Below are 48856 nucleotides of genomic sequence, written 5' to 3' on the forward strand. Positions count from 1 at the left end.
GTCGCGAGCAGGCCGGAACCAGCGGTCCTGGATGTGCCCCATCAGGCCGCCTCCGCCAGGCCATCGATCCAGGCGCGTACCTTGGCCGGGTCGTAGCGCAGGTGCCGCCCGATCTTGCGCACAGGCGGCCCCTCGCCCCTCCATTTCCACTGGTAAAGCGTCTTCACCGGGATGCCGAGGTAGTCGGAGACCTCCTCGATCGTCCACAGCCGCTCGAATCTCGATACCGTGCCCATGACGTTCCCCCTGGTCATCAAGCCGCCTGCTGAATTGCCGAAGTTTCTGGCGCACCTGGTGGCCCTTGTGCGGCGAGTAGCGCCCGGTCGTACTCGGCCTTCCACGTGACCCGTTCGGCGATCGCGTGCATGAGCAGGTGCGCCCTCGGCGGAACCTGCTGGTCACCAGGCGCGACCTTGCGCCAGATCAGGCGGGAGGTGTCCTGCTCGGGCTTCTCGATGCCGACCGAGGCCAGCATTTCCCGCACGAGGCGCTTGCGGTCCGCCTTGTGATCGGCCAGCGACTTGCCCGACCACTTGCGAGACACGAGCACCCTGCGGCCGGGCAGCCCGAGCGTGGTCCGCCGATGCGCCCGCCCCTTGCACCGCCCCGGCACGGTCTTGGAGTTCACGCCCAGCGGCTGCACCCCGTACAGCAGCCAGACCGCGCACCGAGGCGAGCACGGGGTGATCGCCAGCTCCGCGTGTAGCCGGTCGTGGTGGTCCCGCTGCCGGTTGCTGGTGGCCTCGACGACCTCACCCGTGGACTTGGTGAGGTACTTGGTCAGGTAGCCGATGTGCCGCCCGGCTTCCTCCGTGTCGCCGAGGATGCCCTTGGAGTGCACCTGCCGCCCGAAGGTGACCACATGCGCCGGTTCCTCCACGGCCTCCACGGCGTCGTGCCACTCTGTCAACGGACGCCGCGTGTCCGGGTCCACGAAGCAGGCCGTACGCGAGTCCCAGACGGGCACCTGGTCGCCGTCGTAGACGAGCCGGTCATGCGCAGGCCACCAGACCTGGTGGTAGGTGGCCGCGGTGACCTGCCGGATGACCTCGTGCGAGATCGATCCCCGGATAGCGGCGTGCAGGTGCGGGGCCGTCCGCTTCTGCGGCTCGACCGTCGCGAAGTACTGCACGTCCCAGCCCACGACGCGGCGCAGGTTCTGCCACCACCGGTCCACCAGCGACGAGAAATGCACCGCATCTCGCGCCGCCCGCCGATAGTCATACGACGCCGGGTCAACGGGTGTGCCGTCCTCCCGCACTCGCCCATAGGTGTCACAGGTGAGCGTGACGAACATCGACGGGCGGAAGCGACCCGCGTACTCGCGCCCCACCGTGGTCTTGGCGACCTTGCGGGTAGGCAGGTCCGGGGCGTCCTGCCGCCGTTTGGTGGAGCGCTTGGCCGGCCGCTTGCCCGGAGGCTCCGGCGAGGGCAGCCGACCCCGCACGCCGAGTTGCCGAAGTTCGGAATCAACGCCCCGGATCTCTTCGCGCAGTTCCTCCGCATCGCACTCGACGCCCTCGGCCAGGGCCTGCCGGTAGGCGTGCACGAGATCGGCCCGGAACTCGAGCAGCTCGGTCTGCTGGCGGGTCGGTGGCTCCGGGGTGAAGTCCGGTTCCTCGGTCAGGTGCCAGCCTTCCCGGCACTGCACCATCCGCAGCGCCTTGGCCTTCTTCGCGCACGGAGCGCACACCGACTCGACCGTGGAGCCGCACGGCACAGCGACGTACCGCAACTCACCGGTGTCCGGATCGCCCACCTCCATCGTGAACGGCCGGACACACACGCCGTGCTTCTCCGCCGTGGCCTTGATGACCTCGGCCGAGAGCGGCTGCCGCATCCGCTGCGCACGGGTCTGCCCCGCGACATCGGCAGGGAACGAAGCGACCTCGGTCATGCCGCAACACCCCCGCTCTGCGACCCGTCCTGCGGTGTGGGGAAGGCCAGCACGTCAGCACGGTGGACCGGCACCCCGGTCACATAGGTGACCAGCTCATCCAGGTCGGTGTCCGTGACGTGGAAGGCCCGTGCCCGGAACGGTGCCCGTCGTCCCTCTTCCTTGGCCCAGCCGACACCGGGCGTGTGCTCGGAGATCTCATGCGCCGTCGCCCCACGTTCCCGCACGCCATCGCCAAGCACCATGTCGACCTGCGCCTTCTCGTCCAGCCGCATCGCGATGCGCGTGGAGAACAGGTGCCGGAAGCTGATGACCTCCTTGCGCGGGTCCTGGAGCAGACCGAGCACGCACACGCCGGGGGCACGGCCCTGACTCGTGATGGCCTGCACGGCCCGGCTTGCCCGCTCTCGCAGGCCCTTGTCGGTTTGGTAGGCGATCACGTCGGCCAGCTCGTCGACCACGAGCAGGATGAACGGGTCACCCGTCTCTGGGGTCCACGCCCGCAACCTGCCCCGGTACCGGGTCGCGCGTTCCTTCACGGTGGCCGCGATCTCTTCCAGCAGGGCCACGGCGTCGGGTCCGTTGTCGAACACGACCCGGCTGAACACCTCCGGAGCTTGGCCGAGCTCCATCCCGCCCTTGGGGTCGATCCCCGCCAGTCGAACGCGGCCACTGCGGATCAACGGGGCGAGCGCCCACACGATGGACCACAGCAGCGAGCCCTTGCCCGCGCCCGAGACACCCACCGTCAGCAGGTGCGTGCCGAGCAGCCGAACCCGCCACGGCTTGCCGGTCTCCGTCCGGCCCACCGTCACGCGCTTCAGATCCACGCTGGCCGCATCGTCGTTGAGCGCGGGCACGGGAACCGGCCGCACGAGCGGATCACGGTGCACCAGGTCGAGTTCGAGCCGACCCGGTTTGCGCACCCGCACCCGGCACGACTGGGCCTTGAACGCGTGCGCCAGACCCGAGGCCCGCAGCTCCCACTGCTCGGGCGCCTGCCCCTTCACCATCCGCACGCGCACCCGGTCGCGCCAGCCCTCCGAGCGGACACGCCCGAGCTTGGGGCGGTACTCCTTGCCCCGGCTGGTCTTCACCAGGTCCGACAGCCGCATCACCGTGCGCCACTGGCACGCGTACACCGAGAACCGGCGGAACTCCGTGCGCGGCTGCGGTGCCACGAAGCGGTCGAACGACGAGGCGTGCCGCCAGCGCCACAACGCGAGCACCAGGACGACGGCCAGCAGCGTGAAGGCCAGGACCCAGTGCCCCGCCGTGGCCTGGAGCCAGCCGACGAGCACCGCGACCGTGACTGTCAGCGGGTAGCGCCAGAGCACCCGGCCGAGCTGGAACAGCAGCCAGCACACGAGCCAGGTGAACACGAACGGCGCGATGAGGTACTTGACCCAGCGCGGCAGGAGAGTCCACCACGGCAGCCGAGGCCGGGAGATCTCCAGCGGTGCCGGGTCGGCCCAACGCGAACCGTGCACGCTCATCGGGCCTCACCTCGATCCCCGCTCGGGACGTCGAGGGGAAGGCGACCAGCGCAGGCCGCGCATTTCTTGTCGCCAGGGGCCAGCCGGGCGAACCGCTTGCATGATTCGCATCGCATCCGGGTGACCCGGGTTGACATCGATCGGCGATCGTTGTCTATGGTTGCCAATGTCTACTCCGTCTGGTGTGGACAGCGCAGGAGCGGCAAGGTTGGTAGCCAGGTTCCGCTTCTGCGCCTTATGGTTCAAAGTTCCGTTTTTAGGACGTGCTTCATCGCCGCACGACCCAGCGTGCGTTGATTGTCTATAGTGGACTTTGTTGTTTTCTTCGGCGTCTCGGTTTGCTACCGTTGCGCCAGCGCCTCCGCTCTCCGTTGCTCACGCTCCGCCCAGTACAGCGCCTCGTGGTGGTGGCCCCGGTCGATCTCCGCGACCGCCGCGTACACCGCCGCACTGCGCCGGTAGAACTCCAGCCGTGCCGCAGGCGAAGCGTCCTCACCCGGCATCAGCGCGCTGAGCGCTTCGTGTGCCTGCATCAACGTGCGCGCCTGCTTCGCCAGCCGCCACCCTTCCTGACTCACCGATTCACCCCCTTTGCTCCTGTCCATCACGCTCACCCGCGCCGACGAGCGCCAGCCCGCTCAGGCGGACGCACCGAGGCCATCCCGCACGAACGAGCGGCCGAGCGCGCCTGCCAGTCCTGCGCCTGCTCCTCGAACGCCTGCGCCGCCGATTCCAGCGCCGCCAACATCCACCAGGACAACTCCGGATCACCGGCGATGCTTCGCCAGGCGGCCGCGACGGCCCAGGAAGCCGAAGCCATTTCCTGCGCCGCCGCCGCGTCCACCTCACGAGTCCGGGCCGCCAGATCCGAGGCCGCGCCGTAGCGCCGGTACGCCTCTTCCCAAGCCCGGACCAACTTCTTCGCCACCATCACGACGCCTCCAGTCAGGCGTTACCGCGCGCTCACGCGGCCTTGGCAGCGGACTCGCCCGCCGGAGCAGACGACTTCCCGGACTGAGCAGACCGGCCACCACCGGCAGCCGCGCTCTTGAATCCGGTCGCCCGGAACACGTAGGACTGGTACTTGAACTCACCGTTGCCCGCCACGCGCGGCTCAGCGGTCAGCCCGGCCAATTCGATCGGCCGCATACCCGGCAGCGCCTCCGGGGTCGTCGGCACCGGCTGCACATCAGCCAACAACGTGACCTCGTAGGACGCCCGCTTGGCGTTCGGCTCGGTCGGGTCGGTGACCGTGACCTTCCACTGCCGCTTGCCGGTCACCTCATCGATGCGCTGCCGGGCAGGCTTGCCCATCGCACGGTCCTCACGCGACTGGTACTCGTTGTCCGGCGACACCTCACCGACCATCACCAGCCCCTGCGGGAACGCGTCATCGAACTCGATCGGGAATCGGTACCCCTTGGGGATCGCCATAGCTGTTGTGACCCTTTCCTGTCTCCGTCCGGCCGCACGGTTCGGCGGCACACTCCTAGATTCGGTCAGGTGTGGGTCCCGTCACGACACCGCGCATGTCGCGTCTCGAACTTCTGACTCTCACCGAGTCTCGTCTTTGTCTCATCCGAGTGGTACGGTCGTCTCTTCACCGACGTCACGGGGGATGAGTCGATGGCCGACAAGCCGATCGTGCTGAAGGTCCTGCTGCGGCAGCGGCACCTGCAAGGGCACCGCGCGTTCTGCAAGGAGTACGACAAGCTCGCGAAGCAGCTCGAGCCCGACCTTGTCGGGAGCTGGCCGAGCAAGGCGCAGTTCTACCGCTGGCTCTCTCGCGATATCCAGGGCCTGCCGTACGCACACCACTGCCGGATCCTGGAAGCGATGTTGCCCGGCTGGACGGCCGAACAGCTCTTCCAGGAGCACACGGGCGGCATCGAGTTCGTCCCCGAGCCCCCAGCCTCGACCGGCACGACCCGCCCGGCAAAGGCAGCACAGCCCACAGCGCCGGGCATGGCCGACGTCACCGCCGTGTTCCCGAGCCGACCCGCGTTCTCGCACGAGATCCCACCGCACAAGCTTTTCGACGGAGCCGAGCAGATCAACATGGTCGGTCTCTCGCTCAACCTGCTGTGCCAGAGCTACCCCGACCGATCTTTGCTCGACCTGCTCGAATCGGGGACCGTGGTCCAGTGCCTGTTCCTGGACCCGGCCGGCCGCTATATCACCGAGCGCGAGCAGGAGGAGTCGCACCCCCAGGGCGTGCTCTCGACCCTGACCACGCTGAACATCCAGACGTTGCAGCGTCTCCAGGCCAAGCTCTCACCTGACGCGCGGGGGAACCTGCGCATCCGCACCTACGACGAGGCCGTGCGCTTCAACATCACCGTGATCGATGACGCCACCTGCGTCGTACAGCCCTACCTGCCCGATGCCCGCGGGGTCGAGTCCCCAACGCTGGTGATCGAGAAGCAGCCCGGACCACCGGGCCTGTTCGAGACGTTCTCGCAGGTGTTCGAGTCGATGTGGGCACGCAGCACGGAGGTCACCGCGTGAAGGACCTGAACGACCTGCTCGCAATCGCGCTGGAAGCCGCCGACATCGGCGCGAAGCTCATGACCACCTCGGCACCAGGAGCCGTCCGAGCCAAGGGCGACCGCGACTACGTGACCGAGCTGGACGTCAAGATCCAACACGAGATCCAAGCCCACCTACACCGCGCAACCCCAGACATCGACTTCCTCGGCGAAGAGGAAGGTGGCGGCACCATCGATGAGAGCACCGAGTACGTGTGGGCGCTCGACCCCATCGACGGCACCTCGAACTTCGCCCACGGCATCCCGCTATGTGCCACCTCGCTAGCCCTGGTCCACCGAGGCGAACCCGTCGTGGGCGTCATCGTCGCGCCGTTCCTGAACCTGCGCTACCACGCCACCAAAGGCGGCGGAGCGTACTGCAACGACAAGCCCATCCACGCAAGCGAGACCACGGACCTCAGCCGCGCCATCGTCTCCATCGGCGACTACGCCACCGGCCCTGGAGCCGAGGAGAAGAACCGCCGCCGCTTCGCCGTCACGCAAGTGTTGGCCGAGAACGTCGAACGCGTGCGCATGTTCGGAGCAGCCTCCCTCGACCTCGCCTGGGTAGCCGAAGGCCGCACCGACGCTTGCATCATCCTCAGCAACAAGCCGTGGGACACGGCTGCGGGAACATTGGTCGCACTAGAGGGTGCCGCCGCGACTAGCGACGCTAACGGCAGCCCGCACAACCTTGACTCGACTAGCACCGTCGCAGCATCCAAAGGACTGGAGCACTCGCTTCACGTGTTGACAAGTAACGTATCAGCGACTCCTAATACGCTTCGTATGCGCTAGACGAAATACCCGACCATTATTCTTGAATTCATTTCTAGTTGCGATTATTTCGCGGCGGGCAATATGCGAGCTTAGCCTTTCCCGCTCAAAAGATTCTGACGCAAAATCAACCGACGTCGAACACAGAACCACGTAAACAATCTCATCTAGGTCGAACCACGACAAGAAAGTCTCTAATGAGATATGCTTGACGGCATTCAACGGACTACTGGACCACTCTGAGTAGTACCCAGATAGCAATGTCTTGCCGTTTTCAATGTCCGACTGTATCACTTCGGCCGCGACAGTAATTTGCGAGCAGGCGTCCCGCATATTGGCATCGAAGCCGTCTTTTACGTGTATTACATAAAGTCTTTGGTTCAGTGGATCCGGCTTCAACAAGTCAAATAATTCTACCTTGCCACGATCACTTCGAGCAAATATCTTGTCACCGTAGTAGAAACCGTGATCTTTAGCGTGCCGTTTATTGAAACCGTCTTCATCCACGTCGCTCCAATCAACAAATCCGATGGCCTTATGCATAAGGATCGGATTCTTGCCGTTGAATACCTCTTCGATGAAGTCCCTCTTCAGATTAGCCAGAAATTCGCCTTGGCTTTTGTACCAGACCTTATCCAAAAGGAAGAACGACTTGTTCGATACCTGCACCTGCCCGTGGAGAAACTTATGCAGTTCGGACCGAACGACCGTGGATTCATCGTCGTCGGTCGTCGTATAGCTGATATGCAAGGACATGAACCGCTTGTAAAAAGAATCTTCATCCGAGCAGTACTTGCCCAACTTCGATCGAATCAAGCTGACGAGGTCATTTACATCGGGCGGGTCACCCGGGATTAGCCAATTTGATATCTTGAAATTGGACCCCGCATAGTACTGCGTAACGCTCCCTGGATCGCAAATTTCGAGGTCCATTTCCTTGCCGTCAGCAACAGCCAAGCGAAGGTCTTCAACGAGAGCCCTCTGCAGCGTTTTCTCTAGATCAGCACTTTTCACGGGGTACAGATTGTCTAAGAAAGAAAGCTCTCGGTCCTGCTCGACAGACGGTTCCGGCAGCTCTTCCATCTCCTTCATCAAAGAGATGAGCTGGCCTATATTCAGACTTTTTCGCAAGACAAATGAGGACTTGACTTCTAGCGCGGGGGGTTTATTGGGATCTATTATCTTCGCCAAGTAGCTAGCTTCCGGCAATAGGCTACTATTCAAGCGGCCAATTAGTTTCTTCCACACTTTGCCGAACGACTCACTCTTTGATATCGAATAACCTTGACGGTACGTCTCTGTCCGACTGGTCCTCGGGCCGGCGAACTCTCGCACGTCTGCCGCTTTGAAATTGTTCGCAATGAGACGCTTGGCCATATCGAACGGGAACCCGTAATCAACGTAGTTCTCAATTATTCGATATCCAGCGCCAGACGTTGTAGCGAATAGCGACGCCTCAGTGCAAACAAATAGGCAGACATCCACTGTTGTGAACGACAATTTCGCTTCATCCTCGTCGGACTCGAGGACCGGCCTCACAAAAGGGAAGAGCCCATAAGAACGCCTCTTCCTAATCCAAAGCTGCAGTGACACTCCCTCAAATTCCTGCCTTGTTTGGAGCTGTTCGATTGACCGATATTTCGACGGCTGACCTTTTCGCAGTTCCTGGTAAGTATCAATAATCTCGGCGAGGCGATCCCCAGGGGTTTGCCCGTCGTGGACGACCAACTTCCATATGGCGTTATTCGCCCGCTTATCGCTCATTACTAAGCTCCAGATCCGTCAAGCGCTCGAAACAGAAAGAAGTAGGGTTCTGGCAGCTAACTGACGACCGTGAGGGCGACACAGGACAAGGTCGACTCGCACTGTTGACTCCCACACTGCCGAACTTGGCTCTATGGGATCAAGGCGCGCCGCCGACGGCGGCGCGCACGTCGCCTCCCGACACCGTGCTCGGGCGGCGGGCCGCACCCATCCCGGCACACCGGGCTCCCGCTCCGCTACGCCCGGCGGCCGGTCGGTGCGGCCCGCAACGCCCGGCACGGGTCGCCAGCCGCCAGCGGCGCGCATGTCCACGTCGAGCAAGCCCCAGTCCCCTCTTCAGCGTCGTATCTCGTCGGTCGCTTACTGCGAGTGATCCGTTACGGGCTCCCTCCGCCCCGACGCCGGATCGTGACAACGGCCGGTCGCACCGCGTCAAGGGCGCTGACGCGTCGCTGCGCGATCTACGACCCTTGACACGGCACCACCGGCCGCGTGTTCGGCTTCATGTCGGGGTGGAGGGGGTGAGCTGGGCAGGCTCGCGCCAGGCCGTCTCCAGGCCGTGGGAGGTCGAGCAGAGGCGAGTAGCCGCGAGAAACGACGGCAAACGTCTGCGCAGGTCAGAGGCGGTTTTTAGATCATCTCGCCAGGTGGCCGCCGACCGGCCGCAAAATCCTGGACATCTTCGAAGGCACGCAACAAATCCAGCAACTCATCGTCGCCCGCAGACTCCTGGGAAAGACAAGCGCGGAGCTGAAGTAGCTCAGGAGCACCCCTCCCGCAGTGAAGGCCACCTTGCCTGCGTTCAACGCAGTGAAGGTGGCCTTCACTGCAGGTCAGGCGCCCACGCTCGGGCAAGGAATACCATCGGCCACCCTGCCGTTAGGGTAGGTAGTTGAGCAAGCAACTACTTCCTGGCAAGGTGATTGGGATGCAGTTCGGGATCTTCACCGTCGGCGACGTCACGACCGATCCCACCAACGGCACGACGCCGACCGAGCACGAGCGCATCAAGGCGATGGTCCGCATCGCGCTCAAGGCCGAGGAGGTCGGGCTCGACGTCTTCGCCACCGGTGAGCACCACAACCCGCCCTTCGTGCCGTCCTCGCCCACGACGATGCTCGGCTACATCGCCGCGCGCACCGAGCGGCTGATCCTCTCCACGTCCACCACGCTGATCACCACCAACGACCCGGTGAAGATCGCCGAGGACTTCGCCATGCTCCAGCACCTCGCCGACGGCCGCGTCGACGTGATGATGGGCCGCGGCAACACCGGACCCGTGTACCCGTGGTTCGGGCAGGACATCCGCCAGGGCATCCCGCTCGCCATCGAGAACTACGCGCTGCTGCACGAACTGTGGCGCAAGGACGTCGTCGACTGGAAGGGCCGCTTCCGCACCCCGCTCCAGGGGTTCACCTCGACGCCGCGCCCGCTCGACGGCGTGCCGCCGTTCGTCTGGCACGGCTCCATCCGCAGCCCGGAGATCGCCGAGCAGGCCGCTTACTACGGCGACGGCTTCTTCGCCAACAACATCTTCTGGCCGAAGGAGCACTACATGCGACTCATCGGCCTGTACCGCGAGCGCTACGCCCACTACGGCCACGGCACGCCCGAGCAGGCGATCGTCGGGCTCGGCGGGCAGGTGTTCATGCGCAAGAACAGCCAGGACGCCGTGCGCGAGTTCCGCCCCTACTTCGACAACGCGCCGGTGTACGGCCACGGCCCCTCGCTGGAGGACTTCACCGAGCAGACACCGCTCACCGTCGGCAGCCCGCAGCAGGTCATCGACAAGACGCTCACGTTCCGCGACTACTTCGGCGACTACCAGCGGCAGCTGTTCCTGATGGACCACGCCGGCCTGCCGCTGAAGACCGTCCTGGAGCAGCTGGACATCCTCGGCGAGGAGGTGGTCCCCGTGCTGCGCAAGGAGTTCGCGAAGGACCGGCCAGCCGACGCCCCGGACGCGCCCACGCACGAGTCGCTGCTCGCCAAGCAGGTCGGCGAGGTCCCCGTGGAGGCACGATGAACCCGCTCAAGCTCGTGGTCGTCACGGCCGGGCTCACCCAGCCGTCGTCGACGAGGCTGCTGTCCGACCGGCTCGCCGAGGCGGTGGCCAGGCAGTTGGCCGACGAGGGCCGCGAGGTGGACGTCCACGTGATCGAACTGCGCGAACTGGCCGTCGACATCGCCAACAACTTCGTCACCGGCTTCCCCAGCCCGTCGCTGAACGCCGAGCTGGAGGCGGTGACGGCGGCCGACGCGTTGATCGCCGTCACCCCGATCTTCACCGCCTCCTACAGCGGACTGTTCAAGTCGTTCTTCGACGTCGTTGACAACACCGCGCTCACCGGCAAGCCCGTGCTCATCGCGGCGACCGGCGGCACCCCCCGCCACTCGCTCGCGCTGGAGCACGCCCTGCGCCCGATGTTCACCTACCTGCGGGCGGTGGTCGCGCCGACCGCCGTCTACGCCGCGGCCGAGGACTGGGGCGCGGCCGACGCCGACGGACTCTCCGGCCGCATCGCCCGCGCGGCGGGCGAGCTGACCGAGCTCATGGCGGGCAGGCCGGCCACGAGTCACGCCACCGAAGAGGTAGTACCTTTCGAGCAGCAGCTGGCGGCCCTGCGGGCGCGGCAATAGCGGAACGCGGGGTGCTCGGCACCCCGCGTTCGGTTCAGGCTCAGTTCTCCGCCAGGTAGGCCGTGAGGCCGTCGAGGAGCATGTTGCTCCCCTGCTCCGCCTGGTCGCGATCCTCGGCGGTGTCGAAGGTCTGCGACAGCGTGATCTTGGTCTTGTTCCCCTCCGCGACGAAGTCCGCCGCCATCAGCGCGGGCTCGTCGCTGCCGGGGACGTTCATGCCCAGCACCAGCCGTTCCTTGGGCACGACCTCGGTGTAGGTGCCGGTCAGCGGCACGCGGGCGCCGCCGGGAATGACCATCACCGATCTCCACTCGCCACCGGGGCGCACGTCGAGTTCGACCTCCTCGGCGTGGGCCCACTTGCCGTACTCGTCGTTCTTCGTCCAGGCGTTCCAGACCTTGCCGACCGGGGCGTCGAGGGTGCGGGTGATGGAGTAGTCGTAGCCCTTGCTGCTCATCTTTGCTCTCCTTGTTTCGGCTTGCGGTAGGTGCGGACCAACTGGAGCCAAGGTATAGTCAATATTGATGATCGTCAAGAATCTTGACTAACTTCCGAGGGGCGTGATGACCATCGAGCGGGAGGCTGATCTGGGGATGTTGATCGGTCAGCTGGGACGGGCGTTACAGGACGAGCTGTTCAGCCGGCTCGCCGAGCAGGGGCACCCGCACGTACGGCCCCGGCACGGCACCGTGCTGTCCGTGCTGCCCGAGTCCGGGGCCCGTGCCACCGAGCTGGCCCGGCTGTCCGGGCAGCACAAGCAGATCGTCGGGGTCATCGTGGACGAGCTGGTGGAACTCGGTTACGTGCGCAGGGAAAGCGATCCCAGCGACCGGCGCGCCAAACTCGTCGTGCCGACCGAGGCCGGCGTGGACGAGGTCGCCAAGGCCCGCGCCATCCTCGCGGCGATCGAACAGCGGCACCGCGAGGAGCTGGGCGACGAGACCTACCGGACCTTCAAGACGGCGCTCGAGCACATCACGCACTCCCAGCGCGGGTGGCAGAGCCTTCAGAGGTAGGTCATCCCCATGCGGTCGCGGACTGCATCGAGCGTGCGGTCCGCGACCGCGTTCGCCCGCTTGTGGCCCTCGCGGAGGATCCGGCGCAGCTCCCCGCGGTCACGGGCGAGGTCGGCGCGCCTCGCCCGGATCGGCCGCAGGTGCTCGTTGAGCGCCTCGGTGACCACGGCCTTGAGCCGCCCCGCACCGCCGTCGCCCACCTCCTCGGCCACGTCCTCGGGACGCCGGTCCTGGCACAGCGCGGCCAGCAGCACCAGGCTCGCGACCTCGGGCCTGCGCTCCGGCTCGTACGTGATCACGCGCTCCGAGTCGGTCTTCGCACGCCGGATCAGGTTCGCCGTCTCGTACTCGTCGGCACCGAGCGCGATCGCGTTTCCCCTGCTCTTGCTCATCTTCCTGCCATCGATGCCCAGCAGCGCCGGGGCTTCCCCGAGCAGGGGCTCTGGCTCGGTGAACAGCTGCCCGTAGCGCTCGTTGAACCGCCGGGCGAGCAATCGGGTCAGCTCCAGGTGCGGCAGCTGGTCCCGGCCCACCGGCACGACGTCGGCCCCGCAGAACAGGATGTCGGCCGCCTGGTGCACCGGATAGGTGAACATCAGCCCGCTGACGCGTGCCTGCCTGCTCGCCGCGATCTCTTCCTTCACCGTTGGGTTGCGCCGCAGTTCGGCCACGCTCACGAGGCTCAGCAGCGGGAGCAGGAGCTGGTTGAGCGACGCGACGTGGCTGTGCGTGAAGATGGTGCTCGCGGCCGGGTCGATGCCCACCGCGAGGTAGTCGAGCAGCAGCTCCTCCACGTACTCCGGGAGGTTCTCGGCGACGTCGCGGTCGGTGAGCACCTGGTAGTCGGCGATCACGACGAACAACTCGGCGCCCTGCCGTTGCAGGCGGACCCGGTTGCGCAGACTGCCGAAGTAATGTCCGATGTGGAGCGGTCCGGTGGGCCGGTCGCCCGTCAGCACCCGGATGCCGGTCATGGTCACCCCTTCGAGGTCAGGGGCGGTCTTCGAGCCGGCTGAACACGGGCCGTACGAAGACGGCCCGGTTCGCGCGCACGCGGAAGTGGTGGCCGTCCTAGGACAGCCACCACCACTCGCGGCGGATGGTCATGCGCGCCAGTCTACCCCGTCTTGTCCGGCACCAGTGTGTTCTGCCGCGCGATCACCCACCAGCGGCCGTCCTGCTTCACCAGCACGTACAGCGCGACCATCGCGTGGTCGAGGTCGACCAGCTCCCCCGAGGAGTCGGCCGCCCGCGCGCCCTTGTGCGCGAGCGCGACGTCGGGCCGAACGAACAGGACGTCGAGCAACTCGTAGCGCACGTACTGGTCCCGCAGGAACCCGGCCAGAGCCGCGCGGTTGGTCTCCAGCAAAGTGTCCCAACCGGACATTCGCACGCCCATGGCGTTCACGACCGTCGCGTTGCGCGCGAAATGCGCGGTCAACAGGTCGGCGTCGTTGGTGTTGTAGGCGGTTTCGGTGTCGGCGATGATCTGCCTGATCTCCGCGAGATCGGCCTCGTGCTCGGAGCTGTCCTCGATGATGGGTGCTGGGCTCATGCCACCAGCCTGCAACCTCCAGTTAGCTGGAGGTCAACTGCGCGTCGAGGAACGAGTTCACAAAGCGCCACGTCGTCCCACGCGCCCTGCGGCCCGTCAGCACGCCCAGGTGCCCGCCGGGCGCGACCTCGAACCGCACCTCCGGCGCGTTGTCCAGCAGCCCGACGAGCCGCTCGACCGCGCGCCGCGGCGCGATCGTGTCGTTCTCGCCCGCGATCACGAGCGTGGGGACCTTGACGCCGGAGAGCGAGATCACCCTGCCGCCGAGGTCCACGCTGCCCTCCGCGAGGTCGTTGGCGCGGAAGAAGCGGTGGTAGAGCTGGCCGAACGTGCGACCAGGGTAGGCGATCATGTTGTCCATGAAGTGGTCGACGGCCTCGATCTGCGCGAGGAAGTCGCGGTCGTCGAGATTGCGCAGGATCGCCAGCGGCTTGGTGATCTCCTTGCTGATGCCCGTCGCCCTGAACACCTTGCTGACCAAATAGGACGGTGCGCCGCCGAGAGCTCGGTAGAACGGCGTGAGCAGGTGCCCTCCGGTGAACTCCACGAGCGGCCGGAACGGCGCCACGAGCGGGATGGCCGTGAAGTCGAACGGCGAGGCGATGGTGGTGATCGACTCGACCGGCAGCTTCGGCTGGTCGGCCGTGGTGAGCAGGGAGAAGATGCCGCCGAGGCACCACGCGACGACGTGCACGCCCTGCCCGCCGGAGTCGGCGCTGACCTTGCGGATCGCCCTCGGGAGCACCTCCTCGATCCAATGCTCGATGCCGAGGCGCCGGTCGGAGAACGCGACGTTGCCGTAGTCGACGAGGTAGGTCCGCCTGCCGCCCTCCACGAGGTGCTCGGCGAGACTGCAGCCCCGGCGCAGGTCGAAGCACAGCGCGGGCGCCGCCAGTGGCGGCACGAGCAGCACCGGAGATCCGCTGGGCGCGCGTTCACCGCTGGTGCCGGTGAGCCGGTACACCGACCGGTTGGGCCCCTGGTCGATGAGCACCCTCGGCACCGGGCGCAGGTCGGCGACGCCGCCCTGAAGCACCTTCGCCGCCACGTTGGACGCCGCCGACATCAGTCGCGCGGGTGGTGATGTCGGTGATGTCATCGCGTCTCCCCTCGGCCTGCCGGGGACACGTTAACCCACGCCCGCGCCATCGAGCCGGTCCTCGAAGACCTGCCCGACCCAGTCCCCGACGCGGAACCGCTCGGTGGGCGTGAACCCCTGCCCGGTGTAGTAGCGCACGAGCGCACCGTCACCGCCGGCCCAGCAGTCGACACGCACGAGGCCGATGGAGCGCCTGCGTGCCTCCTCCCGCGCGTGGCGGAGCAGGAAGGCGCCGACACCCCGCCCGGTGTGCCGCCGCGCGGTGATCAGCAGGTCGATGTAGAGCTCTCGCTCCGAGACCGGCGGGATGTGGGCTGGCGGCTGCTCGGTGAGGATCAGCGCGCCGGCGGCATCGCCGTCGAACTCGGCGATCAGCAGCTTGCCGCCGCTCGCCATGCCGTTGACGCGCTCCACGCGCTTCGGGTCCTCCGACCACGGTGTCGAGCCCCACTGTCCTTCGCGGCCCCGCTCGGTGAGCCACGCGACCGCTCCGTCGAACATCGCCAGCAGGAGCCCTGCGTCGGCGGCGACACCGGGCCGGATCGTCGGTTCCGTCATAGCGCGGTGAGGATACGCGGACCGTCCTCGGTGATCGCGACCGTGTGCTCGACGTGCGCGGCCCTGCTGCCGTCGGCGGTGTAGAGCGTCCAGCCGTCGTCACCGGCGCGGTAGGCGTCCGCGCCACCGCGGATGAACATCGGCTCGATCGCGATGGCCATGCCGGGGCGCAGCCGCAGGCCCTGGCCCGGCCTGCCCTCGTTGGGCACGTGCGGCTCCTCGTGCATCGCGTGCCCGATGCCGTGCCCGCCGTGGTCGGCGAGCAGGCCGTAGCCCGCGCCCCTGCCGATGACGCCGATCGCGTAGCCGATGTCGCCGAGCCGGTTGCCGGGCCGCGCCGCCTCGATTCCGGCGGCCAGGCCGCGCTCGGTCGTGGCGATCAGGTCGAGGTCGGCCTGGTCCGGCGTGCCGACGACGAAGCTGATCGCCGCGTCGCCGTGCCAGCCGTCCACCTCGGCGCCGAAGTCCACGCTCACCAGGTCGCCGTCGCGCAGGCGGTAACCGGTGGGGATGCCGTGGACGACGGCGTCGTTCACACTCGTGCACAGCACCGCCGGGTAGGGGCTTGGCGCGAAGCGCGGGTGGTAGTCCTTGAACGACGAGCTTGCGCCCGCGTCGACCAGCACCTCGGCCGCGATCTCGTCGAGCTCCTTCAGCGACGTGCCCACCGCCGCCCCCGCCTTGACCGCCTGCAGGGCCGTGGCCACCACCTTTCCGGCCAGACGCATGGCGTCCAGCTCTCCCGGGGTCTTGAGTTCGATCACCGCATGCTCTCTTCAGATCGGGATACTAATACCGGTATACCTATCACATGCGGCGACGGTGGCGCTCAGCGCAGGCCGAGCTCCCTCGCGATGAGCATGCGCTGCACCTCGCTCGTGCCCTCGCCGATCTCGAGGATCTTCGCGTCGCGGTAGAAGCGGCCAACGGCGAACTCGTTCATGAAGCCGTAGCCGCCGAAGATCTGCGTCGCGTCGCGGGAGTTGTCCATCGCCGCGTTGGACGACGCGAGCTTGGCGATCGCCGCCTCCTTCTTGAAGGGCTCGCCGCGCAGCATCTTCGACGCCGCCTCGTAGTAGGCCAGCCGCGCGGTGTGCGCACGCAGCTCCATGTCCGCGATCTTGAACTGGATCGACTGGTAGGCGCCGATCTTGTTGCCGAACGCCTCCCGCTCGCCGACGTAGCGGAGGCACTCGTCGACGCAGCCCTGCGCGAGACCCACGCCCAGCGCGGCGATCGCGATCCTGCCTTCGTCCAGAATGGACAGGAACTGCGCGTAGCCACGCCCGCGCTCGCCCACGAGGTTCTCCTCGGGAACGCGGCAGTCGGAGAACGCCAGCTCATGCGTGTCGGAGGCGTTCCAGCCGACCTTCGAGTACTTCGGCGCCACGGTGAACCCGGGCGTGCCCGACGGCACGATGATCGCCGAGATCTCCTTGCGCCCGCCTGCCTCGCCCGTGATGGCGGTGATGGTCACCAGGCGCGTGATGTCGGTGCCGGAGTTGGTGATGAACGCCTTGCTGCCGTTGATCACCCACTCCCCGTTGTCCAGCCGCGCCGTCGTGCGCGTGGCACCCGCGTCCGAGCCGCCACCCGGCTCGGTGAGCCCGAACCCGCCGAGCGCCTCACCCGAACAAAGGGCGGGCAGCCACTCGCGCTTCTGCTCCGCGGAACCGAAGCGGTAGATCGGCATCGCGCCGAGCGATACCCCGGCCTCCAGCGTCACGGCCACGGACGAGTCGACGCGCGCCAGCTCCTCCAGCGCGATGCACAGCGCGAAGTAGTCGCCGCCCATACCGCCGTACTCCTCGGGGAAGGGCAGTCCGAACAGGCCCATCTCCCCCATCTTCGCGACGAGGGGGTACGGGAACTCCTCGCGCTCGTAGTAGCCGCCGATCACCGGCGCCACCTCGTTCTGCGCGAAGTCGTGGACGGTCTTGCGCAGGGCCTCGTACTCGTCGTCGAGCCTGAAGTCGATCATGATGTGTGCTCCTCGGGGGTTACCAGGGCGAGTGCCTCGTCCAGCGCGACCTGTTGGCCCGCCTGGACGTGGAGTTCGGTGACGACGCCGTCGACCGGCGCGGTGATGGTGTGCTCCATCTTCATGGCCTCGACGACGAGTAGCGGTGTTCCGGCCGCCACCACGTCGCCCTTGGCGACCTTGACCACGAGCACCATGCCGGGCATGGGGCTCGTGACGGGTCCGGCCTCGGCGTCCTCGGCGTGGGACGCCAGCAGGTTCGGCCGCTCGCCGAGCGCGACGCCGCGGCCCTCGCGCGCGAGCCACACCGTGCCGTCCGGCGCCTCGGCGCGCCGGTAGCGCAGGTACCCGCCGTCGTGGCGCACGGCGAGCACCGCCCCTGTCCGCTCGGCCGACGCCGCGACCGGCTCACCGTCGTCGATCCGCACACGGGCGTCCTCGGGCGCGCCCTCGACGCGCACGAGCGACTCGGTCTGCTCGGCGCGCAGCCGGAAGGTCACGCTCGCGCTGGCGCCGAGCCGCCAGCCGCTCGGCATGTCCCACGGGTCCACCACCGCGCCGCTCGGGCGCAGCGCGAGCAGCCGGTCGAGCGCGCCGGCGACGAGGAAGTCGCCGGGAACGCCGTCGGACACGAGCGAGGACAGCTTGCGCTCCACCAGTCCGGTGTCGAGGTCGCCCGCCCGCACGTCGGGGTCCTGCAGGAGCGCACGCAGGAAGGTCACGTTGGTGTGCACGCCGAGCACCGCGGTGTCGGCGAGCGCGCGGTCGAGCCGGTGCAGCGCCGAGGCGCGGTCGGGGCCCCACGCGATCACCTTGGCGAGCATGGGGTCGTAGTTGGAGCCGACCACGCTGCCCTCGGAGAGCCCCGAGTCCACGCGCACACCGGTGCCGGACGGCTCCGCGAGCCCGAGCACGGTCCCGCCCGTGGGAATGAACCCGCGAGCGGGATCCTCGGCGTAGACGCGGGCCTCCACCGCGTGCCCGTCGAGGCGCACGTCCTGCTGGCTCACGCCCAGCGGCTCACCCGCGGCGACGCGCAGCTGCCATTCGACCAGGTCGAGGCCTGTCACCAGTTCGGTCACCGGGTGTTCCACCTGCAGGCGCGTGTTCATCTCCAGGAAGAAGAACTCGTCCGGCCTCGCCGAGGAGACGATGAACTCGACCGTGCCGGCGCCGACGTAGCCGACCGAGCGGGCGGCCTCCACCGCCGAGGCGCCCATCCGCTCCCGCGTCACCTCGTCCAGCAGCGCCGACGGCGCCTCCTCGATGACCTTCTGGTGCCGCCGCTGCAGGCTGCACTCGCGCTCGCCGAGGTGGACCACGTTGCCGTGCGCATCGGCCAGCACCTGGATCTCGATGTGCCGAGGGCTCTCCACGAACCGCTCGACCAGCAGCCGGTCGTCACCGAACGCGCCCCTGGCCTCTCGCTGTGCCGACTCGACGGCCTCGGCCAGCTCGCCGGGCTCCGTCACCAGCCGCATCCCCTTGCCCCCACCGCCCGCGGAAGGCTTGAGCAGCACCGGGTAGCCCACCCGCTCGGCGGCGGCGGCGATGCCAGCCACGTCGTCCACGTCTGACTCACCGGGCACCACGGGGACGCCCGCGGCCGAGACCGTGGCCTTGGCGCGGATCTTGTCCCCCATCGCGTCGATCGCGCTCACCGGCGGGCCGACGAAAACCAGGCCCGCTTCCTCGCACGCCTTCGCGAACGCGGCGTTCTCGGAAAGGAAGCCGTAACCGGGGTGCACGGCCTGCGCCCCGGACTCCACGGCGGCACGCACGACGTCGGGCACGGACAGGTAGCTCCTCGCCGCCTCGGCCGGGCCGATCCGCACCGCGGCGTCGGCCTCCCGCACGTGCCGCGCCCCGGCGTCGGCGTCGCTGTAGACCGCGACCGAGCGGATCCCCATGCGCCGCAACGTGCCGATCACGCGGACGGCGATCTCACCCCGGTTGGCGACCAGAACTGTGTCAAACAACTGTCGAACCAGCCTCTCTCACATCCGGAAGACGCCGTAGCCGACGGGTTCGAGCGGCGCGTTGGCCGCTGCCGACAGCGCGAGCCCGAGCGTCATGCGCGTGTCGAGCGGGTCGATCACGCCGTCGTCCCACAGCCGGGCCGTCGAGTAGTACGGGTTGCCCTGCTCCTCGTACTGGGCACGGATCGGGTCCTTGAACGCCTCTTCGTCCTCAGTGGACCATTCGGCGCCCTTGGCCTCCATGGCGTCCCTGCGCACGGTAGCGAGCACCGATGCCGCCTGCTCGCCGCCCATCACGGAGATCCGCGCGTTCGGCCACATCCACAGGAACCGGGGCGAGTACGCGCGCCCGCACATCGAGTAGTTCCCCGCGCCGAACGAACCGCCGATGATCACGGTGAACTTGGGCACGCGCGCGCACGCGACCGCGGTGACCATCTTGGCGCCGTGCTTGGCGATTCCGCCTGCCTCGTAGTCCTTTCCGACCATGAAGCCGGTGATGTTCTGCAGGAACAGCAACGGGATCGAGCGCTTGTCGCACAGCTCGATGAAGTGCGCGCCCTTCATCGCCGACTCGGAGAACAGCACGCCGTTGTTGGCGATGATGCCCACCGGGTGGCCGTGGATGCGGGCGAAGCCCGTGACCAGCGTGGCGCCGTACTCCTTCTTGAACTCCGCGAACCGGCTGCCGTCGACGATCCGGGCGATCACCTCGCGGACGTCGTAGGGCGTGCGCGGGTCGGTGGGCACCACGCCGTACAGCTCGCGGGGATCGGCCACGGGTTCCTCGGTGGGCAGTACGTCCCACGGCCTCGGCGCGCGCGGACCGAGCGTCGACACGATCGAGCGCACGATGCGCAGCGCGTCGGCGTCGTCGGCGGCGAGGTGATCGGTGACACCGGACGAGCGCGCGTGCACGTCACCGCCACCGAGTTCCTCCGCCGTCACGACCTCGCCGGTGGCCGCCTTCACGAGCGGCGGCCCGCCGAGGAAGATCGTGCCCTGGTTGCGCACGATGACGGCCTCGTCGCTCATCGCGGGCACGTAGGCGCCGCCCGCCGTGCACGAGCCGAGCACCGCGGCGATCTGCGGGATGCCGCGCGCGGACATCGTGGCCTGGTTGTAGAAGATGCGGCCGAAGTGCTCGCGGTCGGGGAACACGTCGTCCTGCCGGGGCAGGAACGCGCCGCCGGAGTCGACGAGGTAGACGCACGGGAGGTTGTTGTGCAGCGCGACTTCCTGCGCGCGCAGGTGCTTCTTGACCGTGACCGGGTAGTAGGTGCCGCCCTTCACCGTCGCGTCGTTGGCCACGACCACACACTCGCGGCCGGACACGCGCCCGATGCCGGTGATGATCCCGGCCGAGGGAGCCTCGTCGTCGTAGAGGCCGGTGGCGGCGAGCGGTGAGAGCTCGAGAAACGGCGAGCCCGGGTCGAGCAGCGCGTCGACGCGATCCCTCGGCAGGAGCTTGCCACGTTCCACATGCCGGGCACGAGCCTTCTCGGAACCGCCGAGCCGGGCCGCGGCGAGCCGCTTGCGGAGATCCTCGACGAGCTCGGCGTGCCCGTTGACATTGCGGGCGAACGCGTCACTGCGCGGATCGGCTGAGCTGGTGAGCGCCGGAGTGTCCATCCCACCCCTTTGGGGTTAGCTACCGTTAACGTCACTCAGGATGTTAACGGTAGCTAACCCCCGCGTCCAGCGCTCGGACGGACTCAGCCGGTGACGGCCTCCAGAGCGGGCAGGTAGCCGAGCGCCTGACCGTTCACGTTCGGGTGGTAGGACTCGTCGACGGGCCAGGTGAGGCTCTTGAGCCACCAGTCGCTCGAGCAGATCTCGTGACCGGTGAACGGCCCGCGCACGTCGACGAACGTGAAGCCGGCGGCAGCGGCGCGCTGCCCGGTCACCTCGGCGAGCGCGTCGGCGCCGGAGTTGATCGCCTCGCGCTTGACCTCGCTCAACCCGCCCTGGCACGACCCGCCCAACTGGTAGAAACGCGGGTAGCCGAGCACCACGATCTCCGCGTTCGGCGCCTTGCTCCGCAGCGTCGCGTACACGTTGTCGAGCAGGCCGGGCAGCGTTCCGGTGACGAACGCCTTGGCATCGGCGACCCGGCCGACGCACGCCTGGTCTCCGCCGAGCGTGCAGTCGGTCATCACGTCGGTGAAGCCGGCGTCGTTGCCGCCGACGGAGACGGTGACGAGCGTCGTGGCCTCCGACAGCGCGCCGGCCTGCGTGAGCACGTCGTCCGTGCGTGCGCCGAGGCACGCGACGAACTGGAAGTCGGTGGCACCGTGGGAATCCGCCCACAGCTGTGGATAGGCGTTGGCGCTGCGCTTGCAGGAGCCCGAGTCGCCGTACTCCCCGGCTCCGACACCGGAGGAGTAGGAGTCGCCGAGCGCGACATAGCTGACCGCCTGCGCGGCGGAGGTGATCGCGCTGCCCACCAGCACCAGCGAGGCGACCACGAGAACGGAGAGAAATCGGAAAGCCTTCACCAGCATGGCGGACCCCTTCGTCAATCGCTGACGAGAAGACCATTACCAGCCAAAACGACACCGTGGAAGGTGCCCGATCGGGAGATGACCCGACCGGTTCAAGCCGGAAGTCGGGGCGGATGTTAGCGCTCGCTAACCACCCTGTCCTAGACTGACGCGATGTCCCACGGTTCCGCACCCCTCTCCGGCGGGGAGAAGGCGAGCAGGCGCGAACAGATCCTCGCGGCCGCCGCCGAACTCTTCGCCCAGCACGGTTTCCACGGGGTGGGGATCGACGACATCGGCGCGGCCGTGGGGATCTCCGGACCGGCGTTGTACCGGCATTTCCGCAGCAAGGACGCGATGCTCGGCGAGATGCTGACGTCCATCAGCGAGTACCTCTTCGACGGCGGCAAACGCCACTCGGATCGTTCCGGCGACCCCGACGAGATCCTGGCCGGGCTCGTCCGGTTCCACGTCGACTTCGCGCTCCAGCGACCCGCGCTGATCACCGTGCAGGAACGCAACCTCGCGAACCTCACCGACGCAGACCGCAAGCAGGTGCGGGCACTGCAACGGCGCTATGTCGAGGTGTGGGTTCGCGCGTTGCGCGCGGCCGTGCCGAACCTCGACGAGCCGCACGCGCGCTCCGCCGCACACGCCGTCTTCGGGCTCATCAACTCGACGCCGCACAACCGGCACCTGCCCGACGACGAACTCGCCGACCTGCTCTGCCGCCTGGCACTGGGCGCCCTCTACGCGGCCAAATGACGATCACCCCAGCGGGCGGCACCCAAACGGGCCCGCGCTGGTGTTTGATGGTGCACGTGCACGCGGACCGAAGCGAGAGCGACGAGGAGCCGGCAGGGCTCGTCGAGAAGGCGCAACGCGCTCTCGTCGCCATGCGCTTCGGCGACGACGACGAGGCCCTCACCGTGCTCGCGCCGTCGGCGGCAGAGCGCATGGCCGACACCCGTGAGCTGATGCTGCTGCTGTTCGGCGCGTGCAGCGCGATGGTCAGCACGCTTGGCGACGGCGGCGCGGCACCCGTCAAGGTGCAGGTCTTCGACGAGGCGGGCGAGGAGGTCTCGATCGACCAGGCGGACCCGCCCGTGCGCACAGCCGTTCGCACACTGCTCGCCGAGGTGCACGGCAACACCGAGGCCGCACAGGAGCAGGTGGAGATCGCGCTCGCCAACGCCGCACCCGACGAGGTGGACGCCTTGATCCTGCAGGCCCTGCGCTGGACGATGCGTCTCTCCGCCGAGTGCCTCGACCGCCGCCTCCCGGTGGCCGACTGGATCGCGGAAGCCCTGGCCGACTAGGCCCTGCCCGCCCGCAGCGCCCGCCCGCAGTGCCCGACTGCAGTGAAGGCCACCTTCGCTGCGTTGAACGCGGGCATGGTGGCCTTCACTGCAGTCGGGCCCGGGTACCGCACCGTACGTAGGCGCAGGTGTCGATTGCCGGCCGACGACGCTACGGCCGCGGTTCGCGACGCTCGTTCGCATGGCTACCAAGACCCGGATCGAACCGCGTGTGAAGCTCGGCCGCGGCGCCCGCAAGTGGCTGCTGTTCGTGCACGTCGTCAGCTCGGTGGGCTGGATCGGCGTCGAGGCGTGCCTGCTGGCCCTCGGGGTCGTGGGCGTGTCCAGCACCGACCCTGCGGTCGTCACCGGCTCGTCCGTGATCGCGGGCGTGCTCGGTGGGACCTTCTACTTCCCCGTGAGCCTGGTCGCGCTGATCAGCGGGCTGTTGCTGGGCATCGGCACGAAGTGGGGCCTGCTGCGTTACCACTGGGTGGTCGCGAAGCTGGTGCTCACGATCGCGCTGTACGTCGGCGGGAACATGTTCGTGGTCCCCGGTTTCGTCGCGGCGGGTGAGGCCGTGGCGAGCGGCGGCCAGCCGGGCGACGCAAGCACGATGCTGATCACCGCCATGACGGCGGGACTGGTGCTGCTGCTCGTCGCCACGCTGCTCTCGGTGTTCACGCCGGGAGGCAGAACGCCGTGGTACCGCGCGAGGCTCGCTCGCTGAGGGCTCAGCGTTGCTGGAGTGCGAAGCGGTTGCCCTCGGAATCGAGGAACATCGACCACCAGCCCCACGGCTGCTTCACCGGCTTCGCGGGGAACTCGACGCCCTTGGCCGAGAGTTCCTCGTAGGTCCGCTCGATGTCGTCGGCGTAGAAGAAGAAGTTCGCGGTGGGCAGGTCGTCTCTCGCCGGGGCGCGAAAGGCGTCCTGCGGGTCGGCGCTCAGCACCAGCGTGGTCTGCCCGTCCGGGGCGGTGACCTCGAGCCAGCGGTTGCCCTTGTCGTCGTATGGCTCGTCGATGGCGACCGTGAAGCCCAGCGTCTCCGTCCAGAACCGCTTCGCCCGCTGCTGATCGCGCACGCCGATGACGACCTTGCTCACGCCTCGAATGGCCATCATCACTCCAATTCGAATATATCCACAACGGATACAACGAGACTGGAGTGTATGCTCCCTCCATGCCGAAGGGCAACCCGCCGCCCATCACCCCGGCGGCGTTCCAGGTACTGCTGGCGCTCGCACGCGGGCGCGCGCACGGCTACGGGATCATGAACTTCGTCAGCGAGCTCACCGACGGCTCCGTGCAGCTCAGCCCCGGCACCCTCTACCGCACACTCTCCCGGCTGGCGGTCGACGGCCTCGTCGAGGAGGCTCCGGACATGAGCGAGGACCAGCCGCACGACGCGCGTCGCCGCTACTACCAGCTCACCGCACGGGGCTGGGAGGCTGCCGCACGCGAGGCCGAGCTGATCCGGCGGCTCGCGGGCGCCGCCGCCGAGGCGGGCCTGCTCGGCAGGCAGGAGCGCTCGGCATGACCGGGCCCAGCCGGGCACTCGGGCTCGTGCCGCACCTCTTCGTCAAGGACGTCGACACGGCGTTGTCCTTCTACGGCAAGGCGTTCGGCGCGGTCGAGCTGTTCCGCAACCGGCTGCCCGACGGCACGGTGCTGTTCGTCGAGGTGGCCATCGGCGAGACGCGCCTGTTGGTGAGCCAGGAGATCCCCCAGCTCGACGCACTCGCCCCCGCGACGCTCGGCGGCACCCCGATGCTGCTGACGCTCGAGACCGAGGACCCCGACGACCTGTTCCGCCGCGCCGTGTTCGCGGGCGCCACGGTGGAGGCGCCCATCGAGGAGATGTTCTTCGGCGAGCGCTACGGCCGCGTGGTGGACCCCGACGGGCACCGCTGGGCGCTCACCACCAAGCGCGAGCAGTTCACGCCCGAGGACATCGACGCCCGTACCCCGCCGGGTGTCTGATGGTCTCTGTTCGCACCGTCGTGGACCGCGTGGGTCCGACCCTGCTGCAGGCGGTCCACGTGCCGCCCGGCTGTCCCGCCGTCTCCGACGTCGTGATCGCCGAACCGGGGTTGGCCGCCAACCTGGCCGCCGGTGACCTGGTGCTCGCCGTCGCCGTGGCGGACGTCGCCGGAGCGATCGAGCTGATCCGCGACAGCGCCGAGCACGACGCCGCCGCGGTGCTCGTCAAACCGCCGCTGGCCGGCAAACCGGCGATCCGGCGAGCCGCCAAGCGGGCGGAGATCGGGCTCATCGAGGTGCACGCCGCCACGTCGTGGGCACAGCTCGTGTGGCTGCTGCGCACCGTGCTCGACGCGATCGCCGACGAGTCCGACACCCTGGAGAACGGCGACGACGCCGGCACGAGCGACCTGTTCCGCCTCGCCGACGCCGTGGCGTCCGTTGTGGACGCTCCGGTGACCATCGAGGACACCAACTCCCGCGTGCTCGCCTACTCGGCGCGACAGGACGTCACCGACCCCGCGCGCGTCGCGACGATCATGGGCAGGCGGATCCCGGACGACGTGCTCGCCCGGTTCCGCTCGCGCGGGGTGTTCCGCGAGCTGACCAGGGGCAGGCAGACGATCTTCGTGCCGGGCCAGCGGGACGGCACGCTGCCGCGGCTGATCGTGCCCATCCGCATGGGTGGCGAGCTGCTCGGCTCCATGTGGGCCGTGGTGCCGGGGCCCGTGCCGGACGAGCGGGCGGCCGCGTTCGCCGACACCGCACCCGTCGTCGCGCTCCACCTGCTGCGCCGCCGCGCGCACGCCGACGTCCAGCGCCGGGCGTCGGCCGAGCTGCTGCGGGCCCTGCTGCGCGGGGAGGTGAGTCCGCGCAAGGCCGTCGCCGAGCTGGACCTCACCGACGAGCCGCACCGCGTCGTCGTGGTGGAGACGCCCGGCGGCGACACGCTCGACGGCGAGGGACTGCGGCTCGCGCTGCTGGAACGGATCTCGCAGGGCATCGGGCGCAGGCCCGTCGCCGCCGAGGAGGCCGGGCTGCTCTACGCCGTCGTCCCGGACGGCGAGGGCCCTGGTACGTGGCCGGAGATCCGCTCCGCGCTCGCCGAGACTCCTGCGGGGAAGGACAGCGGCGAACTGCGGGCCGCGGCAGGCGGCGCACGGGACCTCACCGACCTCTCGCGGTCCCGCGCGGAGGCCGAGGAGACCCTGGGGCTGCTGCGCGCGGGTGTGCTGGCGGGCCGGGTGGTGTGCTTCGACGACGTGTGGACCGCGCTGGCCCTGCACCGCGCGGCGACGGCGTCGAGCGGCGCGCGCGTGACCGAGCTGGGTCCACTGGGGACGGTCCGCGCGTACGACGCCGCCAACGGCACGGAGTACGTGGCGACGCTGTACGAATGGCTGCGCCATCCCGGCGACCCGCGCACGGCGGCCACGGCACTGCGGATCCACCCCAACACCCTGCGCTACCGCATGCGCAAGCTGCTCGAACTGGTTCCGCTGGACCTCGACGACCCCGACGTGCGGCTGGCCCTGCTCGCCCAGCTGACGGCACTGCACTGGGCGTGACCCAGCCGCCCTCGCCGCCCCTCCGCTGCAGTGAAGGCCACCTTCACTGCGTTGACCGCAGTGAAGGTGGCCTTCACTGCGGTCGGTTCCGGGTCAGGCGACTTCGAGCAGGGTCTTGCCGATCGTGTCGCGCGACTCGATCGCCGCGTGCGCCTCGGCCGCGCGCGCCAGCGGGAACCGTTGCCCGATCACCGGGCGCAAGCGGCCCGCCGCGGCCTCGGCCAGCGCCGTGACGGCGAACCCCCGCAGCTCCTGCGGCGTCCCGCCGATTCCCCACCCCACCGACACCCCGCGCTCGGCGGCGAGCTCCTCGGCGATCTCGGTCGGAGCCCCGCTGGCCGCGCCGAACGTGACCATGCGGCCGCCGCGCTCGACCAGTTCGAACGCCGCCCCGCCGACGTCGCCGCCCACCGCGTCGAAGACGACGTCAACACCCCCGACGGCCTCGCGCACGCGGTCCGCCCAGTCCGGCTTGCGGTAGTCAACGGTGAACTCCGCGCCGAGTTCCCAGGCCAGCTCGAGCTTGCGGTCCCCGCCCGCAGCGGCGACAACGAGCGCGCCCGCGTTGTTGGCGAGCTGGACCAGCAGGCTGCCCACCCCGCCGCCCGCGGCCTCGACGAGCACCCGCTCGCCCGGCCGCAGCCCGGCGCCGTGCGTGAGCATCACCGCCGTGCGCCCGTCGGCCAGCAGCGCCACCGCGTCGTCGAGCTCGAGCCCCTCCGGCACCTCCACCACCATCGCCGCGTCGGCGACCGCCCGTTCGGCGTAACCCCCGTGCCCGCCGAGCGAGCTCACCACCCGCCTGCCCGCCAGCCCGGGATCGACGCCCTCTCCGACCCTGCTGATCACCCCGCCGACGCCGTTGCCGGGAATCACGGGCGGCTCGATCCGGAACGGGCCGAAACCGTTACGGCGGAACTGGGTCTCGACGAACGTGATGTTCGCGAACGCCACCTCGATCAGCACCTGCCCCGGCCCCGGCTCCGGGTCGGGGGCCTCCCCCGCGACCAGCACCTGTGGCTCGCCGAACTCCTTCAGCCAGACCGCTCTCATGACACCCCTTCCGTGTGTGCCCAGCCTGCGACCTCGACTTAGCTAGAGGTCAAGCCCTTGTGCTGCGGCAACCACCATGGGGGACCAGCATTGTTGTGCGCCCACGATGACACCGCCGTCCGGGTGGTTCACCGTGGGCAGCAACACCGCACCGAACGCAGGAGGAAGCCGTGCGCATCGCCGTCCCCCGAGAGGTCAAGAAGCACGAGTACCGCGTCGCGGTGACCCCCGCCGGCGTCCACGAACTCACCCAGCGCGGCCACGAGGTGTTCATCGAGGCCGACGCCGGCCTCGGGTCCGCCATCACCGACGAGGAGTACCTCGCCGCGGGGGCGAAGATCCTCGCGACGGCGGAGGACACCTGGGCAGAGGGCGAGCTGGTGCTCAAGGTCAAGGAGCCCGTCGCAGAGGAGTACGGCCGCCTGCGCTCCGACCAGGTGCTGTTCACCTACCTCCACCTCGCCGCCGACCGTCCGCTGACCGAGGCACTGCTCGCGGCGGGCACCACGGCGATCGCGTACGAGACCGTGCAGGCGCCCGACGGCGCGCTGCCGCTGCTCGCGCCGATGTCGGAGGTCGCGGGCAGGCTCGCGCCGCAGGTCGGCGCCCACTCACTGATGAAGCCGAGCGGCGGGCGGGGCGTGCTGCCCGGCGGGATCCCCGGCGTGCACCCGGCTCGGGTGGTCGTGATCGGCGGCGGCGTCGCCGGTCTCAACGCCGCGCGCGTCGCGCTCGGACTCGGCGCCGACGTGGAGGTGCTGGACACCAACGTCGACCGGCTGCGCCAGATCGACCACGACTTCGGCGGCCGGATCCGCACGGTCACCTCGAACGCGCTGTCGCTGGAGCAGGCGGTGGTGGAGGCCGACCTGGTGGTGGGCGCGGTGCTCGTGCCCGGAGCCAAGGCGCCGAAGCTCGTGTCCAACGAGCTGGTCTCGCGCATGAAGGCGGGCAGCGTGCTCGTCGACATCTCGATCGACCAGGGCGGCTGCTTCGCCGACTCGCGGCCCACCACGCACGACGCGCCGACCTACCAGGTGCACGACTCGGTGTTCTACTGCGTCGCCAACATGCCGGGCGCGGTGCCGAGGACCTCGACCTACGGCCTCACCAACGTGACCCTGCCCTACGCGATCCGCCTGGCCGAGCACGGGTGGCGCGCCGCGCTGCGGGCCGACGACACGCTGGCGAAGGGCCTCAACGCCCACGCGGGAGCGCTCACCAACGAACCCGTCGCCACGGCGCACGGCCTGGAGTATCAGCCGGCGGAACTCTGATCGCTGTCGGCGGGCGGCACCCCGTCCGGCCAGACGCACGGCGAAGAGGCGCCCAGCGACAGGTCACCCTCGACACTCTGCTGCACCGACATCCGGAACGCGTCGTCGCTGTTCTCGACGGAAACGAACCTGTCCGGCGCCGACCGCTTGTCGGTGAGCACGCGGTACCCGCTGGCGTTCCAGTGGTCGTACAGAGCGTCGACGAACTCGGCGTTCCGCTCCGAGGGCAGGCCGTCGAGCCAGTAGGTCTTGCCGACCTCGTACCGGCCGAGTGGGCCGTTGTCAGTGGGATCGAGGCACTCGGCGGAATCGTCACGGAGCACCTCCAGTGTTGGCCGCACCGGCAGGGCCGCGACCGCACGATCGATGTGTTCCTGCGCCCGCCGCGCGGCCTGCTCTCCGGTCATCGTTCGCATCTCGTCCCCATTTCCCGGCGACGGCCGCTCCGTAGTCGACCGGCCCTCATTGTCGTCGCCGCCGCCGTCTCCACACGCCGCGAGCAACAGCAGGCACGCCAGAACGGCCATCCTCCGGATCAACCCGCACACCTCCTGAGCCGATGCCGATCAGTACGGTTGCCCGCCGACCACGATGGTGCCCATGTTCCGCAGGGAGGCGGAGTCCGGGTTCCAGTACTCCGAGTGGGCTGCCATCGAGTTTCCGCCGGTGTACCACTCACCTTCGGTTCCGGGGTCGGAGGTGAAGACCTGCGCGCCGAAGTCCTCGTCGACCGGATCGGGGCCGTGGATCAGCGACGGAGTGAGGCCGATCATGTCGTTCTCCGCGGTACTGGCGTAGATGTTGGCGTCGTCCGGCACCCGCAGCTCCGACGCGTGGTTCACTCCGACGCCGGGGCTGCCGATGAGCACGACGTTGTCGACGTCCAGCTTCGCACCGTCTCCCTGCGCCGCGTGACCGATGACGGTCGAACCGTAGCTGTGTCCGATCACCGTGTTGTTCGACCCGCCGCCCTCGTGCGTGGCGCGCAGACCGTCCTGGAAGCCGCGCAGGTCGGCCGCCGCGTCCTCGGCGTAGTGCCTGTTGGTCGCCTGACCGAGGTCCTGCGGCGCGTCGTAGCCGACCCACGTCACGGCCGCGGTCTCGCTTCTGTGGGACTGCCGACGGGCCTCGTCGAGAATCAGTTCTCCGCGGTCCAGTTGCCCGCCGATGCCCGCGAGGTTCGAACCGGTCCCGGGCACGGACGTCACCACGTTGTCCGCGGTGTCCGGATTCCCGGTCGCCACGATGCCGCGGCCGTTGCCCTCGGTGGAGAAGTCGATGAGGTACGACGCCGGCCGGTTCGGGTCCGGCTCACGGTCGAGCCGCTCGTTGATCGCGTCCATGCCGCCCAGCGTCCGGTCCAGCTGTTCGTACTCCCGTTGCTGGTCCGCGCTGCGGTCGCCCCCGAGTGCCTCGAGTTCGGAGCGGCGCGCGTCGAGCTCGGCGTACTCCTCGGCGAAGCGGAGCCGGTTGGCACGGTCCCGATCCTCCACCGGGATGCCGTCCATGCCTCCGATCACGTCGCCGTGCGTGTGGATGGCCGACTCCTGTTCCATCGGCGTCAGCCCGTCCCACCAGCGCTTGATCTCCTCGGGAGACGCGTTGTCACCGGGAAGGTCGCCCGGGGTGATCACGTTGCCGCTGCCGACGGCTTCGAGCTCGAGCCCGGCCGCGGACGGCATGGCCTCGTCCAGCGCCGCCGACGCCACCTGGTCGGCCTCGGCGACCAGCGCGAGCGCGTCGCGGACGACGCCGGTCAGCTCGGCCGCCGTCCGCCGGTCCCGTTCCTTCTCGTCATCGGTGCGGCTGTCGCCAGGCCCGCCGAACCCGGCACGGACCTCGCCGGACTCCGGGTCGATCGAGAGGACGTAGTTCGACTCGACGGTCTCGACCACACCGTTCACCGTGCGCTGGGTCTCGGTGATCGTGTCGGAGAGCTCGCGCAGCTTGGGCGGTATCCGCTCGATGTACTCGGCCGCCTTCTCATAGCCGGCACGGACATCATCGAAGTGGGCGCGGGCCACGTCGGCGGCGTCACCGCGCCAGCCGTCGAGCTCGCCGAGCGCGGCCTTGACGTCGCCCGCGGTGGCGGCGAGCTGTCCGGCGAGCCGGGCCCAGTTGTCGGCGATGTCGTCGAACGCGGCGGCGTCGGCCTCCCGGAGCTGGCGGAAGGACACCACGGCGGTTCAGTTCGCCGAGCTCAGCGGAGGCAGCGACTCGACCACCGCGTGCTCCATCCGCTCGTAGCCGTCCGCGGACTCGCGCAGCAGCCCGCCCGCCATGGCCGTTCGCTTGCCCAGGTCGTCGAGCTGCGACTCCCACAGCGAGGCCAGCGCACCGGCCTTGCCCGTGGTCGCGAAGCCCTGGTTGGCTCCCGCGTGCGGTTCGATTCCGCCGAGGAACTTCGCCGTGGCCTCGCCCGCCTCGTCGGCGAGTTCGACGAATCGCTCTCCCGCGGCCACCAGGCTCCGCGGGTCCACGCCGTAACCGTCCATGGAACCCCCAGTCGATCCCGAACCGGGCAAACGGTAACCAGGGGGACGGTGAACCGGCAACCGGTTCACCGAGATCGGGGACGAGAGCACAAGAAGGGGCGGCCCGCTCAACCAGCCTGGGGGTCACCGGGAGCGGGCCGCCACCTACAAGCTTAAGGAATAACTCCAGGGTTCGCTCCCCGGGGGGCATAACTTGGCCGAGTTGTTTCCTTCAATCAGGCGTTCCGGCTTCGGTGCACCTCCCACACGGGTTGCCGACCTGGCCTTTTCGACCGCTCACCGGCCGAGTGCGGCCCCACCAGGAACCGGTGGACCTCGCGTGATCGTCCAACCTGGCCGTACGGCAGGATGACCACCGCCACAGCGCAGACGACGAGGGGAAACGAGAGGCAGCATGCACGATGGCAGCGGCCGCATCGCGGTACAGAACCTCACCAAACAGTTCGGGGCCGTGACCGCGGTACAGAACCTCAGCTTCACGGTTGAGCCCGGGTCGGTCACCGGGTTCCTCGGCCCGAACGGGGCAGGCAAGACGACGACGTTGCGCATGCTGCTCGGTCTGGTGACGCCCACCGCGGGCGCGGCGACGATCAACGGCAGGCCGCACCACCAGCTCGGCAACCCCGCCAGAGTGGTCGGCGCGGTGCTGGAGAACGAGGGCTTCCACCCCAAGCGCACCGCCCGCAACCACCTCCGCGTGTACGCGGCGGCGATCGGGGTGCCCGACCAGCGCGTGGACGAGATGCTCGGGCTCGTGGGCCTTTCGCCCGCCGCCGACCGCAAGGCGGGCGGGTTCTCGCTCGGTATGCGCCAGCGGCTCGCGCTCGCGACGGCGCTGCTCGGCGACCCGCAGGTGCTCGTGCTCGACGAGCCGTCGAACGGACTCGACCCCGAGGGCATCGCGTGGCTGCGCTCGTTCCTGCGCTCGTTCGCCCAGCAGGGGCGCACCGTGCTGGTGTCGAGCCACCTGCTCTCCGAGGTCGAGCAGACGATCGACCAGGTCGTGATCGTCAGCGCGGGCATGACGCGGTACTACGGCCCGCTGGACCAGCTGCGCGCGAGCCAGCGCTCGCGGGTGCTCGTGCAGCCGGCCGACGCGAACGGTCTCGTCACGGCGCTGCAGGAGGCGGGGCTCAACCAGGTCGAGCCGACGCAGGACGGCCGCGTCGCCGTGTCCGGCGCGACCGTGCAGCAGATCGGTGACATCGCCGCGAAGGCGGGCATCGCCGTGTACGGCATGCAGGAGGAGAAGGCCGACCTCGAGCAGCTGTTCTTCCAGCTCACCAGCCCGCAGTACGGCGCGGGCGCGACGGCCTACCCGCAACAGCAGCCGTACCAGCAGCAACAGGGGTGGAACGCGCCGCCGCCCGGCTACCAGCAACCGGGTCAACCACCGCAGCAGCCGTACCAGCAGACCCCGCCGCCCGGCTTCCAGCAGCAGCCGGGACAGCAGCCGGGGCAGCAGCAGGGCTGGGGAGGTCAGCAGTGATGGGTAACCTGATCAAGGCCGAGATCCGCAAGACGCTGAGCACCAAGAGCTGGTGGGGTCTCATGATCCCCGCGGCGGTCTTCGCGTTCCTGTTCGCGCTCGGCTGGGGCGCGATCACCAACGACCTCAACGACTTCCTCGGCAGCTCCGACGCCGAGGAGCTGGCCGGCCTGCTGGGCGTGCAGCTCGGCGAGCTGCCGGTCGGGCTGCTCTCGCTGGCACACGGCATCAACATCGGCACGATGTTCCCCGTGATCTTCGGTGTCTTCGCGCTGGCCGGCGAGTACAGCAAGAAGACGATCACCACGACGTTCCTCACCGCGCCCAACCGCATGTCGGCGCTGAGCGCGAAGATGTTCACCTACATCGGCTGGGGCGTCGCTTACGGCATCCTCATCGTCGCCTTCGCGAGCCTCGCCACCGTGCTGACGGTGGACGGCCCCGGGCTGCCGACCGCGAGCCAGTGGCTCGGCGTGCTGGGCGCCGGCATCCTCGCTACGACGCTGGCCACGCTGTTCGGCATCGGTGTCGGTGCCGTGTGGAACAGTGTCACCGGCGCCACGATCACGCTGACGATCTGGATGCTCGTCGTCGAGAACGTCCTCGTGTTCGTGTCGTTCGGCTGGTTCGGGATCACCTGGCTCGGCGGCGTGCTGCCGAACGGCACCCTGAACGGCATCGTGGGCGCGATCGGCGCCGAGGCGTTCGGCGCGGCCGGGCTCTCGGTGCCCGGCGAGCTCGACGAGGACCTGCAATGGCTCCTGCAGTACACGGCGGGCGCTCCCGGCGCGTTCTCGTGGTGGGCCGCGGCGTTGATCTTCCTCGCCTGGACGATGCTGTTCTTCATCGGCGGCTGGGCCGCCAACCAGCGCAGGGACATCACCTAAGGAACGAAGGAGGTCGGGAGTGTCCGGCAGAGCGGCGACAACGCTGGACGCTCCCGACCGCAAGGCCGGGTGGATCCGCAGGCTCGCCGCGGCATGCTGGCGGCACCCGGTGCTGGTGGTGCTCTCGCTCGGCGCGGCCATGCTCGGCGTCGGTCTGCAGGCGGCGAGCCCGTTGTTCGTCAAGGTCGCCGTCGACGACGCGGTCGCGGGTGAGACCGGCAGGCTCGGCTGGCTCGCCGCCGCGCTCATCGGCCTGCAGCTGCTGACGTTCGGCAGCGCCTTCGCCCGGCGCTACCTCGGCGGACGGCTCGCCCTCGACGTCCAGCACGACCTGCGCCAGGCCGTGTTCGGCGCGGTGTCCCGCCTCGACGGGGGCAAGCAGGACTCGCTGCGCACCGGCCAGATCGTCTCGCGCGCCATCACCGACCTCCAGCTCGTGACGGGCGTGCTCATGCAGGTGCCGCTCTCGGCGGGCTCGGTGATCTTCGCGGTGCTCGCGCTCGGCTCGATGCTCGTGCTCTCCCCGCTGCTCACGCTCATCGCGCTCGTCGTGGCGCCGGCCGTCGCGATCGTGATCACGGTCAGCAGGCGCAGGCTCTTCCCCGCGACCTGGTCGGCGCAGCAGCGCGCGGCCGACGTGGCGCAGCAGGTGGAGGAGACCGTCACCGGCGTGCGCGTGGTGAAGGGCTTCGGCCAGGAGGACCGGGAGATCGGCAAGCTCTCCGACGCCGCCCGCACCTTGTACCGCGAACGTGTGCGCGCCGCGAAGCTCGCCGCGGTGCCCACCGCCACCACCTCGGCGCTGCCCGCCGCGGGCCAGATCGCCGTGCTCGGCGCGGGCGGGATCATGGCGCTGCACGGGCAGATCAGCCTCGGCACGTTCCTCGCGTTCGCCACCTACGTCTCCGCGCTCATCGGTCCCGCACGGATGCTGGCGAGCCTCGTGGTGCAGGCGCAGCTCACCCGCGCGGGCGCCGAGCGCGTGCACGAGCTCATCGACGCGCAGCCGGAGGTGCGCGAGCGCCCGGACCCCCGGCAACTACCCGACGGCCCGCTCGACGTGCGCCTCGACGGTGTCCGCTTCGGCTACACGCGCAGCGAGCCGGTGCTCGACGGCCTCTCTCTGCACGCCAGACCTGGGGAAACCCTCGCGCTCGTCGGCACCGCGGGCTCGGGCAAGTCCACGATCTCGTTGCTGCTGCCCCGCTTCTACGACGTGCACTCGGGCTCCGTCCACGTCGGCGGGGTCGACGTGCGCGACGCGCGGCTCACCGAGCTGCGCCGCGCGATCGGCGTGGTATTCGAGGAGGCGTTCCTCTTCTCCACCACGGTGCGCGACAACATCGCCTACGGCAGGCCGGACGCGAGCGACGAGGAGGTGGTGGCCGCCGCGAAGGCCGCCGAGGCGCACGAGTTCATCAGCGCCCTGCCCGACGGCTACCACACGCAGGTCGGCGAGCGAGGCCTGACGCTCTCGGGAGGTCAGCGGCAGCGCCTTGGCCTCGCCAGGGCGCTGCTCACCGACCCGAGGGTGCTGGTGCTCGACGACGCGACCTCGGCCGTCGACACCGCGACCGAGGCCGCGATCCACGAAACGCTGCGTGCGGTGACGCGCACCCGCACCACGCTGCTCATCGCCCACCGGCGTTCCACGCTGTCGCTCGCCGACCGCATCGCCGTGCTCGACGCGGGCAGGGTGGTGGACGTCGGGACGGCCGAGGAGCTGGAAGGGCGGTGTGCGCTGTTCCGCGACCTCGTGGGCGGCCCCGGCGAGGACGTCGAGGAGGTGCACAGGCAGGACGTGCTCGTGCGCGACGAGTCGGGCGTCACGCCGCAGCTGTGGCCCGGCCCAGCCGCACACGACGATGTCGACGCGCTCGCAGAGTCGGCCTCGGTCCGGACAACGCAGGCGGCGAGCACCGGCGGCCCCGGTTCGCGGGCGTCGCTCGACCTCCCGCCGACGCCCGAGCTGCTGCGGCGGGTGCGGGAGCTGCCGCCCGCCACCGGTGAGCCGAGGCTCGGCGAGTCCGATCCGAGGGCACCCGATCCCGCGTTCCGGCTTGGCAGGCTGCTGCGGCCCGTCCGCGCCCTGCTGGCCGCGGTGATCACGCTCGTGGCGCTCGACGCGCTCGCCACCATCGCCGTGCCCGCCCTGTACCAACGGGGCGTCGACGACGGCGTGCGGGCGGGAGCGGAGTCCGCGGTGCTGATCGCGGCGGCCGTAGGCGCGCTCGTGATCGCACTCGACTGGCTCGTGATCGCACTGCAGACCAGGCTCACCGCCCGCACCGGCGAGTCCGTGCTGTACCTGCTGCGCGTGCGCAGCTACTCGCACCTGCAACGGCTGGGGCTCGACTACTACGAGCGCGAGCTGGCCGGCCGGATCATGACCAGGATGACCACCGACGTGGACGCGCTGTCGACGTTCTTGCAGACCGGGCTGGCGACGGCCGTGGTCAGCGTGCTCACGCTCGTCGGCATCGGGGGCGCGCTGGTGATCACGGACGCGGGCCTCGCGCTCTACGCCTTCTCGGTGCTGCCGGTGCTCGCGGTGGCGACGGTGATCTTCCGCAGGCTCGCCTCGGCCGCGTACAACGAGGCGCGGGAGCGCGTCAGCGCGGTGAACGCGGACATGCAGGAGAACGTCACCGGGCTGCGGGTCGCGCAGGCGTACACGCGCGAGGAGCGTTCGGCGCGGGACTTCGCCTCGCGCAGCGACGCCTACCGGCGCTCGCGCCTGCGGGCTCAGCGGTACGTGGCGACCTACTTTCCGTTCGTCACCCTGCTTTCCGGGACCGCGGCGGCGATCGTGCTGGTCGCGGGCGCCAACCGGGTCGCCGACGGCACTCTCTCGGTCGGGGTGCTGCTGGCGTTCCTGCTCTACCTGGAGTCGTTCTTCTCGCCGGTTCAGCAGCTGTCGTCGGTGTTCGACGGCTACCAGCAGGCCAAGGTCGGCCTCGGCCGGATCGGCGAGCTGCTGCGCACGCCGACGTCGGTGCCGCCGGCCGAACGGCCCGTCGCCGTGCCCGAGCGGCTGCGCGGCGAGGTGGAGCTGGACGGCGTGCGGTTCGCCTACCCCGGCACCGACGCGCTCGCGCTCGACGACGTGTCACTGCACGTCCCGGCGGGCACCACGGTGGCGCTGGTGGGTGCGACCGGGGCCGGGAAGTCCACTGTGGTCAAACTGGTGGCCCGCTTCTACGACGTCACCGGCGGGGTGGTGCGCATCGACGGCGTCGACGTGCGCGGCTACGACCTGCCGGGCCTGCGCGGCAGGCTCGGCGTGGTGCCGCAGGAGGCGCACCTGTTCTCGGGCACGGTCGCCGACAACGTCCGCTACGGCCGCCCTTCGGCCACCGACGCCGAGGTGGAGGCCGCGGTGCGGTCGGTGGGAGCGATCGAGGGTGTGGCCGCGCTGCCGGCCGGGTTCCACCAGCCGGTCGGCGAGCGCGGGCGTGCTCTCTCGGCGGGGCAGCGCCAGCTCGTCGCGCTCGCCCGCGCGGAGTTGGTGGACCCGGACGTCCTGCTGCTCGACGAGGCCACCGCCGCGCTGGACCCGGCGACCGAGACCGCTGTGCTGAAGGCCACCGAGGCCATCGCCAAGAAACGGACCACCTTCGTGGTGGCCCACCGCCTGGCCACGGCCGCGAGGGCGGACCTCATCGTCGTGCTCGACCACGGCAAGATCGTCGAACAGGGAACCCACGAGGACCTGCTCGCGGCCGGCGGCCACTACGCCCACCTGTGGCGCCTCGGAGAGCCGCCCACCTGACCCGCCCGCGAGTCCCCCGCTCCAGCCCGCGAGTCCCCCGCTCCAGCCCGCGAGTCCCCCGCTCCGGTCCGCGAGTTCCGCATCCGAGCGCCGCACTCGGCGTCGGGAACGGGCAACTCGGCGCCAGGAACGGGCAACTCGACGTCGGGAACGGGGGACTCGCGGGCAGGACGGGGGGACTCGCGAACGGGTGTTCGAGCGCCGTGATCGATCCAGTGAGAAATGCCAACGTCGTGAGGGCTCCGTTGACGGACTTCGATGACGGCGCGACGGGCGAGGGGGTTAGCCTGGTAGGCGCGTAATCGGACAACCAGATCGAGACGGATAGAGGCGAGTCCAAGCCGTGTCCAGCAGCCCTGCGTCACAGTTCGGCCCCAACGAGTGGCTCGTCGAGGAAATGTACGACCAGTTCCTCGCCGACCCCTCCTCAGTAGACGCCGCGTGGCATGACTTCTTTGCTGATTTCAAGCCCACCCAGGCGCAGCCGAAGCCGGACACGGCCACCGCCGAGCGGACGTCCGCCGCCAACGGCCAGGCCACCCCGAAGGCCCCCGCCAAGCCGCAGCAGGCACCGGCCGAGGCGAAGCCCGCCCAGCCCGCGCCCAAGGCCGCCGCCCCCAAGGCGGAGCCGAAGCAGTCCGCGTCCGCGAAGACGGAGTCGAAGCAAGCCGCGCCCGCCAAGGCGACCCCGACGACTCCCGCCGCCGCCAAGTCCGCACCGGCCGCCCCCGCCAAGGCCGAGGAGCCGGAGAGCAAGCCGCTGCGCGGCGCCGCCGCGGCGATCGCCAAGAACATGGACGCCTCGCTGAGCGTCCCCACCGCCACGAGCGTGCGCGCGGTCCCGGCCAAGCTGATGGCCGACAACCGCATCGTCATCAACAACCACCTCAAGCGCACCCGCGGCGGGAAGATCTCGTTCACGCACCTCATCGGCTACGCGATGGTGCGGGCGCTGCACGACTTCCCGAACATGAACCGGCACTACGCGCTGGTCGACGGCAAGCCGCACGCCGTCACACCGGAGCACGTCAACCTCGGCCTCGCCATCGACATGAAGGGCAAGGACGGCGGCCGCACGCTCGTCGTCGCGTCCATCAAGGGCACCGAGAACATGACGTTCCTGCAGTTCTGGCAGGCCTACGAGGACATCGTCAAGAAGGCCAGGAACAACAAGCTCACCGCCGACGACTTCTCCGGCACCACGATCTCGCTGACCAACCCGGGCGGCATCGGCACCAACCACTCGGTGCCGAGGCTGCAGGCCGGTCAGGGCGCGATCATCGGCGTCGGCGCGATGCAGTACCCGGCCCACTTCGAGGGCACCAGCGAGCAGACCCTCGTCGGCCTCGGCGTCAGCAAGATCATGACGCTGACGTCGACCTACGACCACCGCATCATCCAGGGCGCCGAGTCGGGCGAGTTCCTCAAGCGCATCCACGAGCTGCTGCTCGGCGGCGACGGGTTCTACGACGACATCTTCACGTCGCTGCGCCTGCCGTACGAGCCGGTGCGCTGGGTCGAGGACATCCCCGAGGGCGAGATCGACAAGACCGCCCGGGTGCTGGAGCTGATCGACGCCTACCGGATGCGCGGCCACCTGATGGCCGACACCGACCCGTTGAACTACCGCCAGCGCAGGCACGAGGACCTGGACATCCTCAGCCACGGCCTGACCCTGTGGGACCTTGACCGCGAGTTCGCGGTCGGCGGCTTCGCGGGCCAGCAGCGCATGAAGCTGCGCGACGTCCTCGGCGTGCTGCGCGACTCCTACTGCCGCACGGTCGGCGTCGAGTACACCCATATCCTCGACCCCGACGAGCGCCGCTGGATCCAGGAGCGCGTGGAGGTCCCGCACGAGAAGCCCGAGCCCTCGGTGCAGAAGTACGTGCTGTCGAAGCTCAACGCGGCCGAGGCGTTCGAGACGTTCCTGCAGACCAAGTACGTCGGCCAGAAGCGGTTCTCGCTCGAGGGCGGCGAGACCGTGATCCCGCTGCTGGACACGGTGCTGGACAAGGCCGCCGAGCACGAGCTCGACGAGGTCGTCATCGGCATGCCGCACCGCGGTCGCCTGAACGTGCTCGCCAACATCGTCGGCAAGCCGATCTCGCAGATCTTCCAGGAGTTCGAGGGCAACCTCGACCCTGGCCAGGCGCACGGCTCCGGTGACGTGAAGTACCACCTCGGCGCCGAGGGCAAGTACTTCCGCATGTTCGGCGACGGTGAGACGAAGGTCTCACTCACGGCCAACCCGTCGCACCTGGAGACCGTCGACCCGGTGCTCGAGGGCATCGTCCGCGCCAAGCAGGACATCCTCGACAAGGGCGACCGCGCCTCCGGCGGCTTCACCGTGCTGCCCGTGCTGCTGCACGGCGACGCTGCCTTCGCGGGCCAGGGCGTGGTGGCCGAGACGCTGAACCTCGCGCTGCTGCGCGGCTACCGCACCGGCGGCACCGTGCACGTGATCATCAACAACCAGGTCGGCTTCACCACGGCGCCCGAGCACGCCCGCTCGTCGCAGTACGCCACCGACGTCGCGAAGATGATCGGCGCCCCGATCTTCCACGTGAACGGCGACGACCCCGAGGCCGCCTACTGGGTTGCGCGGCTGGCCGTCGACTACCGCCAGGCGTTCAACAAGGACGTCGTGATCGACATGATCTGCTACCGGCGGCGCGGCCACAACGAGGGCGACGACCCCTCGATGACCCAGCCGGCGATGTACGACATCATCGACACGAAGCGCAGCGTGCGGAAGACCTACACCGAGGCGCTCATCGGCCGTGGCGACATCTCCATGGACGAGGCCGAGGCCGCGCTGCGGGACTTCTCCAGCCAGCTGGAGCACGTCTTCAACGAGGTCCGTGAGCTGGAGAAGCACCCGATTGCCCCGAGCCCCTCGGTCGAGGAGGAGCAGCAGGTGCCCGCCAAGGTGCCGACCGCGGTCTCCCGCGAGGTGATCGAGCGGATCGGGGACGCGTTCGTCAACGTCCCGGAGGGCTTCACGCCGCACCCGCGCGTCAAGCCGGTCATGGAGCGGCGGCACAAGATGTCGCGCGAGGGCGGTGTCGACTGGGCGTTCGGTGAGCTGCTCGCTTTCGGCTCGCTGGCGCTCGAGGGCAGGCTGGTGCGCCTGTCCGGCCAGGACTCCCGGCGCGGCACGTTCACGCAGCGGCACTCGGTGCTGATCGACCGCAAGACCGGTCAGGAGTACTCGCCGCTGCAGAACCTGGCCGACCAGCAGGGCCGCGTGATGATCTACGACTCGGCGCTGTCCGAGTACGCGGCGGTGGGCTTCGAGTACGGCTACTCGGTGGCCAACTCCGAGGCGCTCGTGATGTGGGAAGCGCAGTTCGGCGACTTCGTCAACGGCGCGCAGACCGTGATCGACGAGTACATCTCCTCCGGTGAGGCCAAGTGGGGCCAGCTCTCCGACGTCGTGCTGCTCCTGCCGCACGGCCACGAGGGCCAGGGGCCGGACCACACCTCGGGCCGCATCGAACGCTTCCTGCAGCTGTGCGCGGAGGGCTCGATGACCGTGGCGGTGCCGTCCACCCCGGCCAACTACTTCCACCTGCTGCGCCGCCACGCCCTCGACGGCGTCAACCGGCCGCTGATCGTCTTCACCCCGAAGCGCCTGCTGCGCGACAAGAACGTGAAGTCGGGCATCGAGGAGTTCACCGACCAGTCGAAGTTCCTCTCGGTGATCGACGACGGCGGCGTCGATCCGGCCAAGGCCCGTAAGGTGCTGCTGACGTCCGGGAAGATGTACTGGGAGCTGTTCGTCGAGCGCGAGAAGCAGGGAATCGACGACATCGCGATCGTGCGGATCGAGCAGTACTACCCGCTGCCGAAGAAGAAGCTCCTCGCCGCGCTGGAGCGCTACACGGCCGCCAAGCAGGTCGTGTGGGTGCAGGAGGAGCCGGAGAACCAGGGTGGCTGGCCGTTCTTCGGGCTGAACCTGCCGCGCAAGCTGCCTGAGGCGTTCTCGAACCTGCAGGTCGTGGCGCGGCGCCCGATGGCGGCCCCGTCCGCGGGCTCGTCGAAGGTCCACGAGGTGGAGCAGAAGGCCCTCATCGCCAAGGCCTTCGAGTAAGCCGACCCGCCACGATCAGACTGCAGTGAAGGCCACCTTGCCTGCGTTGAACCAACGCAGCGGCGCGCAGCGTCTCCGTTTGGGTGGTGGTGGGAGACGGGTGGGCGCAGGCAAGGTGGCCTTCACTGCGTCTAGGCGAGACCGTTCTCGGCGAGGAAGTCCTCGGCGATATCGAGCGGGTTACGCTTCTGCTCGGTGAACTCGACGTTGAGGTCGGTCAGCTTCTCGGTGGTCAGCGCGGCCGACACCGCGTTGAGCGCCCGCACCTCGCGCTCGCTGAGCGTGCCCTTCGCGACGAACGGCACGATGTTCTGCGCGGGGAACATGTCCTTGTCGTCCTCGAGCGTCACGAAGCCGTTGCTGCGGATCGTCGACGAGGTGCTGAACAGGTCGGCCACCTGCACCTCGTCCGAGCGCAGCGCCTCGACGGTCACCGGGCCGCCCGTGTCGGTGGTGCGGATCTCCTTGAACTCGCAGCCGTAGAGTTCCTTGATCTTGGCCTGCCAGCGGTCGGCCCACTGCCCCGGCCCGCCGAACACCAGCTCGCCGCAGCGGGGCGCGAGGTCGGAGACCGTGCGGATGCCCTGGTCGGCCAGTTCCTTACGGACCACCATCTCGTCGCTGTTCTCGGCCGGGGCCGCCTCGAGCACCTCGAACTGCTCCGGCAGCTTCTGCCGCAGCTCGGCGTGCACCTCCTCGGGCGTGGTCGCCTGGCTGTTCTCGTCGAAGTACTGCAGCAGGTTGCCGCTGTACTCGGGCACGAGCGACAGTGAGCGGTCTTCGAGCGCCTTGACCACCACCTCGCGCCCACCGACCGGCGGACGCACGGTGACGTTCTCGGCTCCGGCGTTGCGCAGGGCACCCGCGTAGATCTGGGCGAGCAGCAGGCTCTCCCCGACGTCCGAGGCGCCGATGATGATCTCTCCGCTTGGCCCGCCCTCGGCGCCGCCCTCCAGTGGGTTGCCGCACGCGGTTGCCAGCAGGCCCACCGCCGCGACCATCGCGAGCAGTCGCCCCCTCATGCCGACACCTCCTTCTTCGCGCCCGCCTCGGCGAGCCGAACGCCCCGGGGCACCAGCGCCCGCTGGACGGCGGCGAGCACGACGTCGAGCACGATCGCGAGCAGCGCGGTGAGAATGGCGCCCGCCGCGACCTCGCCGTAGTCCAGAATGGCCAGTCCGTCGAGCAGGTACCGGCCGAGGCCGCCGAGGCCCACATACGCCGCGACCGCCGCCGTGGCCACGAGCTGGAGCACGGCGTTGCGCACACCGCCGAGCACGAGCGGCAGCGCGATCGGCACCTCGATCTGCCACAGCCGCTGCCCGCCGCGCATGCCCATGCCCTCGGCGGCGTCGACCACCGCGCGGTCCACCGCCTGCAGCCCGGCGTAGGTGCCGGCGAGGATCGGCGGGATCGCGAGCACGACGAGCCCGATGATCGCGGCGACGTCGCTGTCGGTGAACAGCAGGAACAGAAAGGTCACCAGACCCAGCGTCGGCAGGGCGCGGATGACGTTGCCGCTGCCGACGAGCAGCACCCCGCCGCGTCCGGTGTGGCCGACGTAGAGCCCGATCGGCACGGCGATGACCGAAGCGAGGACGAGCGCGAGGAGCACGTAGCCGAGGTGCTGGAGCACCCGGGTCGGCACGCCGTCCGCGCCCTGCCAGTTGGCCGAGCTGGTGAACCAGTCGATGATCTCGCCGATCACACGGCCACCTCCGTCCTCACCGGGGCCGTCGTGCGGTCCCACGGGGTCAGCAGCCGACGCGACAGCACCAGCAGCAGGTCGACGACCAGAGCCAGCAGCAGCGTGAGCACGATCCCGACCACGATCGGAGAGAAGTACTCCCGCTGGAATCCGTCGGTGAACAGCACGCCGAGCCCGCCGACGCCGATCAGCGCGCCGACGCTGACGAGGCTGATGTTGCTCACGCTCGCGACGCGCACCCCGGCCGCGAGCACCGGTACCGCGAGCGGCAGCTCGACGGTCAGGAACCGCCGCGCGGGCCGGTAGCCCATCGCGGTCGCCGAGGCGATGACGGCGGGCGGCACGGCGTCCAGCGCGTCGAGCACGGGCCGGACGAGCAGCGCAGCGGTGTAGAGGGTCAGCGCCACGACGACGTTGATGCTGTCGAGCATCTTCGTGCCGATGAGGCTGGGGATCATGACGAACAGCGCGAGCGAGGGAATGGTGTAGACGAGGTTCGCCAGCACGAGGGTGACGCCCCTCGCGCGCGGCCAGGCCCGGCCGAGCCAGCCGATGGCGATCGCGAGGACGATTCCGAGCACGAGCGGCAGCAGCGCGAGGTAGCAGTGCTCGGCGAGGGTGTCGACGATCTGCTCGCGGTTGCTGGCGCTGCCGAGGTACTGCCCGAGCTCGTCGAAGAAGCTCACCGCGTCACCCCCTGCGGATGGTTCTCGATCACGTCGAGCACCTGCCTCGCGGTGACCACGCCGATCGCCTTGCCGTCGGCGTCCACCACCACACCGAGGCTCGCGGGCGACGACAGCGCCGCGTCGAGCGCGCCGCGGATCGGAGTTCCCTGCTGGTACAGCGATCCGCCCGCCAACAGGTCCGATTCGGAGAGATCACCGTCCACTGTGGACGACGGCGGCAGCCAGCCGCGCGGCTCACCCTCGTCGTTCACGGCGAGCCGCCAGTCCGTGCTCTCCCCCGGCGCGCTGCCGACCCGCACGGTCGGCACGTCCTCGACGAGCACGTCGCCCGCGGAAAGGAACGACAGGCCGCGGTAGCCGCGGTCCTTGCCGACGAACCCCGCGACGAAGTCGTCGACGGGGTGCCGCAGCACGTCGGCCGGGGTGCCGTACTGCGCGAGCCTGCCGCCGACGCGCAGCACGGCCACCTTGTCGCCGAGCCGCACCGCCTCGTCGATGTCGTGGGTGACGAACACGATCGTCTTGCCGAGCTGCGACTGAAGGCGCAGCAGCTCGTCCTGCAGACCCTCGCGCACCACCGGGTCGACGGCCGAGAACGGCTCGTCCATGAGCAGCACGGGCGAGTCGGCCGCGAGCGCGCGGGCGACGCCGACGCGCTGCTGCTGCCCGCCGGAGAGCTGTGCGGGGTAGCGCTTGCCGAGCTCGGCCGGAAGGCCGACGGTCTCCAGCAGCTCGGCGGCCCGCTCGCGCGCCTTTCGCTTCTCCCAGCCGGAAAGCAGCGGCACCGTGGCGACGTTGCTCAGCACCGTCCGATGTGGAAAGAGGCCGGCGTGCTGGATGACGTAGCCGATGCCCCGGCGCAGCAGCGCAGGGTCGGAGTCGCGGACATCGGCGCCGTCAAGCAGGATCGTGCCGGACGTCGGCTCCACCATCCGGTTGATCATCCGCAGGGAGGTGGTCTTGCCACAGCCGGAAGGACCGACGAAGACGGTGATGGTGCCGTCCTCGATGGTCAGGTTCAGATCGTCGACGGCAACGGTGCCGTCCGGGTATTTCTTCGTGACGCCGCGGAACTCGATTCCCATAGCCCACTCCCCTCTGGACGGACCCGCCCGACCGTAGTCGAGATCGGCCGCGAAGGCACGGCGTTCCAGCATCTAGGCTGACCTCGTGACTTCCCCGCTCGACGCCTTCGGCGTGCAGGCCAGGCCGCTCCGGCTCGCCGTCTCCCTCCTCGCGCACGGCTGGCAGGAGTTCGACGAGCTGGTGCGTGCGACGGCGGAGCCGAGGCGCGGCGTGGAGGAGCTGCTGGCCGCGTTCGGCGGCGACCTCGAACGCGAGGGCACCGCCGTGCGGCTGCGACCCGATGCGGTGCCGCGCTACCGGGAGCTGGCCGGTGAGCCCGCGGAGCCGGGCAACCTGCTCGCCGCCATGGAGGCGGCGATCGCGGACGTGCCGCCGCCGTTGCCCGCGCTCGACCACGTGCAGGCGACGCCCGAGACCGTGGTGGCGAGGGCCCGCTGGCTCGACGAGCAGTACGACCTGCGCCGCACTCGCCTGACGTTCGTCGGCGACCACGACCTCACGTCACTGGCGGTGCACACGCTGCGCCCCGAGGCCCGGCTGACGGTGGTCGACGTCGATGACCGGATCCTCGAATACCTCGACCGGCGCAGCGAGCGCTCCATTCGCACGGTGCACACGGACCTGAGGTTCGGGCTGCCGCTCGCGGTGGCCGGGATGGCGGACGTCGTGTTCAGCGATCCGCCCTACACGCCGGAGGGCATGGGCCTGTTCGCCGCCCGTGGCATCGAGTGCCTCGCTGACCCGCCGGAGGGACGTCTGGTGCTCGCCTACGGCTACAGCCCTCGGCACCCGGCCCTCGGGCACCAGGCACAGCGGGCGCTGCTCTCGCTCGGGCTCGCGTTCGAGGCGATCGTCCCCGCGTTCCATCGGTACGCGGGCGCACAGGCGATCGGCAGCGCGGCTGACCTCTACGTCTGCCAGCCCACCGCGCGGGCCCGCAAGAAGGGCAAGGGCAAACAGCAGGGCATCTACACGCACGGCCCGCAGTCGGTGGAGGCGCGCAGAACCCCGGCGGCGTTGCTGGACGCGCTCGTCGCGCTCGCGGCCGAGACCGGCCAGGACGTGACCGTTCGCGACGCCGACTGGACGAGGCCGGCCACCGTGCCCGACGGCACTGCCGTGGCCGTGGACCTCACCGCCGACCCCGGTCCGTGGCTCGCCCGCGTACTGCTGGGCGTGAACGCCGAACGCGTCGCGCTCCTGGTGCCGAACGCGCACCCCGACCTCGGCGACGCCCGCTCACAGCGGGCGCTCACGGACCTGGTCGCGCCGAAGTACCGGCTGCGCCTGCTGCGCAGCACGCCCGACAACAAGCACGCCGTGGTGATCGCCGACGCGGAGCCCGGGAACACGAACGCGGCCGTGCGCGCGGTCTGGACCCGCGCACACGGCCGCGTCGGCAACCTCTGGCCGCAGGCACCCGCCGACATCGCGGACCTGCGGCTCATCGACCTGCCCAGGCACCGGATCGCGGAGATCCGGGCGGCACTGGGCTGAGGGCGCTGAGGACTACACCGTCACACCGTCCGACTCCGCGGCCTTGGCCACCGCGGCGGCCACCTCGGCGGCGACCCTCGGGTCGAGCGGGCTCGGCACGATGTGGTCGGCGGCGAGCTTGTCGGCGGCCACCGACGCGATCGCGTCGGCCGCGGCGAGCTTCATGTTCTCCGTGATCGACCGCGCACCGGAGTCGAGCGCGCCCTTGAACACGCCGGGGAACGCCAGCACGTTGTTGATCTGGTTCGGGAAGTCGCTGCGCCCGGTCGCCACGACCGACGCGTACTTCGCGGCGACGTCCGGGTGCACCTCCGGGTCCGGATTGGACAGTGCGAACACGACCGAGTCGCCTGCCATCGTGGCGAGCAGGCTCTCGTCGATGGTCGAGCTGGAGAGGCCGATGAACACGTCGGCGCCCTCGAGCGCCTCGGCGAGGCCACCGCGCAGCCCGGCGGCGTTCGTGGTCTCCGCGAGCTGCTCCTTGATCGGGTTCAGCCCGCCCCGGCCCGCGTGGACGATGCCCTTCGAGTCCAGCACCGTGACGTCGCCGACACCGGCGGCCTGCAGGATCCGGGTGCACGCCACCCCTGCGGCGCCCGCGCCGGAGATCACCACGCGCTGGTCGGCGATCGCGCGGTCGAGCACCATGTTCGCGCCGCGCAGCGCGGCCAGCACCACGATCGCGGTCCCGTGCTGGTCGTCGTGCATCACCGGGCAGTCGAGCGCGGCCTTGAGCTTGTCCTCCAGCTCGAAGCAGCGAGGGGCCGAGACGTCCTCCAGGTTCACCGCGCCGAACGAAGGACGCAGGCGCACGAGCGTCTCGACGATCTCGTCGACGTCGGTGGTGTCGAGCACCAGCGGGATCGAGTCCAGCCCGGCGAAGGTCTTGAAGAGCACCGACTTGCCCTCCATCACCGGCAGCGACGCGCTCGGCCCGATGTCGCCGAGGCCGAGTACCGCGGTGCCGTCGCTGACCACCGCGACGAGCCGGTCGGCCCACGTGTAGCGCTTCGCGAGCGCGGCGTCCTCCGCGATCGCGCGGCTGACCTTGGCTACTCCGGGGGTGTAGGCGATGGAGAGGTCACGCGCTTGCGTGATGGGTCGGGTGGTGGTCACCGAGAGCTTGCCGCCCTCGTGACCACCGAAGATCTCGTCGTCGCTCACCTGAGCTTGGGACACGTCAATCTCCAGGGCTGAAAATTCAGGGGATCGCCGCACGGCGTCCCCAGCTGTGTTGGGCTCCTCGGTCCCGGCTGACCGGCGCGGTAGCGCCGCCTTTCCGGGCGAGGCGTCCGTCGAGGCCCGTGGTCGAGGCTGTGCCGCGGACGCGGCGGTTCGCTCAGTGTGACAGGCCGGACCGGGTCATGGGCGCAGGGGTGCGGTTGAGATCACAGAATTTGCCGGATCTGCCCTGGTCAGACGGGTAACAGCAAGACGACCGTCCGGCTTGGGATATGGCGGCTAAGCTGCGCGGCATGGATGTGCGCGAGCTGGCGGTGCGGGACGCCTACGAGTTCGTCCCCCCTCGTTTTCCTGATCAACGCGGACTTTTCGTCGCGCCGTTCCAGGAGCCCGCGTTCCTCAAGGCCGTCGGGCACCCGCTCACGGTGGCGCAGACCAACCACAGCGTGTCCAGGAAGGGCACGATCAGGGGAATCCACTTCGCCGACACTCCGCCGGGTCAGGCCAAGTACGTCTACTGCCCGAGGGGCTCGCTGCTCGACGTGATCGTCGACCTGCGGGTGGGCTCGCCCACGTTCGGGCAGTGGGACGCCGTCCGCCTCGACAGCACCGGGTTCCACGCCGTCTACGTCGCCGAGGGCCTCGGCCACGGCTTCGTCGCGCTCGAGGACGACACGGCCATGGCGTACCTGTGCTCGACCGGCTACAACCCGGGGAGCGAGCACGGCATCACGCCGCTCGACCCTGAGCTGGGCCTGCCGTGGCCCGCCGAGCTCGAGTTCATTCTGTCCGAAAAGGACTCCAGCGCGCCCACGCTGGCCGAGGCCAGGGACGCGGGACTGCTTCCGGACTACTCCGCCTGCCGAGCCCGCTACGCCCAGCTGCGCGCGAACGGCTAGACCCACCCGCAGTGAAGGCCACCTTCACTGCGTTGACCGCAGTGAAGGATGCTCCTATAGAGGTCAAGTGGTGAGGTTGGCGAGGTCGGCTTGGATGGCGTGGTAGG

At 69.4% G+C, this 48856-nt stretch carries 46 protein-coding genes (1 of these 46 running past the window's edge); 18 read left to right on the plus strand and 28 right to left on the minus strand.

The window, feature by feature from the left end:
• The 7 genes from FCN18_RS29680 to FCN18_RS29710 all read right to left on the minus strand — a co-directional run.
• Positions 1–42 carry the beginning of a tyrosine-type recombinase/integrase gene (locus FCN18_RS29680; protein ID WP_137096645.1) on the minus strand. The gene continues 1209 nt to the left of window position 1, outside the view, so the window shows 42 of its 1251 coding nt (coding positions 1–42); its start codon is at positions 40–42; its stop codon lies beyond the left edge, outside the window.
• Positions 42–236: a helix-turn-helix transcriptional regulator gene (locus FCN18_RS29685; RefSeq protein WP_137096646.1), complete on the minus strand. Its 195-nt coding sequence runs from the start codon at positions 234–236 to the stop codon at positions 42–44. The genes FCN18_RS29680 and FCN18_RS29685 overlap by 1 nt, the downstream gene beginning before the upstream one ends.
• 17 nt (positions 237–253) lie before the next feature.
• Positions 254–1897 (minus strand): replication initiator, encoded by a 1644-nt coding sequence (locus FCN18_RS29690; RefSeq protein ID WP_137096647.1) that lies wholly within the window; start codon positions 1895–1897, stop codon positions 254–256.
• A complete protein-coding gene (locus tag FCN18_RS29695) occupies positions 1894–3393 on the minus strand; it encodes an FtsK/SpoIIIE domain-containing protein (protein ID WP_228714188.1) in 1500 nt (499 codons plus the stop codon). The genes FCN18_RS29690 and FCN18_RS29695 overlap by 4 nt, the downstream gene beginning before the upstream one ends.
• 341 nt (positions 3394–3734) lie before the next feature.
• On the minus strand, positions 3735–3971 hold the full coding sequence (locus tag FCN18_RS29700) for an AMED_5909 family protein (RefSeq protein WP_228714189.1): 237 nt from the start codon (positions 3969–3971) through the stop codon (positions 3735–3737).
• Between the two features lie 32 nt (positions 3972–4003).
• On the minus strand, positions 4004–4327 hold the full coding sequence (locus FCN18_RS29705) for a hypothetical protein (RefSeq protein ID WP_137096649.1): 324 nt from the start codon (positions 4325–4327) through the stop codon (positions 4004–4006).
• 29 nt (positions 4328–4356) lie between these two features.
• The gene (locus FCN18_RS29710; RefSeq protein ID WP_137096650.1) at positions 4357–4827 is read right to left on the minus strand and encodes a hypothetical protein; all 471 of its coding nucleotides are present in this window, start codon (positions 4825–4827) and stop codon (positions 4357–4359) included.
• A 192-nt stretch (positions 4828–5019) separates the two neighbouring features.
• Between FCN18_RS29710 and FCN18_RS29715 the strand changes: the two genes are divergently transcribed.
• On the plus strand, positions 5020–5901 hold the full coding sequence (locus FCN18_RS29715; RefSeq protein ID WP_137096651.1) for a DUF5919 domain-containing protein: 882 nt from the start codon (positions 5020–5022) through the stop codon (positions 5899–5901).
• On the plus strand, positions 5898–6719 hold the full coding sequence (locus tag FCN18_RS29720; RefSeq protein ID WP_137096652.1) for an inositol monophosphatase family protein: 822 nt from the start codon (positions 5898–5900) through the stop codon (positions 6717–6719). The genes FCN18_RS29715 and FCN18_RS29720 overlap by 4 nt, the downstream gene beginning before the upstream one ends.
• Here FCN18_RS29720 and FCN18_RS29725 read toward each other — a convergent pair.
• Positions 6687–8462 carry a DUF6119 family protein gene (locus FCN18_RS29725; RefSeq protein ID WP_137096653.1) on the minus strand — a complete coding sequence of 592 codons (1776 nt, stop codon included), beginning with the start codon at positions 8460–8462 and terminating at the stop codon, positions 6687–6689. The two genes, FCN18_RS29720 and FCN18_RS29725, sit on opposite strands and share 33 nt — an antisense overlap.
• 928 nt (positions 8463–9390) lie before the next feature.
• Between FCN18_RS29725 and FCN18_RS29730 the strand changes: the two genes are divergently transcribed.
• Both FCN18_RS29730 and FCN18_RS29735 read left to right on the plus strand, forming a co-directional pair.
• Entirely contained in the window at positions 9391–10488 is a 1098-nt protein-coding gene (locus FCN18_RS29730) for an LLM class flavin-dependent oxidoreductase (protein ID WP_113643751.1), read from the plus strand.
• Positions 10485–11102, plus strand: coding sequence for an FMN reductase (locus FCN18_RS29735; RefSeq protein ID WP_113643750.1), 618 nt, complete (start codon positions 10485–10487; stop codon positions 11100–11102). The genes FCN18_RS29730 and FCN18_RS29735 overlap by 4 nt, the downstream gene beginning before the upstream one ends.
• A gap of 40 nt (positions 11103–11142) precedes the next feature.
• Here FCN18_RS29735 and FCN18_RS29740 read toward each other — a convergent pair whose 3' ends face one another.
• Positions 11143–11559, minus strand: a complete 417-nt coding sequence (locus FCN18_RS29740) for an SRPBCC family protein (protein ID WP_137096654.1) — start codon at positions 11557–11559, stop codon at positions 11143–11145.
• A gap of 106 nt (positions 11560–11665) precedes the next feature.
• On the opposite strand from FCN18_RS29740, the gene FCN18_RS29745 reads away from it, so the two are divergent.
• Complete coding sequence (locus tag FCN18_RS29745) at positions 11666–12118, plus strand: MarR family winged helix-turn-helix transcriptional regulator (RefSeq protein ID WP_199543206.1); 453 nt, start codon at positions 11666–11668, stop codon at positions 12116–12118.
• Here the strand turns inward: FCN18_RS29745 and trpS are convergent.
• From trpS to FCN18_RS29790, 9 genes are all read right to left on the minus strand, one after another.
• On the minus strand, positions 12109–13092 hold the full coding sequence (gene trpS / locus FCN18_RS29750; RefSeq protein WP_137096655.1) for a tryptophan--tRNA ligase: 984 nt from the start codon (positions 13090–13092) through the stop codon (positions 12109–12111). The two genes, FCN18_RS29745 and trpS, sit on opposite strands and share 10 nt — an antisense overlap.
• 143 nt (positions 13093–13235) lie before the next feature.
• Complete coding sequence (locus FCN18_RS29755) at positions 13236–13673, minus strand: SgcJ/EcaC family oxidoreductase (protein ID WP_137096656.1); 438 nt, start codon at positions 13671–13673, stop codon at positions 13236–13238.
• Between the two features lie 22 nt (positions 13674–13695).
• Positions 13696–14772, minus strand: coding sequence for an alpha/beta fold hydrolase (locus FCN18_RS29760; protein WP_228714190.1), 1077 nt, complete (start codon positions 14770–14772; stop codon positions 13696–13698).
• A gap of 30 nt (positions 14773–14802) precedes the next feature.
• Entirely contained in the window at positions 14803–15330 is a 528-nt protein-coding gene (locus tag FCN18_RS29765) for a GNAT family N-acetyltransferase (protein WP_112271027.1), read from the minus strand.
• The gene (map, locus tag FCN18_RS29770) at positions 15327–16094 is read right to left on the minus strand and encodes a type I methionyl aminopeptidase (protein WP_137096657.1); all 768 of its coding nucleotides are present in this window, start codon (positions 16092–16094) and stop codon (positions 15327–15329) included. Before map ends, FCN18_RS29765 begins: the two co-directional genes overlap by 4 nt.
• A 65-nt stretch (positions 16095–16159) precedes the next feature.
• Positions 16160–17311 carry an acyl-CoA dehydrogenase family protein gene (locus tag FCN18_RS29775; RefSeq protein ID WP_137096658.1) on the minus strand — a complete coding sequence of 384 codons (1152 nt, stop codon included), beginning with the start codon at positions 17309–17311 and terminating at the stop codon, positions 16160–16162.
• Positions 17308–19290 (minus strand): acetyl-CoA carboxylase biotin carboxylase subunit, encoded by a 1983-nt coding sequence (locus FCN18_RS29780; RefSeq protein WP_137096659.1) that lies wholly within the window; start codon positions 19288–19290, stop codon positions 17308–17310. The genes FCN18_RS29775 and FCN18_RS29780 overlap by 4 nt, the downstream gene beginning before the upstream one ends.
• An 18-nt stretch (positions 19291–19308) precedes the next feature.
• Positions 19309–20922, minus strand: coding sequence for a carboxyl transferase domain-containing protein (locus FCN18_RS29785; protein ID WP_112271019.1), 1614 nt, complete (start codon positions 20920–20922; stop codon positions 19309–19311).
• Between the two features lie 83 nt (positions 20923–21005).
• The gene (locus FCN18_RS29790) at positions 21006–21794 is read right to left on the minus strand and encodes an SGNH/GDSL hydrolase family protein (protein ID WP_112271017.1); all 789 of its coding nucleotides are present in this window, start codon (positions 21792–21794) and stop codon (positions 21006–21008) included.
• 153 nt (positions 21795–21947) lie between these two features.
• Here FCN18_RS29790 and FCN18_RS29795 point away from each other — a divergent pair, with 153 nt between their 5' ends.
• The 3 genes from FCN18_RS29795 (at position 21948) to FCN18_RS29805 (ending at position 23801) form a co-directional block, all read left to right on the plus strand.
• Complete coding sequence (locus FCN18_RS29795) at positions 21948–22538, plus strand: SACE_7040 family transcriptional regulator (RefSeq protein WP_113643743.1); 591 nt, start codon at positions 21948–21950, stop codon at positions 22536–22538.
• 47 nt (positions 22539–22585) lie between these two features.
• A complete protein-coding gene (locus tag FCN18_RS29800) occupies positions 22586–23092 on the plus strand; it encodes a hypothetical protein (RefSeq protein ID WP_112271013.1) in 507 nt (168 codons plus the stop codon).
• Between the two features lie 181 nt (positions 23093–23273).
• Positions 23274–23801: a hypothetical protein gene (locus FCN18_RS29805; protein WP_137096660.1), complete on the plus strand. Its 528-nt coding sequence runs from the start codon at positions 23274–23276 to the stop codon at positions 23799–23801.
• Positions 23802–23805: 4 nt separating this feature from the next.
• Here the strand turns inward: FCN18_RS29805 and FCN18_RS29810 are convergent, their stop codons facing one another.
• Positions 23806–24192: a VOC family protein gene (locus FCN18_RS29810; RefSeq protein WP_112271314.1), complete on the minus strand. Its 387-nt coding sequence runs from the start codon at positions 24190–24192 to the stop codon at positions 23806–23808.
• 62 nt (positions 24193–24254) lie between these two features.
• Here FCN18_RS29810 and FCN18_RS29815 point away from each other — a divergent pair, with 62 nt between their 5' ends.
• The 3 genes from FCN18_RS29815 to FCN18_RS29825 are packed head-to-tail and all read left to right on the plus strand — an operon-like array spanning position 24255 to position 26622.
• On the plus strand, positions 24255–24611 hold the full coding sequence (locus FCN18_RS29815; RefSeq protein WP_112271009.1) for a PadR family transcriptional regulator: 357 nt from the start codon (positions 24255–24257) through the stop codon (positions 24609–24611).
• Positions 24608–25054, plus strand: coding sequence for a VOC family protein (locus FCN18_RS29820; RefSeq protein ID WP_112271008.1), 447 nt, complete (start codon positions 24608–24610; stop codon positions 25052–25054). The genes FCN18_RS29815 and FCN18_RS29820 overlap by 4 nt, the downstream gene beginning before the upstream one ends.
• On the plus strand, positions 25054–26622 hold the full coding sequence (locus FCN18_RS29825; protein ID WP_137096661.1) for a PucR family transcriptional regulator: 1569 nt from the start codon (positions 25054–25056) through the stop codon (positions 26620–26622). Before FCN18_RS29820 ends, FCN18_RS29825 begins: the two co-directional genes overlap by 1 nt.
• A 93-nt stretch (positions 26623–26715) precedes the next feature.
• Here the strand turns inward: FCN18_RS29825 and FCN18_RS29830 are convergent, their stop codons facing one another.
• Entirely contained in the window at positions 26716–27675 is a 960-nt protein-coding gene (locus tag FCN18_RS29830) for a zinc-binding dehydrogenase (protein WP_112271006.1), read from the minus strand.
• Between the two features lie 170 nt (positions 27676–27845).
• On the opposite strand from FCN18_RS29830, the gene ald reads away from it, so the two are divergent.
• Complete coding sequence (gene ald, locus FCN18_RS29835; RefSeq protein WP_112271005.1) at positions 27846–28952, plus strand: alanine dehydrogenase; 1107 nt, start codon at positions 27846–27848, stop codon at positions 28950–28952.
• Here ald and FCN18_RS29840 read toward each other — a convergent pair.
• The 3 genes from FCN18_RS29840 to FCN18_RS29850 are packed head-to-tail and all read right to left on the minus strand — an operon-like array spanning position 28934 to position 31432.
• Positions 28934–29479: a hypothetical protein gene (locus FCN18_RS29840; RefSeq protein ID WP_228714191.1), complete on the minus strand. Its 546-nt coding sequence runs from the start codon at positions 29477–29479 to the stop codon at positions 28934–28936. The genes ald and FCN18_RS29840 overlap by 19 nt on opposite strands.
• 39 nt (positions 29480–29518) lie before the next feature.
• Complete coding sequence (locus tag FCN18_RS29845; protein WP_137096663.1) at positions 29519–31132, minus strand: alpha/beta hydrolase; 1614 nt, start codon at positions 31130–31132, stop codon at positions 29519–29521.
• 6 nt (positions 31133–31138) lie between these two features.
• Entirely contained in the window at positions 31139–31432 is a 294-nt protein-coding gene (locus tag FCN18_RS29850; RefSeq protein ID WP_228714192.1) for a hypothetical protein, read from the minus strand.
• Positions 31433–31841: 409 nt separating this feature from the next.
• Here FCN18_RS29850 and FCN18_RS29855 point away from each other — a divergent pair, with 409 nt between their 5' ends.
• The 4 genes from FCN18_RS29855 to FCN18_RS29875 all read left to right on the plus strand — a co-directional run bounded on the left by FCN18_RS29855 (position 31842) and on the right by FCN18_RS29875 (position 41688).
• A complete protein-coding gene (locus FCN18_RS29855; protein WP_137096664.1) occupies positions 31842–32936 on the plus strand; it encodes an ABC transporter ATP-binding protein in 1095 nt (364 codons plus the stop codon).
• A complete protein-coding gene (locus tag FCN18_RS29860; RefSeq protein WP_112271000.1) occupies positions 32936–33823 on the plus strand; it encodes an ABC-2 transporter permease in 888 nt (295 codons plus the stop codon). Before FCN18_RS29855 ends, FCN18_RS29860 begins: the two co-directional genes overlap by 1 nt.
• 19 nt (positions 33824–33842) lie before the next feature.
• Positions 33843–37595, plus strand: a complete 3753-nt coding sequence (locus FCN18_RS29865; protein WP_206078005.1) for an ABC transporter ATP-binding protein — start codon at positions 33843–33845, stop codon at positions 37593–37595.
• Between the two features lie 397 nt (positions 37596–37992).
• Complete coding sequence (locus FCN18_RS29875) at positions 37993–41688, plus strand: multifunctional oxoglutarate decarboxylase/oxoglutarate dehydrogenase thiamine pyrophosphate-binding subunit/dihydrolipoyllysine-residue succinyltransferase subunit (RefSeq protein ID WP_407675801.1); 3696 nt, start codon at positions 37993–37995, stop codon at positions 41686–41688.
• Positions 41689–41819: 131 nt separating this feature from the next.
• Here FCN18_RS29875 and FCN18_RS29880 read toward each other — a convergent pair whose 3' ends face one another.
• Genes FCN18_RS29880 through FCN18_RS29895 form a run of 4 tightly spaced genes read right to left on the minus strand, consistent with a single transcriptional unit; the run spans position 41820 to position 45170 of the window.
• Entirely contained in the window at positions 41820–42710 is an 891-nt protein-coding gene (locus FCN18_RS29880; protein WP_137096666.1) for an ABC transporter substrate-binding protein, read from the minus strand.
• The gene (locus FCN18_RS29885) at positions 42707–43396 is read right to left on the minus strand and encodes an ABC transporter permease (RefSeq protein ID WP_137096667.1); all 690 of its coding nucleotides are present in this window, start codon (positions 43394–43396) and stop codon (positions 42707–42709) included. Before FCN18_RS29885 ends, FCN18_RS29880 begins: the two co-directional genes overlap by 4 nt.
• Positions 43393–44082 (minus strand): ABC transporter permease, encoded by a 690-nt coding sequence (locus tag FCN18_RS29890; protein ID WP_137096668.1) that lies wholly within the window; start codon positions 44080–44082, stop codon positions 43393–43395. The genes FCN18_RS29885 and FCN18_RS29890 overlap by 4 nt, the downstream gene beginning before the upstream one ends.
• Positions 44079–45170 carry an ABC transporter ATP-binding protein gene (locus tag FCN18_RS29895; protein WP_137096669.1) on the minus strand — a complete coding sequence of 364 codons (1092 nt, stop codon included), beginning with the start codon at positions 45168–45170 and terminating at the stop codon, positions 44079–44081. Before FCN18_RS29895 ends, FCN18_RS29890 begins: the two co-directional genes overlap by 4 nt.
• Positions 45171–45255: 85 nt before the next feature.
• Between FCN18_RS29895 and FCN18_RS29900 the strand changes: the two genes are divergently transcribed.
• Positions 45256–46668: a bis-aminopropyl spermidine synthase family protein gene (locus FCN18_RS29900; protein WP_228714193.1), complete on the plus strand. Its 1413-nt coding sequence runs from the start codon at positions 45256–45258 to the stop codon at positions 46666–46668.
• Between the two features lie 12 nt (positions 46669–46680).
• Here FCN18_RS29900 and FCN18_RS29905 read toward each other — a convergent pair whose 3' ends face one another.
• Positions 46681–47847 (minus strand): NAD(P)-dependent malic enzyme, encoded by a 1167-nt coding sequence (locus FCN18_RS29905; RefSeq protein WP_206078006.1) that lies wholly within the window; start codon positions 47845–47847, stop codon positions 46681–46683.
• A gap of 296 nt (positions 47848–48143) precedes the next feature.
• Between FCN18_RS29905 and FCN18_RS29910 the strand changes: the two genes are divergently transcribed.
• The gene (locus FCN18_RS29910) at positions 48144–48749 is read left to right on the plus strand and encodes a dTDP-4-dehydrorhamnose 3,5-epimerase family protein (protein WP_137096670.1); all 606 of its coding nucleotides are present in this window, start codon (positions 48144–48146) and stop codon (positions 48747–48749) included.
• Positions 48750–48856 lie beyond the last annotated feature (107 nt).

Origin of the sequence: Prauserella endophytica (genome assembly GCF_005146945.1) — a bacterium.
GTDB classification, from domain to species: domain Bacteria; phylum Actinomycetota; class Actinomycetes; order Mycobacteriales; family Pseudonocardiaceae; genus Prauserella_A; species Prauserella_A endophytica.

Bases quoted from the DNA above. Each gene is read 5' to 3' on its own strand.
- FCN18_RS29685 (WP_137096646.1), bottom strand. From the start codon at position 236: ATGGGCACGGTATCGAGATTCGAGCGGCTGTGGACGATCGAGGAGGTC.
- FCN18_RS29690 (WP_137096647.1), bottom strand. From the start codon at position 1,897: ATGACCGAGGTCGCTTCGTTCCCTGCCGATGTCGCGGGGCAGACCCGT.
- FCN18_RS29695 (WP_228714188.1), bottom strand. From the start codon at position 3,393: ATGAGCGTGCACGGTTCGCGTTGGGCCGACCCGGCACCGCTGGAGATC.
- FCN18_RS29710 (WP_137096650.1), bottom strand. From the start codon at position 4,827: ATGGCGATCCCCAAGGGGTACCGATTCCCGATCGAGTTCGATGACGCG.
- FCN18_RS29715 (WP_137096651.1), top strand. From the start codon at position 5,020: ATGGCCGACAAGCCGATCGTGCTGAAGGTCCTGCTGCGGCAGCGGCAC.
- FCN18_RS29725 (WP_137096653.1), bottom strand. From the start codon at position 8,462: ATGAGCGATAAGCGGGCGAATAACGCCATATGGAAGTTGGTCGTCCAC.
- FCN18_RS29730 (WP_113643751.1), top strand. From the start codon at position 9,391: ATGCAGTTCGGGATCTTCACCGTCGGCGACGTCACGACCGATCCCACC.
- FCN18_RS29735 (WP_113643750.1), top strand. From the start codon at position 10,485: ATGAACCCGCTCAAGCTCGTGGTCGTCACGGCCGGGCTCACCCAGCCG.
- FCN18_RS29740 (WP_137096654.1), bottom strand. From the start codon at position 11,559: ATGAGCAGCAAGGGCTACGACTACTCCATCACCCGCACCCTCGACGCC.
- FCN18_RS29745 (WP_199543206.1), top strand. From the start codon at position 11,666: ATGACCATCGAGCGGGAGGCTGATCTGGGGATGTTGATCGGTCAGCTG.
- trpS (WP_137096655.1), bottom strand. From the start codon at position 13,092: ATGACCGGCATCCGGGTGCTGACGGGCGACCGGCCCACCGGACCGCTC.
- FCN18_RS29755 (WP_137096656.1), bottom strand. From the start codon at position 13,673: ATGAGCCCAGCACCCATCATCGAGGACAGCTCCGAGCACGAGGCCGAT.
- FCN18_RS29760 (WP_228714190.1), bottom strand. From the start codon at position 14,772: ATGACATCACCGACATCACCACCCGCGCGACTGATGTCGGCGGCGTCC.
- FCN18_RS29765 (WP_112271027.1), bottom strand. From the start codon at position 15,330: ATGACGGAACCGACGATCCGGCCCGGTGTCGCCGCCGACGCAGGGCTC.
- FCN18_RS29775 (WP_137096658.1), bottom strand. From the start codon at position 17,311: ATGATCGACTTCAGGCTCGACGACGAGTACGAGGCCCTGCGCAAGACC.
- FCN18_RS29785 (WP_112271019.1), bottom strand. From the start codon at position 20,922: ATGGACACTCCGGCGCTCACCAGCTCAGCCGATCCGCGCAGTGACGCG.
- FCN18_RS29790 (WP_112271017.1), bottom strand. From the start codon at position 21,794: ATGCTGGTGAAGGCTTTCCGATTTCTCTCCGTTCTCGTGGTCGCCTCG.
- FCN18_RS29795 (WP_113643743.1), top strand. From the start codon at position 21,948: ATGTCCCACGGTTCCGCACCCCTCTCCGGCGGGGAGAAGGCGAGCAGG.
- FCN18_RS29800 (WP_112271013.1), top strand. From the start codon at position 22,586: ATGGTGCACGTGCACGCGGACCGAAGCGAGAGCGACGAGGAGCCGGCA.
- FCN18_RS29805 (WP_137096660.1), top strand. From the start codon at position 23,274: ATGGCTACCAAGACCCGGATCGAACCGCGTGTGAAGCTCGGCCGCGGC.
- FCN18_RS29810 (WP_112271314.1), bottom strand. From the start codon at position 24,192: ATGGCCATTCGAGGCGTGAGCAAGGTCGTCATCGGCGTGCGCGATCAG.
- FCN18_RS29815 (WP_112271009.1), top strand. From the start codon at position 24,255: ATGCCGAAGGGCAACCCGCCGCCCATCACCCCGGCGGCGTTCCAGGTA.
- FCN18_RS29820 (WP_112271008.1), top strand. From the start codon at position 24,608: ATGACCGGGCCCAGCCGGGCACTCGGGCTCGTGCCGCACCTCTTCGTC.
- FCN18_RS29825 (WP_137096661.1), top strand. From the start codon at position 25,054: ATGGTCTCTGTTCGCACCGTCGTGGACCGCGTGGGTCCGACCCTGCTG.
- FCN18_RS29830 (WP_112271006.1), bottom strand. From the start codon at position 27,675: ATGAGAGCGGTCTGGCTGAAGGAGTTCGGCGAGCCACAGGTGCTGGTC.
- FCN18_RS29840 (WP_228714191.1), bottom strand. From the start codon at position 29,479: ATGGCCGTTCTGGCGTGCCTGCTGTTGCTCGCGGCGTGTGGAGACGGC.
- FCN18_RS29855 (WP_137096664.1), top strand. From the start codon at position 31,842: ATGCACGATGGCAGCGGCCGCATCGCGGTACAGAACCTCACCAAACAG.
- FCN18_RS29860 (WP_112271000.1), top strand. From the start codon at position 32,936: ATGGGTAACCTGATCAAGGCCGAGATCCGCAAGACGCTGAGCACCAAG.
- FCN18_RS29875 (WP_407675801.1), top strand. From the start codon at position 37,993: ATGTACGACCAGTTCCTCGCCGACCCCTCCTCAGTAGACGCCGCGTGG.
- FCN18_RS29880 (WP_137096666.1), bottom strand. From the start codon at position 42,710: ATGAGGGGGCGACTGCTCGCGATGGTCGCGGCGGTGGGCCTGCTGGCA.
- FCN18_RS29895 (WP_137096669.1), bottom strand. From the start codon at position 45,170: ATGGGAATCGAGTTCCGCGGCGTCACGAAGAAATACCCGGACGGCACC.
- FCN18_RS29910 (WP_137096670.1), top strand. From the start codon at position 48,144: ATGGATGTGCGCGAGCTGGCGGTGCGGGACGCCTACGAGTTCGTCCCC.